Genomic DNA, 42,992 nt, shown 5'->3' with positions numbered 1-42,992 from the left:
CTCAGACCAGGTTCACCGCGCGAGCGGAGGTCGCCCCGATCTCCGCCTCGACCTCGGTCAGCACCCCGGCGGGCACCGTGTCGTCGACGGTCAGGACCGCCAGCGCCTCGCCACCGGCGATCGCCCGCGACACCTGCATGCCGGCGATGTTGATGCCGGCCTCGCCGAAGATACGGCCCACCGTGCCCACGACGCCGGGACGGTCCTCGTACTTGAGGACGATCATGTGGTCGGCGAGCGCGAGGTCGACGTCGTACTCCCCGACCGCGACGATCTTCTGAAGGTTCTTCGGGCCCGCCAGCGTGCCGGAGACCGAGACCTCCTCGCCGCTGCTGAGCGTGCCGCGCACGGTGACGACGTTGCGGTGCTCGGCCGACTCCGAGCTGGTGGTCAGCCGCACCTCGACGCCGCGCTCCTGGGCGAACAGCGGGGCGTTGACGTACGACACCGTCTCGTCGACGACGTCCTCGAAGACACCCTTGAGGGCGCTGAGCTCCAGCACCTTCACATCGTGCTGGGTGATCTCGCCGTACACCTCGACATCGAGGCGGACCGCGACCTCGCCCGCGAGGGCGGTGAAGATACGGCCGAGGCGCTCGGCGAGCGGCAGGCCCGGCTTGACGTCCTCGGCGATGACCCCGCCCTGGACGTTCACCGCGTCCGGGACCAGCTCGCCGGCGAGGGCCAGGCGCACCGACTTGGCGACGGCGATACCGGCCTTCTCCTGCGCCTCGTCGGTGGACGCGCCGAGGTGCGGGGTGGACACGACCTGGTCGAACTCGAACAGCGGGGAGTCCGTGCAGGGCTCCTTCGTGTACACGTCGAGGCCGGCACCGGCGACCCGGCCCTCCTTGAGCGCCGAGTACAGCGCCTCCTCGTCGACGATCCCACCGCGCGCGGCGTTGACGATGCGCACGCTCGGCTTGACCTTGCGCAGCGCCTCGTCGCCGATCAGCCCGACCGTCTCGGGGGTCTTGGGCAGGTGGACGGTGATGAAGTCGGAGGCTTCGAGCAGCTCGTCCAGCGACAGCACCTTCACGCCCATCTGCGCGGCGCGCGCGGGCTGCACGTAGGGGTCGTAGGCGACGACTTTCATGCCGAACGCGGACATGCGCTGCGCGACCAGGGCACCGATCCGGCCCAGGCCCACCACACCGAGGGTCTTCTCGGCGAGCTCCACGCCGGTGTACTTGCTCCGCTTCCACTCGCCGTTCTTCAGAGCGGCGTTGGCCTGCGGAATGTTGCGCGCGGTGGCGAGCAGGAGACCGCAGGCCAGCTCGGCGGCGGTCACGATGTTCGAGGTGGGCGCGTTGACGACCATGACGCCGGCCTTGGTGGCCGCGGCGACGTCGACGTTGTCCAGGCCGACGCCGGCGCGCGCGACGACCTTCAGTTTGCGTGCCGCGGCGATGGCCTCGGCGTCGACCTTGGTGGCGGAACGGATCAGGATCGCGTCCACGTCGGCGATGGCGGGGAGCAGTTCGGCCCGGTCCCCTCCGTTGCAGTGCCGGATCTCGAAGTCCGGCCCGAGCGCGTCGACGGTGGCCGGCGACAGCTCTTCAGCGATGAGTACGACTGGTTTCGAGCTCACGTGAGTCCTCACAAGTCCAAGCGGACGGCCGTCCCGACGGCCGCAGGCGGTGGAGGGGGTGGTGGCCGCGTGGAAGACGCACGACGCTGTGGGCCTGACGCGTATGTAGTACGGCAGTGTAGTGGCGCGACGAGGGTCGTCCGACGCCCCCGCGGAAGGATCACCCGGACGAGCAACCCCCTCTTCAGCCCCTCCGGCCGTCGAGGAACGGGGTCCGGGTCAAGCCCCGCGGCGGCGCCCCCGGCTCAAGGCCGCCGCCGCGGTCACACTCACGCGTCGTCGTCGTTCACCCACGACATCAGCTTGCGCAGGTCCTTGCCGGTGGTCTCCAGCAGCGACTCGGCGTCCTGCTTCTTGTACTCGTTGTACTTCTTCAGACCGCCGTGGTACTCGGCCATCCACTCACGAGCGAACGTACCGTCCTGGATCTCGGCCAGAACCTTCTTCATCTCGGCCTTCGTGGCGTCCGTGATGATCCGCGGACCGGTGACGTAGTCGCCCCACTCCGCGGTCTCGGACACCGACCAGCGCATCTTGTCCAGGCCGCCCTCGTACATGAGGTCGACGATCAGCTTCAGCTCGTGCAGGCACTCGAAGTACGCGATCTCCGGCTGGTAGCCGGCCTCGGTCAGCGTCTCGAAACCGGCCTTGACCAGCGCCGCCGTACCACCACAGAGGACGACCTGCTCACCGAACAGGTCGGTCTCGGTCTCCTCGGTGAAGGTCGTCTTGATGACGCCGGCGCGGGTGCCGCCGATGCCCTTGGCGTACGACAGGGCCAGCGCGAACGCGTTGCCGGTGGCGTCCTGCTCGACGGCGGCGATACACGGAACGCCGCGGCCCTCCTCGTACTGCCGGCGCACCAGGTGGCCCGGGCCCTTCGGCGCGACCATGCACACGTCGATGCCGGCCGGGGGCTTGATCAAGTCGAAGCGGATGTTCAGGCCGTGGCCGAAGAACAGCGCGTCGCCGTCCTTGAGGTTGTCCTTGATGGACTCCTCGTACACCTGGGCCTGGATCGGGTCCGGGACCAGGATCATGATGACGTCGCCCTCGGCGGCGGCCTCGGCGGGCGTCACGACGCGCAGGCCCTGCTCCTCGGCCTTCGCCTTGGACTTGGAGCCCTCGTGCAGACCGACCCGGACGTCGACACCCGAGTCGCGCAGCGACAGCGCGTGGGCGTGGCCCTGGCTGCCGTACCCGATGACCGCGACCTTGCGGCCCTGGATGATGGACAGGTCGGCATCGGCGTCGTAGAACAACTCGGCCACTTTGGGTTCTCTCCTTGTGTGCAGGTGTTGCGTCCCACCGTATGACGGACGGTGGGAGGGCAGTGTGGGGGTCTCGGTATACGGGCGGTCGGTGGTCGCCGACCGCCCGCTCCGTTTCTTAAGCCGACCGGTCCAGGGCGCGCAGCGACCGGTCCGTGATCGAGCGGGCACCCCGCCCGATCGCGATCGTGCCGGACTGGACCAGTTCCTTGATGCCGTACGGTTCCAGCATCTTCAGCATGGCCTCCAGCTTGTCGCTGGAGCCCGTGGCCTCGATGGTGACGGCCTCCGGGGAGACGTCGACGGTCTTGGCGCGGAACAGCTGGACGATCTCGACGATCTGGGAACGCGTCTCGTTGTCGGCGCGCACCTTCACCAGAACGAGCTCCCGCTGAACGGCCGAACCCGACTCCAGCTCGACGATCTTCAGCACGTTCACCAGCTTGTTGAGCTGCTTGGTGACCTGCTCGAGCGGCAGTGCCTCGATCACGTTCACCACGATGGTGATGCGGGAGATGTCGGGGTGCTCGGTGACACCGACGGCGAGCGAGTCGATGTTGAAACCGCGCCGGGAGAACAGGGCGGTGATCCGGGCGAGGACACCCGGCTTGTTCTCCACCAGGACGGAGAGCGTGTGCTTGGACATGTCTGCTTCCTTTACCTACGGCTCTCAGTCGTCTTCGTTGTCGCCGAAGTCGGGGCGGACGTCCCGGGCGGCCATGATCGTGTCGTTCGAGGTGCCGGCGGCGACCATCGGCCACACCATCGCGTCCTCGTGGACGATGAAGTCGACCACGACCGGGCGGTCGTTGATCGAGTTCGCCTCCTCGATGACCTTGTCGAGGTCGTCCGGGGACTCGCAGCGGATCGCGTAACAGCCCATGGCCTCCGACAGCTTCACGAAGTCGGGGACGCGGGTGCCGGCGCTCGGCTGCTTGCCGTCGGCCTCGGGGCCGGAGTGCAGCACGGTGTTGGAGTAGCGCTGGTTGTAGAAGAGGGTCTGCCACTGGCGGACCATCCCCAGGGCGCCGTTGTTGATGATGGCGACCTTGATCGGGATGTTGTTCAGGGCGCAGGTGGTGAGCTCCTGATTGGTCATCTGGAAGCAGCCGTCACCGTCGACCGCCCAGACGGTACGGTCCGGCTGACCGGCCTTGGCGCCCATCGCGGCCGGGACCGCGTAGCCCATCGTTCCGGCGCCGCCCGAGTTCAGCCAGGTGGCTGGCTTGTCGTACTCGATGTAGTGCGCGGCCCACATCTGGTGCTGGCCGACGCCCGCGGTGAAGATCGTGCCTTCGGGCGCGAGCTGCCCGATGCGCTCGATCACCATCTGCGGCGACAGCGAGCCGTCCTCCGGCTGGTCGTAACCCAGCGGGTACGTCTCGCGCCAGCGGTTGAGGTCCTTCCACCAGGCGCTGTAGTCGCCGGTGTTGCCCTCGCTGTGCTCCTTCTGCACCGCCTGGACCAGATCGGCGAGCACCTCACGGGCGTCCCCGACGATCGGCACGTCCGCGGCACGGTTCTTGCCGATCTCCGCCGGGTCGATGTCCGCGTGGACGATCTTCGCGTACGGGGCGAAGCTGTCCAGCTTGCCGGTGACGCGGTCGTCGAAGCGGGCTCCGAGGGCGACGATCAGGTCGGCCTTCTGCAGCGCGGTGACGGCGGTGACCGCACCGTGCATGCCCGGCATTCCCACGTGCAGCGGGTGGCTGTCGGGGAATGCGCCGAGCGCCATCAGGGTGGTGGTGACGGGCGCTCCGGTGAGTTCGGCGAGGACCTTCAGCTCGGCGGTGGCGTGTGCCTTGAGGACGCCGCCGCCGACGTACAGGACGGGCCGCTTCGCGGCGGTGATCAGCTTGGCCGCCTCGCGGATCTGCTTGGCGTGCGGCTTGGTCACCGGGCGGTAGCCGGGCAGGTCCATGACGGGCGGCCAGCTGAAGGTCGTCTGTGCCTGAAGGATGTCCTTGGGGATGTCGACCAGGACCGGGCCGGGGCGGCCGGTGGAGGCGATGTAGAACGCCTGCGCGATGGCGCGCGGGATGTCCTCGGCCTTGGTGACGAGGAAGCTGTGCTTGGTGATCGGCATGGTGATGCCGACGATGTCCGCCTCCTGGAAGGCGTCCGTGCCGATCGCCTTGGAGGCCACCTGCCCGGTGATCGCCACGAGCGGCACCGAGTCCATGTGGGCGTCCGCGATCGGTGTCACCAGGTTGGTCGCGCCGGGGCCGGACGTCGCCATGCAGACGCCGACCTTGCCGGTGGCCTGCGCGTAACCGGTGGCCGCGTGGCCGGCTCCCTGCTCGTGCCGGACCAGGACGTGGCGCACCTTGGTGGAGTCCATCAGCGGGTCGTAGGCCGGAAGGATCGTACCGCCGGGGATACCGAATACCGTCTCGGCGCCGACCTCCTCGAGAGAACGGATGAGGGACTGCGCGCCCGTGACGTTCTCGGGGGCGGACTGGTGTCCTCCGGATCGGGGCCGCGGCTGCGGGTGATGGGCCCCGGTGGCCTGCTCGGTCATCGGCATTCTCTTCTCGATGCTGAGGGTTTTTGCGAAGTTTGTGCGATATACGCTTGTTGTACGGCATGTGCCTGTGCAACAAAAAACCCCTCGTGCCGTGAGGCAAGCGAGGGGAGCGCGCCGGGAGCGGTCGCTGGGAGTTCCGGGTCCGTCCGGAGGTCACCAGCGTCAGCCGACGCGCTTTCCAAGTACGAGAATTCGGGTGCGCATGGAACTGACCCTCTCCCCGGGACGCACTTACTGTCAAGTGGGTGGGACGGGGGTCTCATTATGTGAGCGCAGGGCCGTCCCGCCTCCGAGGACGGCGGGCACACCACCGGTGTACACCCCCGCGCCGCCGCCCGCGAACGCGGGCTCCGCCGGTCCGTGGGGCACCGGATAGTGGCCGGAATTCAGCGCTCTGCGCAGCCGGTACTCGTCCAGCGGGCCGGAGAACGCCATGCCCTGGCCCTGTGTGCAGCCCATCGCGCGCAGCGCCACGACCTGCTCCGGCAGATCCACACCCTCGGCCACGGACCGCATCCCGAGATCGCCGGCGATGCGCAGCAGCCCACTGGTGATCTTGTGCAGCCGCGCGGACTCGACCACGCCCTCGACGAGACCGCGGTCGAGTTTCAGCACGTCGACGGGGAGCCTGCGCAGTGCCGTGAGGGCCGCGTATCCGCTCCCGAAGCCGTCCAGGGCGATCTGGACGCCGAGCCTGCGCAGTGCGCTCAGGCGACGCTCCAGCTCGTCCAGGGCTACCCGGGGGTCGGTGTCCGACAGCTCGATCACCAGCGCCCCGGACGGCAGGCCGTGCCGGGTCAGCAGGGTCTCGATCGAGCCGAGCGGCATCGAGCGGTCCAGCAGCCGGCGGGCGCTCATCCGGACCGCCACCGGCACGGACAGCCCGGTCGCGGCACGCTCGGCGGCCTGCTCAAGGGCCTCCTCGAGGATCCAGCGGCCCAGTTCCTGTGTCTTGTCGCTGTCCTCGGCCACCCGCAGGAACTCCGCCGGGGTGAACAGCACCCCTTGGGAGGAGCGCCAGCGCGCCTGGGCGGCGACCGAGGTGATCCGGCCGTCCTCCAGGCACACCACCGGCTGGTGCAGCAGGGTGAACTCGCCGTCGTGCAGAGCGGCCCGCAGGCGCGTGGCCAGCTCCGCCTTGCGGACGACGTCCTGCTGCATCTGGGGGGCGTACAGCTCGACGCGGCCCTTGCCGCCCGCCTTGGCGCGGTACATGGCGAGGTCGGCGTTGCGCAGCAGTTCGCCCGCGCCGAGGCCCGGCTCGGCGAAGGCGACGCCGATGGACGCGTTGACCCGGACATCGTTGCCGTCGATGAGGTACGGCTGCGAGAGCGTGGTCCTCAGGCGGTCGGCGAGTTCCAGTATGTGGCGTTCGCGGGCGGAGCGGTCGCGGGTGCCGTCCCCGACGATCAGGGCCGCGAACTCGTCGCCGCCGAGGCGGGATGCCGTGTCCCCGTGCCGGACGGCGTCCTGGAGTCTGCGGGCGGCCTGGACGAGCAGTTCGTCGCCCGCCTGGTGCCCGATCGTGTCGTTGACGGCCTTGAAGCCGTCGAGGTCGATGAAGAGAACGGCGGTGCCGCGCAGGGCGGGGCCGCGGTCGGTCGCGCGGCGGCCGGACAGTGCCTGCTGGACGCGCTTGGTGAACAGGGCCCGGTTGGGCAGGTCGGTCAGCGGGTCGTGCTCGGCGTTGTGCTGGAGCTGCGCCTGGAGGCGCACTCTTTCGGTCACGTCCCGGCTGTTGAAGATGAGGCCGCCGTGGTGGCGGTTGACGGTGGACTCCACGTTCAGCCAGCCTCCCTCGCCGGACCGGAAACGGCACTCGATGCGCGTGGTGGGTTCCTCGATGGGGCTGGCGGCGAGGAAGCGGCGCACCTCGTGCACCACGCAGCCCAGATCCTCCGGGTGGATGAGACCGGCCAGTTCCGTGCCGACGAGTTCCTCCGCGGGGCGTCCGTAGACCCCGGCGGCGGCCGGGGAGACATAGCGGAGGATGCCGTTGGGTGCGGCGATCATGATGACGTCGCTGGAGCCCTGCACCAGGGAGCGGAAGTGGTTCTCCTTCTGCGCCAGCTCCTGGGTGAGGGTGATGTTGTCGAGGAGCATGATGCCCTGGCGCACCACGAGGGCGAGCACGACGGTGCCGCCGGTGAGGAGCACCACGCGGTCCACGCTGCGGCCGTTGAGGACGTTGTAGAGGATCCCCAGGGTGCAGACGGCGGCGGCGAGATAGGGCGTAAGGGCGGCCAGGGAGCCGGCGATGGGCCGGGCGGCCGGGTACCGGCTGTGATCGCCTCCCGGGGCGGGCGGGTGGTGGTGCGGGCCGGTGCGCTGCCCGGGCAGGTGCTCGCGCACCACGCGCGTGTGCCCGGCCGGATGCTGCCGGCCGGCCTCCGCCGCGGACCGCGGGGCGGCCCAGGGGGCGTAGGCCAGCAGCAGCGAGCCGGCGAACCAGCCCGCGTCGAGCAACTGGCCCGAGCGGTAGGTGTGGTGCAGCAGCGGTGAGGTGAACAGCGCGTCGCACATCACGGTCAGGGCGAGCGCGCCGATCGCGGTGTTGACCGCCGTACGGTTCACCGCCGAGCGCCTGAAGTGCAGCGCGAGCACCATGCTGACCAGGGCGATGTCGAGCAGCGGGTACGCGAGCGACAGCGCGGTGTGCGCCACGCCCGGCCCCTCGGACTTGGCCGCCTGGGCGAGGGCGAGGCTCCAGGACAGCGTGAGCAGCGAGCCGCCGATCAGCCAGGCGTCCAGGCCGAGGCAGACCCAGCCCGCCTTCGTCACCGGCCGCTTGGCGAGCACGAGCAGTCCCACGATCGCGGGCGGGGCGAAGCACAGGAAGAACAGGTCGGCGTAGCTGGGGGTGGGCACGGGCCGCCCGAGGACGACCTCGTACCACCCCCAGACCAGGTTGCCCAGGGACGCCATCGCCGAGGAGAGGCCGAAGAGCAGCCAGGCCGGCCGGAAGCGGACGCCGCGGCCGCGGGCGTAGAGGAAACAGGACACGGCGGCGGCGCCCGCCGCGGCGCTCAGCCCGAAGTCACCCATGATCAGAGCGAGTTCGTGCGAGCCCCAGCCGAGCGCGGAGCCGACGGCGTAGCCCGCGCAGAGCAGGGCCAGGACAAGTTGGTGGACCAGGCTCGATCCGCTGCCCAGGGCCGGTGGGCGGGTCGGCGTCGCCCCCGGCGCGGGCTGTACCCGCGGCGCTGTGTCGAGTGTGGTCGTGGAAGACAAGGACGAACTCACCGGGCCCTCCCGGTCCGCGCCGCTCCGGGGTCCCGCGGATCCCGGAGCGCTGGGTGCGCATGCCTCCTGCGGCTGCTGTGCCGGCGGTGGTGATGGCTGTGGTGGTGCTGGCTCTGCCGGCTGCCGGGCCGGCCGTGCTGACCGGTGTGGCCGCCGTGGTGACCGCGTCTGCGTGCGGCCGTGTGCCAGGGTCGCCGCCGGCGGCTGTGCCGCGTCGGATCGTTCGTCCATAGGCCGTGCATCGCCCGTCGCCCCCCTCACAGTCTGAAATGTCCATCCCCGGCGCCGAAGTGCGTGGCGCAGCCCCTGTCGGGACGATACACCAGTCTCGTCACTCAGGGACATAGTTCCTCTACGCTCCGTGACGACCAGCGGTGATGCGGGCACGGACCGCGTCCGGAGGATTGCGGAGGGTACCGGAAGCGGATTGCGCGACTGTTGCGCCCGCCGCGCGGATCGCGCGCGTGGGGCTCAACCCGCGGGCGTCACGCGCCGGTTGCGCCCGTAGTAAGGATCACGTTGCGCAGCGGCTCCCGGTTCACAAATCGATGCAACTGGTCCACCAGCAGCCGCTTGGCGCGCGGCAGGAACGCCGACGTGGGCCCTCCGACATGGGGGCTGACGAGCACCCCGGGCGCATGCCACAGCGGGTGCCCCGGGGGCAGCGGCTCGGGGTCGGTGACGTCGAGGGCGGCCAAGATGCGGCCGCTGTCCAGTTCGGCGAGCAGCGCCTTGGTGTCGACGACGGCTCCGCGGGCGACGTTGACCAGGAGCGCGCCGTCCTTCATACGGGCGAGGAAGTCGGCGTTCGCCAGGTGACGGGTCGTCTCGGTGAGCGGTGTGACGAGGACGACGACGTCCGCCTCCGGCAGCAGGGAGGGCAGTTCGGTGAGTGGGTGCACCGGTCCGCGCGCCGTGGTGCGCTCGGAGCGCGCGACGCGCGCCACCCGCGCGACCTCGAAGGGAACGAGCCGGTCCTCGATCGCGGATCCGATCGACCCGTACCCCACGATGAGAACGTTCTTGTCGGCCAGCGCGGGCCGGAATCCGCTGAGCCACTCCCCCCGGTCCTGGCCGCGGACGAAGTCGGGGACGCCGCGCAGCGAGGCGAGGATCAGCGTGAGCGCGAGTTCGGCGGTGCTCGTCTCGTGCACGCCTCGCGCGTTGCACAACAGCACGCCCTCAGGCAGGTACTTGAGGCCCGACTGCACGTGGTCGATGCCCGCCGACAGCGTCTGCACGACCTGGACGGAGCCGAGGTGGGGCAGCGGACGCTGTCCGACCTCGACGGGCTTCATGTAGGGGACGACGTAGAACGCGCAGTGGGCCGGATCCGCGGGGAAGTCCTCGCCGCCGTTCCAGTAGCGGTAGTTCGGGCCCTCGGGAAGCCCTTCGATGTCGGCCGGCGGGATGGGGAGCCACACGTCAGGAGTCATGCTCGCAGTCATGGTCAGGAGGCTATGTCAGGCACTGTCGGCGGCAGAGGTTAGGTTGGGGGGCCAGGAGAGGGAGGGTCACGAGCAGGTGGAGCGCAGGACGATCGGCGCGGCGGCGCTCGCGGTGGGAGCCGTCGGACTCGGCTGCATGCCGATGAGCTGGGCGTACAGCGGAACACGGCAGCGCGGCGAGGAGTCGCTCAGGGCCGTGCACCGGGCGCTGGACCTGGGCTCGACGCTCCTGGACACGGCCGACATGTACGGCCCGTTCACCAACGAGCTGCTGGTGGGGCGGGCGTTGAAGGAACGGCGCCAGGACGCCTTCGTGTCGACCAAGGTGGGCCTGCTGGTGGGCGAGCAGCACATCGTGGCCAACGGCCGCCCCGGCTATGTGAAGCGCGCCTGCGACGCGTCCTTGCGACGCCTGCAGACGGAGGTGATCGACCTCTACCAGCTCCACCGGGCGGACCCCGAGGTTCCGGTCGAGGAGACCTGGGGCGCGATGGCGGATCTCGTCCGGGCCGGAAAGGTACGGGCGTTGGGGCTGTGCGCGGTGGGTGCGCGGGGCGGTCGCCGGTCCGGCGGCCGGCTGCACGACGCGACGATCCGGCAGCTTCAGCGGGTGCAGCAGGTCTTCCCGGTGAGCGCGGTGCAGGCGGAGTTGTCGGTGTGGTCGCCGGAGGCGACGGAGGCGCTGCTGCCGTGGTGCGAGGCCCGCGGCATCGGATTCCTGGCCGCGATGCCGCTCGGCAACGGCTTCCTGACCGGCACGCTCACCCCGGGCGAGGGTTTCGAGCCAGACGACGTACGCGCCCGCCATCCCCGCTTCACCGCGGAGATGATGGCCGCGAACCAGCCGATCGTGGCCGGGCTGCGCCGCGTGGCCCGCCGCCACGGCGAGGACGTCACCCCGGCCCAGGTGGCGCTGGCCTGGGTGCTGGCCCAGGCCGGGCACGTGGTCCCGGTGCCGGGAGCCAAGCGGGAGCGCTGGGTGACGGAGAACGCACGGGCGGCGACCCTGCGGCTCACGCCCCAGGATCTCGCGGAGGTGGCGCAGCTGCCGGGGGCGCAGGGGTCGTGGGAGTGAAGATCACCGGGTCGTGGGAGTGAAAACGGGCGAGTTGTCGCAGAGTCGACGGTTCGGGGTTCGGTGATCGGGAACCTGTGAGGCGCGAGCGGTGTATGACAGGGAGAACCGCCGCGTCGAAGGGACCATGATCGTGCAACGTCGAGCTGTGTCGGCCGTGTTGGCCGCGGCCGCGCTCCTGTGGACGGCCGGCTGCTCCTCCGACGGCGGAGGATCGTCGGGCGGCGAGAAGAGCGTCTCCCCCGGTGGAAGCGGTGCGAGGGCGCAGTCGTCGCCCTCGCAGCAGGCCGCCGATGCGACCCCGCCCGCCAAGGGCTCGGTGAAGGTGCTCCGTACCGTAGCCGAGGATCTGAACACGCCCTGGGGCCTCGCCCCGCTCCCGGACGGCGGCCTGCTCGTCTCCTCCCGGGACGAGGGCACGATCACGCGGGTCGACGAGCAGTCGGGCAAGAAGACCGAGCTGGGCGAGGTGCCGGGGGTGTCACCGGCCGGCGAGGGCGGCCTGCTGGGCATCGCCCTCTCCCCGGACTACGCCTCGGACCACATGGTCTACGCCTACTTCACCTCGGCCTCGGACAACCGCGTCGTCCGCATGCTGTACGACGAGAAGAAGCCGTCCGGCGAACAGCTGGGCGCGCCCGACACGATCTTCAAGGGCATCCCCAAGGGCTACGTCCACAACGGCGGCCGGATCGCCTTCGGCCCGGACAAGATGCTGTACGCGGGCACCGGCGAGAGCGGTGAGGGGGGCCTGTCCCAGGACATCAAGTCCCTGGGCGGCAAGATCCTGCGGCTGACCCCGGAGGGCGAACCGGCTCCGGGCAACCCGTTCCCCGACTCCCCGGTGTACTCGTACGGCCACCGCAATGTGCAGGGCCTCGCCTGGGATGCCGAACAGCGCCTGTTCGCCGCGGAGTTCGGCCAGGACACCTGGGACGAGCTGAACGCGATCAAGCCGGGCGACAACTACGGCTGGCCGGACGCCGAGGGCAAGTCGAGCGATTCCACGTTCCACAACCCGGTGGCCCAGTGGGGCACGGACGAGGCCTCGCCGAGCGGCATCGCCTACGCCGAGGGTTCCGTCTGGATGGCCGGCCTGAAGGGCGAGCGCCTGTGGCGCATCCCGCTCAACGGCACGGAGGCCTCGGCCGACCCGCAGGCCTTCCTCCAGGGCGAGCACGGCCGGCTGCGCACGGTGGTGTCGGCCGGCGGCGACAAACTGTGGCTGGTGACCAGCAATACGGACGGCCGGGGTGCCCCCAAGGACGGGGACGACCGGATTCTGGAGGTGCAGGTCAGCTAGCCCTGGCCCGCGCTCCGCCAGCTCTGGCTCTCACTCCGCCGGGGAGGCGTCCTCGTCCGGCTCCTCAGGTGCCGCCGACCGTACGACGACCCTTCCGGACTCGAGATCTATCGGCCCTCGCCCGGGATCACCGTCGCCGACGTCCTCCCGGGTGAGCTCCAGCCGGTTCTGTTCGTCACGGGTGTGCTTGCGGCCGGGTGCGAACAGTTCTTCGAACATGTTGAACACGGCGCCTCCCTGCCGATCCCTGACAGCGTACGCCTCACCCCGCCGACGAACCCTGGGCAGAGTCGGCCGTGAACAGTCCCATCCGATGCGCCACCGCCGCCGCCTCTCCCCTCCCCGAGACGCCCAGCTTGCCCAGGATGTTCGACACGTGGACGCTCGCGGTCTTCGGGGAGATGAAGAGTTCCTCGGCTATCTGGCGGTTGGTGCGGCCGGCGGAGACCAGACGCAGGACGTCGCGTTCCCGGCCGGTGAGGCCGAGGGCCCGGGCCGGGTCGTCCGGCCTGCCGGTCGGGGCGCCGGTCAGGGTGAGGCGGGCGCGCTGGGCGAGCCGGGTGACGGATTCGGCGAGGGGGCGCGCGCCGAGGTGTTCGGCGACGGCGTGGGCGAGCCGGAGCAATTCCGTGGCCCGGGCGCGCTCGGGCTCGCCGCCGCCCGCCAGCAGGGCCTCGGCCAGCCGGTACCGCACGCGGGCGAGGTCGTAGGGCTGCTCCAGGGATTCGAAGGCGGTGACCGCCTCCGACCACAGCTCGGGGGTGTCCTGGCCCTCCGCGCGGCGGACCTCTGCGCGGACCCACTTCTCGACGGCGAGCCAGACGGGCGCGCCCGTGGTGAGCTTCTTCGCGGCCCCGAGAACGCGGTCGAGGGCGGCGGCCCGGCCCTGCTCGGCGGTGGGCAGGCCGCGTGCGTCGGACTCGGCGAGGGCGGCGGCCAGCAGGACCGACCAGCTGTAGCGCTGGGTGCCGGGCGGGAAGCCGGCGTCGAGGACGCGTTCCAGTTCGGCACGGGCGTCGAGCAGGCGGCCCTCCGCGGCGGCCATGCCGATGGCCAGACGGGTCATCGGCAGCGCCGCTTGCGGCATCGGGTCGTGGGTGCCGTAGTACGTCCGGGCGGTGGCCAGGTGGGCGGCCGCCCCGGCGACCTCACCCCGGGCGAGGGCGAGATTGGCCAAGCGCCGCGCGCCGGCGGCCTGGGGCCTGGCGCTGTGTCCGACCCGCAGCGCGTTCGCCGCGGCCTCGGCGGCGGCATCCCAACGGCCCAGTGAGTACAGCGAGTCGGAGAGGTTGCCCCACACCCATGCCTCGGAGTCCAGCTGGCCGAATCTGCGGGTGAAGGTGATCCCTTCCTCCAGAATCCGGACCGCTTCCCGGCTGCGGCCGACTGCCTCCAGTTCCGAGGGCAGGTTCACATGGGCGCGGCCCGCCACAGAGGTCACGCCCTCCGCGAGCGCCCGTTCCTTGACCTCGTACATCTCCGCCAGCCCGGCTTCGACGTCGCCCGCGTCGACCATCAGGCCGCCGAGGGTGAGACGTGCGTTGAGTTCGATCTCGCGGGCGCCGACCATGCGCGCGTACGCCACCGCGCGTTCGGCCGCCGAGAAGGCGTCGGGGCCGGGTTCGTGCAGCATCACCCAGTTGGCCACGGTGGACAGCACCTCGGCGTGCACCTCGGACGGCGGCAGGCCGCGTACCAGGTCCTGGGCGGTGCCCAGTTCCCGCCAGCCGTCGCTGCGGGCCTGGGCCTGGACCAGCCGGGAGCGCTGGACCCAGAACCACGCGGCGCGCAGCGGGTCCGCCTCCTCGTCCACCAGCAGGTGCAGCGCCCGCTTGGTGATCTTCAGGGCGCGCTCGCGCTCCCCGCACAGCCGGCCCGCGACGGCCGCCTCGGCCATCAGGTCGAGGTAGCGCAGCGGGGCGGTGGCCGGATCGCAGCCGCAGGCAGGGTAGGCCTCGGCGCAGTCGACGGGGCGCAGCCGGGCGCGGACGTCCTCGGGGGCGGAGTCCCACAGCTCCATCGCCCGCTCCAGGAGCCGCAGTTGTTCGGAGTAGGCGTGCCGGCGGCGGGCGGTGACGGAGGCGTCCAGGACGGCGGGCAGCGCCTTGGCGGCGTCATGGGCGTGGTACCAGTAGCTGGCCAGGCGCATGACGCGCTCGCCGGCGGGGACGAGCGTGGGGTCGGCCTCCAGGGCTTCGGCGTAGCGGCGGTTGAGGCGGGAGCGTTCGCCGGGCAGCAGGTCGTCGCCGACGGCCTCGCGGACCAGGGAGTGACGGAAGCGGTAGCCGTCGCCGCCGGGCGCGGCGAGCAGGATGTTGGCGCCGACGGCGGCCCGCAGTGCCTCGATGAGGTCGTCCTCGGCGAGTTGGGCGACGGCGGCCAGGAGCCGGTATTCGACGGTGGAGCCGCCCTCGGCGACGATCCGGGCGACCCGCTGGGCGCTCTCGGGCAGGCTCTCGACGCGGACCAGGAGGAGGTCGCGCAGGGAGTCGGTGAGGCCGGTGGCGCAGCCCTCGTGGGCGGAGACGGCGAGTTCCTCGACGAAGAAGGCGTTGCCGTCGGAGCGCTCGAAGATGTCGTCGACCTGGGCCGGTTCGGGTTCCTGGGCGAGGATTCCGGCGATCTGGCGGCCGACCTCGGCGCGGTTGAAGCGGCCGAGTTCGATGCGGCGGACGGTGCGCAGTCGGTCCAGTTCGGCGAGCAGGGGGCGCAGCGGGTGGCGGCGGTGGATGTCGTCGGAGCGGTAGGTGGCCAGGACGACGAGGCGGCCGGTGCGCAGGGTGCGGAAGAGGTAGGAGAGGAGGTGGCGGGTGGAGGCGTCGGCCCAGTGCAGGTCCTCCAGGGCGACGACTACGGTGCGGTCGGCGGCGACGCGCTCCAGCAGTCGTGCGGTGAGTTCGAAGAGGCGGGCCATGCCCTCCTCGTCGTGCCGGCCCGCGCCCGCCTCGCCCATCTCGGGCAGCAGCCGGGCGAGTTCCTCCTCCTGACCGGCGGCCGCGGCCGCGAGTTCCCCGGGCAGTTCGCGGCGCAGGGCGCGCAGGGCGGTGGAGAAGGGGGCGAAGGGCAGCCCGTCGGCGCCGATCTCGACACAGCCGCCCAGCGCGACGACTGCGCCGCGGCGGCAGGCGGCGGTGGCGAACTCCTCGACGAGCCGGGTCTTGCCGACGCCGGCCTCACCGCCGAGCAGTAACGCCTGCGGCTCTCCCCCAGTGCCGAAAGCCTGGGAGGTACCCCCAGCAGCAGCGCGGGCGAGCGCGTCGTTCAGCGTGTCCAGTTCGTCGGTGCGGCCGACGAACACGGGACTGACGGACCTGGTCTCCACGGGCCCGAGCATCGCACGCGGGTCCGACAGTGCGGCACTTGTTTTCGCGGGGAGGGCCGTCCGCGCGGGGGAGGGCAAGACCGTACGGCTGCCCTCCCCCGCTCCCCCGGCGCTCACGCGGCGCGCAGGAACCGGTGCCGGCGGGGCCGGCCGGTATCCGCCTCCCCCGCGGCGGCGTGGCGGGCGGCTTCGCGGCGGGCGGCACGGCGGCCGCGGACGGCCTCGCGGACCAGCCGCTCGTGCTCGGCCTGGCGGATCAGGTCGGCGGAACGGAACTGGGAGAACTTGTACTCGTACATGGTGTGTCCCTGGTGAGAGGTCGGTTTCGGGCTTCGCTCGTTGCGATGCCTCAACCTTCGTCTCCCAGGGGGGTCCGCCACATCGGGAGAGTTCCGCATCTTCGGCGGCGGGCGGGGCCTTAGATGTGCGGGAGGGGCCTCAAGGAGATCCGTAAGGTGCTTACGGATGCCCTAAGGCCCCTCGGGACGTGCGGTGGTTCAGCTGGTGGACGGCAGGTCCAGCAGGATGCCGGTGTACTTGAGGACGGCCAGGAGCAGTCCGATGACGCCGAGCGCGACACCGCCCCAGGCGACCGACTTGATCCACACGGCCTGCGGCTTGCCGGGCGCTCCGAACGCGGGCCGGGCGAGGACGACGACGCCGACGACCAGCGCGAGCAGGGCGAACAGGCCGCTCCACAGCGCGGTGGTCTGCCAGGCATCTCCGTAGACCTCCTTGACCTGCTTGGCGACGCTCGCGCTCGATGACGTCTGAAGCTGGCCGACGAGGGTCTCGCGGGCGGCGGCGACGGTGCCGATCCAGCCGCCGGTGAGCGAGACGAGGCCCAGACCGGCGGAGACGACGGCGCCCGCGCCCTGGCCGACGCCGGAGGGGCTCGCGTCCTCGTCCGCGGAGTCCGCGGAAACGTGGTCCTCGATGACGTCGTCGTCGGCCTCGGTGTCGTCGGCCGCCGTGTCGTCGGCCGTGACGTCGGTGTCGGTCGCCGTCGCCTCGTCGGTCTTGGTGAGGTCGGGGGTGCCCGTCTTCTCCTCGTCGGTCGTGGCCTCGGCGCCCGTGGCGGCACCGGTCTCGTCAACTGTCTTGGTTCCCATGTCCGGCACCGTACGGATCCTGTCTGAGAGGTTTCTTAATGATCGCTGTGAGCGGCACGCGCGCGTGCGTCCCGCCACTCGGGCGCGAGAATCGACCACACCTCGAGGTCGTGCCGCACACCACCATAGGGGTGGCTCTCCCGGCGCACTCCCTCCAGGGTCATCCCCAGCCGCCGGGCCACGTTCAGGCTGGGCGTGTTCCCCGCGGCGGCGATCCATTCGATCCGGTGGATGCCGCGCTGCTCGACCGCGAAGTCGATGAGCACCCGCATGGCCCGGGTGATCAGACCGCGTCCGGTGCCGGCGGGTTCCAGCCAGCAGCCGACCTCGCAGTTGCCGTTCTCCGCGTCGAAGTTCAGGAAGAGCACCCCGCCGACGAGCTTCCCGTCCAGCCACAGGCCGTGCAGGGAGGCGGTGTCGGCGGCGCGCAGGTCGGCGTACCGCTGGAGCATCTCCCGGGCGGACGCCACGTCCGTGGCCTTCTTGCCGAAGGGGATGAACCGGGTGATGAACTCGCGCCCCCGGTCCAGGTGGGCCAGGAACTCCTCGGCGTGCCACGGCTCCAGGGGGCGCAGTCGAGCTCCGTCGTCACCCAGAGATATCGCGTACATCCCGCTGCCGCTCCTTCGCCAGGACGTCCGCCATCTCGGCGTCCGTCGCGGCGGCCAGCCTCTCATGGGCGGCCCGGCACTCGGGCGGCTCGATGCTGATGCGTGGCATCCGGCGGTCCAGCCAGCGCGGCAGCCACCAGTTGGCGCCGCCCAGCAGGTGCATGAGGGCCGGCACAAGGAGCGTACGGAGCACGAAGGCGTCGAGGGCGACGGCGGCGGCGAGCGCGATGCCGAACATGGCGATCACCCGGTCGCCGCTGAGCACGAAGGCGAGGAAGACGGAGATCATGATGACCGCGGCGGAGTTGATCACCCGGCTGGTCTCGGCGAGGCCGACGCGCACGGCCCGCCGGTTGTCGCCGGTCTCCAGCCACTCCTCGTACATCCGGCTGACCAGGAAGACCTGGTAGTCCATGGAGAGCCCGAACAGGACCGACACCATGATCACGGGGAGGAAGGGCTCGATGGGCCCGGCTCGGCCCAGACCCAGCAGCTCGCTCCCCCAGCCCCACTGGAAGATCGCGACGACGACCCCGAAGGCGGCGGCGACGGCCGCGACGTTCATCGCGGCGGCCTTCAGGGGGATGCCGATGGACCGGAAGGCGAGCAGGAGCAGCAAGCAGCCCAGGCCGATGACGACGCCGACGAACACGGGCAGCTTGCCGACGATGACGTCGGCGAAGTCGTCGTAACCCGCTGTCACGCCGCCGACCTGCACGTCGAGCGAGGTGCCGGTCTCGGCGCGCGGCAGCACCTCGGTGCGCAGCCGGTCGACGAGGTCGCTGGTCTTCTGGGACTGCGGGGACGACTCCGGGACGATCGTGAGGTACGCCGTGTCCCCGCCGGCGTCGTACGTCACCGGTGTCGCCGACGCGACCCCCTCGGTCGTGCGGATGGTGGCGGCGAGGTTGTCGAGGACGAGCTTGTCCTCGGCTCCGTGGACCTCGGTGACGAGGGTGAGCGGACCGTTCACACCGGGCCCGAAGCCGTCGGCGAGGAGGTCGTACGCCTGCCTCGTGGTCGACGAACCGGGGTCGTTGCCCTGGTCGGAGGTGCCCAGGCGCAGCCCCAGGGTGGGCAGGGCGAGGACCGTGATGACGGCCAGGGCGAGGGCGCCGAGCACCTTGGGATGGCGCTCCACGAACGCCGACCAGCGCGCGGCGAACCCGGTCGGCAGCTCGGGCTGCGGCCCGTGCTCCACGAGGCGGCGCCGCTCGCGCCGGCTCAGGGCGCGCATGCCGATGAGGGACAGCAGGGCGGGCAGCAGGATCACGGAGGCCGCGACCGTCAGCACGACGGTCAGCGAAGCGGCGATCGCGACGCCGTTGAGGAAGCTGAGCCTCAGGATCAGCATCCCCAGCAGGGCGATGCAAACGGTGGCACCCGCGAAGACGACCGCGCGTCCGGTGGTGGAGACGGCGTTCGTGACCGCCTCCGTCACGGACAGCCCGCGTTTGAGGCCGCGTCGGTGCCGGGTGACGATGAACAGGGCGTAGTCGATGCCGACGCCGAGCCCGATCAGCATGCCGAGCATGGGCGCGAAGTCGGCGACGGTCATGGCGTGCCCGAGCAGCACGATCCCGGCGTAGGCGGTGCCGACGCTGACCAGCGCGGTGGCGATGGGCAGCAGCGAGGCGGCGAGCGAGCCGAAGGCGAGGAACAGCACGAGCGCCGCGACGACCACGCCGACGACCTCGGCGATATGCCCGCCGGACGACTCGGTGAGCCCGATGGCGCTGCCGCCCAGCTCGACCCGCAGCCCGTCGGTCTGGGCGTCCTTGGCGGCCTCGACCACGCCCCGCGCCTCGGACGCGTCGATGGTCTCGGCCGGGTCGTCGAAGGTGACCGTGGCGTAGGCCGTACGTCCGTCCGCGCTGATCCGGGCCGCGCCCTGCTCGCCGTACGGGCCGGACACGGCGGCCACCCCGGGCAGGTCCTCGATCCTGTCCAGGGTGCGGATCATGGTCTGTTCGACGTCGGGGGCGCGGACGGTGCCGGTGGTGGTGTGCCAGACGACGGTGTCGCTGTCGCCGCCGAGGTCGGGGAAGCCGTCCCGCAGCAGCTGGGTGGCGTGGCCCGACTCGGTGCCGGGGACCTCGTAGTTGTTCGAGTAGGCGGAGCCGGTGACGGTGGCGGCCGCGGTCACTCCGCCGAAGGCGACGAGCCACAGGGCGACAACGACGAGCCGTCGTCGGACACACCAGCGCGCAAGGGCTGCCACGAACAAGCTCCCGGGAATGACGATTTATGGATCTTTGGCCGGGAACAGTCGTCCATGAAGCGTCATGATGTGAACGGCCCGCAAAGAACGCATGAGTAACGTGAAGCCACTCTTGCAGGCGGAAAAGATCGTTTGCCGCGTTCGTGGGTTTATTCACAGGAGTGCGAGGCAGATCACAGGACAGTAACGGGCACTCTGTCACCTCAGTCGAACTGGTCGCCCACCGCCATCACCATGGCCCCCGCGATCAGCAGCCACAGGGCCCGCCGGGTGCGCCCACGGGACCCGAGGACCGCCGCCAGCGCACAGACGGTGGCGCCGGCCGCATAGGCGGCCGGGACGACTGCCGGCGCGGAACCGGTGAAGCGGAGCGTCGACGCCGCGAGGCCCACCAGGGTCAGCAGCGCTCCCGTCGCGACCGCCGTCCAGCGAGCCCGCCGCGCGTCCCGCACCCGGTCCGCGAAGTCCTCCTGGATCTCGGCTGTCTCGGAATCCGCTCGTCCGCTCATGGCGGGCGAGCGTAGCGCGTTCCGCTGAGAAATCCGGGTGCGAGCGCATAACCCGGCTGCTAGCGTCCCGGCGTCCGGCGTTCCCGGCACATCGCCGCCGACCGAAGCAGGTGCATTGAATGAGGGTCCGACCGAGCTCCTACGCATCTCTTTCCTCTACGCAGGACTCAAGGAGCCCGTTCACCGATGTCCGACATCACATCAAGGACCCCGCACGACGACCTCGCTAGCCGCCTGACCCACCCCCGCTACCCGCGCAGCAACCGCTACGACGCCCGCTGGACCATCGAGAACCAGATGGGCCCGCACGCGCTGTGGCTGCTGGAGTGGCTGGCCCCCGCCCTCGGCCTGGACGCGCTGCCCGCCGGCGCCCGGGTCCTGGACCTCGGCTGCGGACGCGCGATGACCTCGGTCTTCCTGGCCAAGGAGTACGACCTCCAGGTCACCGCGGCCGACCTGTGGATCAAGCCCGACGAGAACGCCCCGCGCATCGCGGAGGCCGGCGTCGCCGACCGCGTGCTGCCCGTGTTCGCCGAGGCGCACGACCTCCCGTTCGGCGAGGGCACGTTCGACGCCATCGTCTCCATCGACGCGTACCAGTACTTCGGCACCAACGATCTCTATCTGCCCACGCTGACCCGGCTGCTGAAGCCGGGCGGGCGGATCGGGGTCGTCGTACCGGCGCTGCGGGACGAGCCGGAGGGCACTCAGCCGCCCGCGCATCTCGAGCCGTGGTGGGAGCCCGACTTCTGGTGCTTCCACTCCCCCGGCTGGTGGCGGCGCCACTGGACGCGCGGCGGGGCCGTGGAAGTCGAGGCGGCCGACTGGCTGCCGGATGGCTGGCGGGACTGGCTGCTGTGGTGCGATGTGGTCGCCGAGGAGAGTCCGGAGGAGTTCCACCGGCGCATGGCCCGTGAGGTCGGCGAGATGGTGCGCGTCGACGAGGGCCGCGCGCTGGGCTTCGTACGACTCGTCGGCCGCCGTCTGTGAGCTGACATGGTTCGGGGGGATGCACCGACCTACCGGTGCATCCCCCCGAATCGACTGCTCAGCCCTCGCTGACGCCCAGCTTCTGAAGGATCAGCTCCTTGACGCGGGCCGCGTCCGCCTGGCCGCGTGTGGCCTTCATGACGGCGCCGACCAGGGCGCCGGCCGCGGCCACCTTGCCGCCGCGGATCTTGTCCGCGATGCCGGGGTTGCCGGCGATGGCCTCCTCGACGGCGGTGGTGAGGGCGCCCTCGTCGGAGACGACCTTCAGACCGCGCTTGTCGACGACCTCGTCCGGGGTGCCTTCGCCCGCGAGGACGCCTTCGATGACCTGACGGGCCAGCTTGTCGTTCAGGTCGCCGGAGGACACCAGCTTGCTGACGCGGGCGACCTGCTCCGGCGTGATGGCCAGTTCGTCGAGCGTCCGGCCCGACTCGTTGGCGCTGCGGGCGAGTTCGCCCATCCACCACTTGCGGGCGGAGCCGGCGTCGGCACCGGCGTCGATCGTGGCGACGATCGCCTCCAGCGCGCCGGCGTTGAGGATCGCCTGCATCTCGGTGCCGCTGACGCCCCACTCCTCGCGCAGGCGGTTGCGGCGGACCAGCGGCAGCTCCGGCAGCGCGGAGCGGATCTCCTCGACCCACTCGCGCGTCGGGGCGACCGGCACCAGGTCGGGCTCCGGGAAGTACCGGTAGTCCTCGGCCTCCTCCTTCACGCGGCCCGAGGTCGTCGACCCCGTGTCCTCGTGGAAGTGCCTGGTCTCCTGGATGATCGTGCCGCCGCTGTTCAGCACGGCCGCGTGCCGCTGGATCTCGAAACGGGCCGCGCGCTCCACGGAGCGCAGCGAGTTCACGTTCTTCGTCTCGGACCGCGTGCCGAACTTCTCCCGGCCGTGCGGGCGCAGCGACAGGTTCACGTCGCAGCGCATCTGGCCCATCTCCATCCGGGCCTCGGAGACGCCGAGTGCCTTGATGACCTCGCGCAGCTCACGGACGTACGCCTTGGCCACCTCGGGAGCGCGCTCGCCCGCGCCTTCGATCGGCTTGGTGACGATCTCGATGAGCGGGATGCCGGCGCGGTTGTAGTCGAGGAGCGAGTGCGAGGCGCCGTGGATACGGCCCGTCGCGCCACCGACGTGCATCGACTTGCCGGTGTCCTCCTCCATGTGGGCGCGCTCGATCTCCACGCGGAAGGTCTCGCCGTCCTCCAGCTGCACGTCGAGGTAGCCGTTGAAGGCGATCGGCTCGTCGTACTGGGAGGTCTGGAAGTTCTTCGGCATGTCCGGATAGAAGTAGTTCTTCCGGGCGAAGCGGCACCACTCGGCGATCTCGCAGTTCAGCGCGAGGCCGATCCTGATGGCGGACTCGACGCCGGTCGCGTTGACGACCGGGAGCGAGCCGGGCATGCCGAGGCAGGTCGGGCAGGTCTGCGAGTTGGGCTCGGCGCCCAGTTCGGTGGAACACCCGCAGAACATCTTGGTCTTGGTGCCGAGTTCGACATGGACCTCGAGGCCCATGACGGGGTCGTACGACGCCAGCGCGTCCTCGTACGACACCAGGTCGATCGTGGTGGTCACGGTGAAACTTCCCTCTCAGCCCAGCAGGACGTCGTCGTCGCCCAGCCGCTTCAGCTCGCGGTAGAGGATGGCGAGTCCGGTGACGATGGCGACGGCGGACACGGTGGCGTCGATCAGGACCAGCGTGTCCTTGTCGGCGCGGGCCTTCTTGAGCCGCTTGGCGACACCGATCGCGCCGAACGCGGTCCCGGCGATGGACAGGTACGTACCGGACTTGGACTTCTTGAAGCCCTTGGCCTTGGTCAGTGCGCTCACAGCGACGGAGCCTCCTCGATCAGCGGGTGCCCCCACTTTTCCACGAAGGCGGCCTCGACGGCGGCGCCCACCTTGTACAGCCTGTCGTCCTTCAGCGCGGGCGCGATGATCTGGAGCCCGACCGGCAGGTTGTCCTCCGGCGCGAGGCCGCAGGGCAGCGACATGGCCGAGTTGCCCGCCAGGTTGGTCGGGATGGTGCACAGGTCCGCGAGGTACATCGCCATCGGGTCGTCGGCACGCTCGCCGATCGGGAAGGCGGTGGTGGGCGTGGTCGGGGAGACGATCACGTCCACCTGCTCGAACGACTTCTCGAAGTCGCGCGTGATGAGCGTGCGGACCTTCTGGGCGCTGCCGTAGTACGCGTCGTAGTAACCGCTCGACAGGGCGTACGTGCCGAGCATGATGCGGCGCTTGACCTCAGGGCCGAAGCCCGCCTCACGGGTGAGGGAGGTGACCTCCTCCGCGGAGTGCGTGCCGTCGTCGCCGGTCCGCAGGCCGTAGCGCAGTCCGTCGAAGCGGGCGAGGTTGGAGGAGCACTCGGAGGGGGCGATCAGGTAGTACGCCGACAGCGCGAGGTCGAAGGACGGGCAGTCCAGCTCGACGATCTCCGCGCCCAGCTCCTTGAGGAGGGCGACCGACTCGTCGAAGCGCTGGATGACGCCGGCCTGGTAGCCCTCGCCGCGGAACTGCTTGACCACGCCGACGCGCATGCCGGCGACGCTGCCGTTGCGGGCGGCTTCGACGACCGGCGGGACCGGGGCGTCGATGGAGGTGGAGTCGAGCGGGTCGTGCCCGGCGATGACCTCGTGCAGCAGCGCCGCGTCCAGGACCGTACGGGCGCAGGGTCCGCCCTGGTCGAGGGAGGAGGAGAACGCGACCATGCCGTAGCGGGAGACCGCGCCGTACGTCGGCTTCACGCCGACCGTGCCGGTGACGGCGGCCGGCTGGCGGATGGAGCCGCCGGTGTCGGTGCCGATGGCGAGCGGGGCCTGGAAGGAGGCGAGCGCGGCGGAGGAACCGCCGCCGGAGCCGCCGGGGATCTTGGTGAGGTCCCAGGGGTTGCCGGTCGGGCCGTAGGCGCTGTTCTCCGTCGACGACCCCATGGCGAACTCGTCCATGTTGGTCTTGCCGAGGATGACGACGTCGGCGGCCTTCAGCTTCTTGGTGACGGTCGCGTCGTACGGCGGGATCCAGCCCTCGAGGATCTTCGAGCCGACGGTCGTCGGGATGCCCTCGGTGGTGAAGATGTCCTTGAGCGCGAGGGGAACGCCGGCCAGCGGACCGAGCTTCGCCCCCTTGGCCCGCTTCGCGTCGACGGCGCGGGCCTGGGCCAGGGCGCCCTCGCGGTCGACGTGCAGGAAGGCGTGCACCTTCTCGTCGACGGCCTCGATCCGGGCCAGGTGGGCCTCGGTGACCTCGACCGCGGTGAGCTCGCCGGAGGCGATCTTCGCGGCGGTCTCGGCGGCCGTGAGCTTGATGATGTTGACGTTGTCCGTCATGCGGTTAGTCCTCCCCCAGGATCTGCGGCACCTTGAAACGCTGCTGCTCCTGGGCCGGGGCGCCGGAGAGCGCCTGCTCGGGGGTGAGCGACGGACGGACCTCGTCCGCCCGCATGACGTTCGTCAGCGGGAGCGGGTGCGAGGTCGGCGGTACGTCTTGGTCGGCGACCTCACTGACGCGGGCGACCGCGCCGATGATGTCGTCCAGCTGTCCCGCGAAGTGGTCGAGTTCTTCGGGCTTCAGCTCCAGACGCGCCAGCCGAGCGAGGTGGGCGACCTCCTCGCGCGTGATGCCAGGCATGCAGCGATCCTCTGGGGTGAGTGCGTGTGGTTTGGGGCCAATCCTATGGGGCGGGGGCCCCAGCCCGTTAAACGGTTTCCCAGCGACCGTCCCAGCACCTCGTAGGCCGTACGGCGGCGAGGGGTCACTCGGCGGCCGGCAGCGCCGCCCGCGGCCGCTGCCAGCCCCGGGATCCCCGCGCCCGCAGCCACGCCGTCGTCTCCTCCGGCGGCATCGCGGCCGCGACCAGCCAGCCCTGTACGGCGTCGCAGCCGAGGTCGCGCAGTCGCTCCCAGGTCTCGTCGTCCTCGACGCCCTCGGCGACGACTATGAGCCCGAGGGAGTGCGCCAGGTCCACGGTGCAGCGCACGATCTCCGCGTCCTCGTTGTCGACGGCCAGCCGGGCCACGAACGAGCGGTCGATCTTCAGCTCGCTCACGGGCAGCCGACGCAGGTGCACCAGCGAGGAGTAGCCCGTGCCGAAGTCGTCCAGGGACATCTTCACGCCGTGCCCGGTCAGTCCGGCGAGGGTGTCGGCGGCGCGCTGCGGGTCCTCCAGCAGCACGTGTTCCGTTATCTCCAGCTGGAGTGCGCCCGCGGGGACGCCGTGGCGGGCCAGCCGGGCGGCCACCGATCCCGCGAAACCGGGTGTGTGGACATCGCGCGGGGAGACGTTGACCGCGACGGGCACGAACAGTCCCTGGGCGCGCCATTTGGCGACCTGGCCGAGGGCCGTGTCCAGGACGTACTCCGTGAGATGGGGCATCAGCCCCGACGACTCGGCGATGGCGATGAACTCGTCCGGCGGGACCTTGCCCCGCTCGGGGTGCACCCAGCGGACCAGGGCCTCCAGGCCGGCCACCTGTCCGTCGAAGCGGACCTTGGGCTGGTAGTGCAGCTGGACCTCGTGCGCGTCCAGGGCCCGGCGCAGATCGCCGAGCAGTCCGAGCCGGTCCGGTGTGTTCGAGTCCCGCTTGGACTCGTAGACCTCGACGCCCGTACGGTCCCGCTTCGCCTGGTACATCGCCACGTCCGCCCGGCGCAGCAGCCCCTCGGCGTCGAGGGCGTGGTCGGGGAAGACGGCGACTCCGGCGCTGGCCTCCAGCACGAGGGTGAGGCCATCGAGGTCGAGCGGGGAGCTGAGCGCGGCGACGAGGCTGCGGGCGACCCGGGTCGCGGAGGTCGTGGAGTCGGCGACCGGCAGTAAGACGGCGAACTCGTCCCCGCCGAGCCGGGCGGCTTCCGCACCGCGCGGCAGCGCCAGTCGGAGCCGGTCGGCTATCTGGAGGAGCAGCCGGTCACCGGCCAGATGCCCCAGCGTGTCATTGACCGACCGGAAACGGTCGAGGTCGATCAGCATCAGGGCGGCGCGGGCGTCGATGCGCTCGGCGTCGTCCAGGGCGGTCCAGATGCGCTCCAGCAGCCACTGGCGGTTGGGCAGCCCGGTCAGCGGATCGCGCAACTGCTCCTCCGCCCGGGCCCGGGCTATCCACAGGGTGGAGTCGAGGGCGATGAGGGGGATGGCGAACAGCGGCAGCAGGATCGGCTTGGCGATGGCGACCACGCAGACCAGGGGGGCGATGCCGAGCAGCGCGACCGCGACCAGGCCCTGTCTGACCAGGGCGGTGCGGGCGACGGTGGGCAGGCCGCCGGTGCGGGGGGCGTGCAGATACCAGCCCAGGGTGCGGGTGACCGCGAGATAGGCGATGGCGACCAGCACCACCTCGGGGCCGGTGTACACCGACCAGGTGGCGGGGTCCCAGGGGGTCTCGACGGACGGCACCCGGCCGAACGCGCCCAGCAGCAGGGCCCCGGCGCCGATGCCGAGGATGTCGACCGCACCGCCCAGGACGCCCTGCCGCCAGCGGTTGCGGCGGGCCACGCCGACCAGCAGGACGACGGTGAGGCTGACCATTCCGGCGGCCAGCCAGCCGTACAGCAGCAGGACGGCGAGGGTGAGGGCGGCGCCGGAGCCGGTGCCGCCCCACCAGCGGGCGCGGCCGAGCGCGACCAGGTGGCCGACGATGATGCCGGTCAGCAGGGCCAGGGACCAGCCCACGGTGCCGGACGGGAAAAGCGCGTGGCCACCGGTGAAGGCCCGGTAGAAGCCGGCGCCCAGCACGAATCCGGCGGCCGCGACGACCGCCGCGGGCAACGCGGGCCAGGACAGGTGCCGTTCCGACTCGGCCCCGGGCAGGCCGGGGGCGTGATCGGTCGTGCGGTGCGGTGCGCCGCGGCCGTCGGCAGCCGTGTAGTGTCCGGCGGCGTACGGTCCCGTGGCGCGCCCCCCCCGCGCCCGGACGCGCCGAAGGCCGCACGGCCCGCCGGTTCTCCCACCATGCGCCGACCATCCGGCGCAGGGGCAGCCGTGAGTCCGGAGCGGCGCTCTCGGTCGGTTCCATTCCCGTCCCTCTCACAGCCGGCGGTGCCCACGCCACGCGGCCCGTCGCCCGACAACCGTCAACGGCACCGCGTTGGAAAAAACCCTTCCCCTTTTGTTCCCCAAGGGCCCTGCGGGAACAAAAGGGATGCCCCGACCGCAGCTGGGCACGGCAGGCGCACATCTCAACAGTAGGCCGCGGAAGGCTTCCACGGGCACCGGTCGTCGACGGTTGCCCGAATGCACCCCGGCCACCCATATGCATCTGGTATGCGCCGATCGGGTGGCCTTCAACCGCTACTCGCGCTACTCCTGCGCCGGAAGCGCGACTTCGGTCGCCGCCTCGGGGCCCTGTTCCAGCAGGACGTTGAAGCCGTCCTCGTTCAGCACGGGCACCTTGACCTGCATCGCCTTGTCATACTTCGATCCAGGGTTGTCACCCACAACGACGAATGACGTCTTCTTCGAAACCGAACCGGTCACTTTCGCACCACGGGTCTGTAGCGCCTCCTTGGCGCCGTCCCGCGTGAAGTGTTCGAGGGTGCCGGTGACGACGACGGTGAGTCCTTCGAGCGGACGCGGGCCCTCGTCCTCACCGGAGCCCTCCTCCTCCATCCGGACGCCGGCGGCCTTCCACTTGCGGAGGATCTCCTGATGCCACTCTTCGGCAAACCACTCTTTGAGTGATTTCGCGATGATCGGGCCGACGCCGTCGGTGTTGGCCAGCTCCTCCTCCGAGGCCTGCTCGATGCGGTCGACCGAGCGGAACTCGCGGGCCAGCGCCTCGGCGGCGACCGGACCGACGTGACGGATCGACAGACCCGTGAGGACGCGGGCCAGCGGGCGCTGTTTGGCGGCCGCGATGTTCTCCAGCATGGCGAGCGCGTTCTTCTTCGGCTCGCCCTGCTGGTTGGCGAAGACGGTGGCGACCTTCTCCTCGCCGGTCTTCGGGTCGCGCTTGGGCAGGCCGCTGTCCTGGTCGAGGACGTACGCCTTGATGGGCAGCAGCCGATCGATGGTGAGGTCGAACAGGTCGCCCTCGTCGAGCAGCGGCGGTTCGGCGGGCTCCAGCGGCTTGGTGAGAGCCGCGGCGGCGACGTAGCCGAAGTGCTCGATGTCCAGCGACTTGCGGCCCGCGAGATAGAACAGGCGCTCGCGCAACTGGGCCGGGCAGGTGCGGGCGTTCGGGCAGCGCAGGTCGATGTCGCCTTCCTTCATCGGCCTGAGCGGTGTGTCGCACTCGGGGCACTTCGACGGCATGACGAACGGCTTCTCGTTGCCGTCCCGCAGGTCGGCGACCGGGCCGAGGATCTCCGGGATGACGTCACCGGCCTTGCGCAGCACCACGGTGTCGCCGATGAGGACGCCCTTGGCCTTGACCACGTCCTGGTTGTGCAGGGTGGCGAACTCGACCTCCGAGCCGGCCACCGTGACCGGCTCGACCTGGGCGTACGGCGTGACCCGGCCGGTACGGCCCACGCCCACGCGGATGTTGATGAGCTTGGTGTTGACCTCCTCCGGCGCGTACTTGTACGCGATCGCCCAGCGCGGTGCGCGCGAGGTGGAGCCCAGGCGTCCCTGGAGCGGGATCTCGTCGAGCTTGACGACCGCGCCGTCGATCTCGAGCTCCACGGAGTGGCGGTTCTCCCCGAAGTACGCGATGAACTCCCGTACGCCGTCGAGACCGTCGACCACCTTGGAGTACCGGGAAGTGGGCAGGCCCCAGGTCTTCAGCAGGTCGTAGGCCTCGGAGAGGCGGGTCATGCCGTCGAAGCCCTCCAGGGCTCCGATGCCGTGGACGACCATGTGCAGCGGGCGGGTGGCGGTGACGCGCGGGTCCTTCTGGCGCAGTGAACCGGCCGCGGCGTTGCGCGGGTTGGCGAAGGGCTTGTCGCCGGCCTCGACCAGGCGGGCGTTGAGCTCCTGGAACTTCTCCATCGGGAAGTAGACCTCGCCGCGGATCTCCACGAAGTCCGGGATGCGGTCGCCGCCCTTGAGACGGTCCGGGATCTCCGCGATCGTGCGGACGTTGGGCGTGATGTCCTCGCCGGTGCGGCCGTCACCACGAGTCGCCGCGCGGGTGAGGCGGCCGTGTTCGTAGGTGAGGTTGACGGCGAGGCCGTCGACCTTGAGCTCGCACAGGAAGTGGTAGTCCTGCTGGCCCAGTTCCTTGGCGATGCGGTCCGTCCAGGCCGCGAGGTCCTCGTCGTTGAACGTGTTGTCGAGCGAGAGCATGCGCGAGCGGTGCTGGACCGCCGTGAAATCCGTCTCGTACGCCCCCGCGACCTTCTGCGTCGGCGAGTCGGGCGTGCGCAGCTCGGGGTGCTCCTCCTCCAGCGCCTCCAGGGAGCGCAGGAGCTTGTCGAACTCCGCGTCGCTGACGACCGGAGCGTCCTTCACGTAGTACCGGAAGCGGTGCTCCTCGATCTGCTCAGCGAGCTGCGCGTGCTTCTCCCGTGCCTCAGCGGGCACCGTCGTCTCCGCTTGCTTTTCGCCGGCCACCGTGTTGTCCTCCCGTTACTCTGGGTTGTCCGCGAGGGATCTCGCCGCCCGGACGCAGTGGGCGAGTGCCTCTCGCGCGTACCCGGGGGAAGCCCCCGCGAGTCCGCACGACGGAGTGACCGTGACCGCCTCCGTGAGAAGCCCCGGATGCAGCCCCAGCCTGCGCCACAGCGTCCTGACACCCATGACGCTACCGGCAGGGTCTGACAATGGGCCGTCCGTGCCCGGCACGACACCGGCGAAGAGCCGGGTCCCCCCTTCCACGGCCTCGCCGATCGCGTCGTCGTCACGCTCGGTGAGAAGCGCGAAGTCGAAGGAGATCGCGGCCGCGCCCGCCCGGCGCAGCAGGGCGAACGGTACGTCCGGTGCGCACGAGTGGACCACGACCGGGCCGCCGCCGTGCACCCCGGCGACGTCCCGGAGCGTGGCCTCGACGACCTGCCGGTCGACGGCCCGGTGGGTGCGGTAGCCGCTGGCGGACTTCACCTGCCCGCGCAGGACGGCCATGAGGGAGGGCTCGTCCAGCTGGAGGACGACCTGGGCGCCGGGTACGCGCCGCCGGACGTCCTCGAGGTGCAGGCGCAGCCCCTCGGCGAGCGAGGCGGCGAGGTCGCGGCAGGCGCCGGGGTCACTGAGCGCGACCTCGCCGTTCCTCAGCTCCAGCGCGGCGGCCAGCGTCCAGGGTCCGACGGCCTGCACCTTCAGCTGGCCCTCGTACCCCTGGGTGAACTCCTCCAGCGCGTCGAGATCCTGGCCGAGCCATGACCGGGCCCGCTTGGTGTCCCGCCCCGGCCGGTCCCCGAGCCGCCAGCCGCTGGGCTCCACGCGCGCGTACAGCTCGACGAGCATCCCGGCGGTCCGGCCGATCATGTCCGCGCCGGGCCCCCGGGCGGGCAGCTCGGCCAGGAACGGGAAGTCCTCGAAGGACCCGGTGACGGTCTTGGCGGCCTCGCGGGCGTCGCCGCCGGGCAAGGAGCCGATGCCGGTGGCGGCGGCGAAGCTGAACTGAGTGTTGTTGCTCACCCGGAAAGCCTACGCAGGTCAGCGCCCCGGCCGCACCGACAGGTCGTTGATCTCCGCGTCCCTCGGCAGATCGATGGCCAGCAGGATCGTCGTCGCGACCGACTCCGGGTCGATCCACCGCGAGGGGTCGTACTCCTTGCCCTCCTGCTGGTGGACCTTGGCCTGCATGGGGCTGGCGGTGCGGCCGGGGTAGACGGTGGTGACGCGGACGCCGTTCGCGTGCTCCTCGTGGCGCAGGGCGTCGGCGAGGGCCTTCAGGCCGTGCTTGGAGGCGGCGTACGCCGACCAGTCGGCGTTGGCGTTCAGGCCGGCGCCGGAGTTCACGAAGACCACGTGGCCGCGGGCGGCGCGGAGTTGGGGCAGGAAGTGGCGGGTCAGCTCGGCGGGGGCGACGAGGTTGACGTTGAGCTGGTGGCGCCAGGACTTGGGAGTCAGTTCGCCGACCGGGCCCAGGTCGACCACCCCGGCGATGTGGAGCAGACAGTCCACGCGGTCGGGGAGCGTCTGGTGCGAGAAGGCCCAGGAGAGCTTGTCGGGGTCCGCCAGGTCGCCCACCAGCGTCTTCGCACCGGGAAACTCGGCCGCCAGCTCCTTCGCACGGCCCGCGTCGCGCGCGTGGAGCACGAGGTCGTCCCCGCGCGCGTGCAGGCGGCGGGCCACGGCCGCGCCGATGCCGGAACCCGCTCCGGTGATCACATGAGTAGCCATGGCTGCCATGCTCGCATCACACCCGCCCGCCTCACACCCACGTCATTCGACGCCGCGGCTCTCCTCCAGGTAGGCCAGCGCCCCCACCGGCTCCTCCGCGAAGAACACCAGGTCGGTCAGCGGTCGGGGCAGGAACCCCTCGTCCTCCATGCGGCGGAACTGCTCCTTGAGGCCGTCGTAGAAGCCCGCGGTGTTGAGCAGGACCACCGGCTTGTCCGTGTGGCCGTGCTTCTTCAGCTCCAGGATCTCGGTCGCCTCGTCCAGCGTTCCGGTGCCGCCCACCATGATGACCACCGCGTCGGCCTTCTCCATGAGCAGCTTCTTGCGCTCGGCGAGGTCCTTCGCGATGACCATTTCGTCGGCGCCTGCGCGCGCCTTGGCCGCGAGGAAGTCCACGGAGACCCCGAGCAGCCGGCCGCCCGCCTCCTGCACTCCGTCGGCGACCACCTTCATCAGCCCGACGTCGGAGCCGCCCCAGACCAGTGTGTGCCCGCCTTTGCCGATCAGTTTCGCGAACTCCCGCGCGGGGCGCGTGTATCGCTCGTCGAGGTCGGCGGCGGAGAGGAAGACGCAGATTCGCATGGAGCCACCGTACGCGGGAAGAACCGGGGGCCCGCGAGCGCTTTTCCGGTATGGCCAAAGGACACACGATCACCATCGAGCAGGGCACGCAGCGCGTACGGGTCGTCCAGGGCGACCAGGTACTGGCCGAGAGCGAACGGCCCCTCCTCCTGCGGGAGACGGGCTGTCCGGTGCGGTACTACCTCCCTCCCCAGGACGTACGGCTCGACCTGCTGAGCCCCTCCGACACGCACACGTACTGCCCGTTCAAGGGCACGGCGTCCTACTGGTCGCTGCCGGACGCGGCCGACCTGGTCTGGGCGTATCCCGAGCCGAAGGCGGACGTGGCCGAGATCAAGGACCACTTCTGCTTCTACGAAGTGGACGTCTTGTGACCGGTTAGAAGTGTTGTGCCCGATTAATTCGCTGTCGTCGGGCAGTCTTCACAAGCATGGACAAGAAGACGACTTCGCGCGACGGCACTTCCCTCGCGTACCAGCGCACCGGTCAGGGTCCGGCGGTCATCCTCATCAGCGGGGCCATGTCCACAGGGGCCACCGTGGCGCCGCTGGCCCGGCCCCTGTCCGAGCGCTTCAGCGTGGTCTCGTACGACCGCCGGGGCCGTGGCGAGAGCGGCGACACGGCCCCGTACGCGGTGGCCCGGGAGGTCGAGGACCTCGCGGCGCTGATCGAGGCGGTGGGCGGTGAGGCGGCGTTGTACGGCGTCTCGTCGGGCGGTGCGCTGGCCCTGGAGGCGGCGGCGAGCGGGCTGCCGGTCCGTCGGGTCGCCGTGTACGAGACGCCGTTCGCCGTGCACGAGGAGGGCGTGAAAGAGCGCTCGGAGTACACCGAGCGGCTGACGGAGGCGCTCGCGCAGGGCAGGCGCGGGGACGCGGTCGAGCTGTTCCTGAGGCTCACCGGCCTGGCCGAGAAGATGATCCAGGGCGCCCGCCAGTCCCCCATGTGGGCCGGCATGGAGGCTCTCGCCCCGAGCCTGGCGTACGACGACGCCGTGATGGGCGACGGCCGGGTACCCCGGGACCGGCTGGCCTCGATCACCGTCCCCGTACTGGCCCTCGCGGGCGGCGCGAGCCCGGCGTGGATGCGGGAGGCGGCGCAGGCGGTCGCGGAGGCAGCGCCGGAGGGGATGTACCGGGCGCTGGAGGGTGAGACCCACATGGTGGATCCCACCGTCCTGGCGCCGGTGCTGGCGGAGTTCTTCGCCCCGTAGAGCCCGGTGGCGCGGGGTCAGGCGAGGTCGGGCGGGGTCGGGCGGGGTCGGGCGGGGTCAGGAAACCCCGGCCGTCGCCCGCGTCGTCGACGCGATCGTCGCCGACCCCACCACGCGCGTGCCGTCGTACAGCACGATCGCCTGGCCGGGGGCCACGCCGCGGACCGGCTCCGTGAACGACACCTCCAGGGTGCCGTCGACCAGTTCGGCGGTGACCTCGGTCTCGCCGCCGTGGGCGCGCAGTTGGGCGGTGTAGGTGCCGGGGCCGGTCGGGGCGGCCCCGCACCAGCGCGGCTTGATCGCCGTCAGCTCCGTGACATCCAGCGCGTCCGCCGGGCCGACCGTCACGGTGTTGTCCACGGGCGAGATGTCCAGGACGTAGCGCGGCTTGCCGTCGGGGGCCGGGGTGCCGATCCGCAGGCCCTTGCGCTGGCCGATGGTGAAGCCGTACGCGCCCTCGTGCGTGCCGAGCCTCGCTCCCGACTCGTCGACGATGTCGCCCTCCGCCTTGCCGAGGCGGGAGGCGAGGAAGCCCTGGGTGTCGCCGTCGGCGATGAAGCAGATGTCGTGCGAGTCGGGCTTCTTGGCCACCGCCAGGCCCCTGCGCTCGGCCTCCGCGCGGATCTCGTCCTTCGTCGTCAGCGTGTCGCCGAGCGGGAACATCGCGTGGGCGAGCTGCCGGTCGTCCAGGACGCCGAGGACGTACGACTGGTCCTTGGCCATGTCCGAGGCGCGGTGCAGCTCGCGGCTGCCGTCCTCGCCCAGGGTCACCTTGGCGTAGTGGCCGGTGCAGACCGCGTCGAAGCCGAGGGCGAGCGCCTTGTCGAGCAGGGCGGCGAACTTGATCTTCTCGTTGCAGCGCAGGCAGGGGTTGGGGGTGCGGCCGGCCTCGTACTCGGCGACGAAGTCCTCGACGACGTCCTCGCGGAAACGGTCGGCGAGGTCCCACACGTAGAACGGGATGCCGATGACGTCCGCGGCGCGGCGGGCGTCACGCGAGTCCTCGATCGTGCAACAGCCACGCGCGCCCGTGCGGAACGATTGCGGGTTCGCCGAGAGGGCGAGGTGGACGCCGGTCACGTCATGGCCCGCCTCGGCCGCGCGGGCGGCGGCGACGGCGGAGTCGACGCCGCCCGACATGGCGGCGAGGACGCGAAGAGGTCGGGTGGGCTGCGTGGTGTCAGTCATAACCCTTCAAGAGTAAGGGGACGCGGGAACCAGGGCCCACGAGTATCCGTTCACGATCACATGGGGGCGACACGAGCAGGCAATGACGAGGACAGCGGCCAGGTGGACAGAGCCCGCAAGGACACCGACCGGCGCATCGGGCGGCGGGCCCTGATCATCGGGGGCACGGCGGCCGCGGTGGGCTCGGCCGTGCTGGCCCGTGACGAGCTGGGCCGCCTGTGGTGGCGCACGCCGGGCGTGGAGAAGCCGCGCGAGGAGGGCGAGGTCGACTACGCCGGCGCGCGATGGGTGGCCGCGTCCGACGCGAACTGGCGGCGCGCGGACCGGCCCGACGACTACGGCATAGACATGGTGGTCATCCATGTCACCCAGGGCAGCTTCGCCAGCGCGGTGAAGGTGTTCCAGGACCCGGGGCACGGCGCGGCCGCGCACTACATCGTCCGCAAGGACGGATACATCACACAGATGATCCGCGAGCTGGACGTGGCGTACCACGCGGGCAACCGCGACTACAACGAGCGCAGTGTCGGCATCGAACACGCGGGCTTCGTCGACCGCCCGCAGGACTTCACGGACGAGATGTACGAGGCCTCGGCGCGGCTGACGGCCCGGATATGCGCGCGCTACGACATCCCCGTCGACCGCGAGCACATCATCGGCCACGTGGAGGTGCCGGGGACGGACCACACCGACCCGGGGCCGCACTGGGACTGGGACCGGTACATGAAGCTCGTACGGAGGGCCCGCACGGCGGCGGCGTGAGCCCTCGGGGTTACGACAGTCCCGCCGCGCGCGCCCGTTCCACCGCCGGGCCGATCGCCTTCGCCACCGCCTCGACGTCGGCCTCCGTGGAGGTGTGGCCGAGGGAGAAGCGGAGGGTGCCGCGGGCCAGGTCGGGGTCGGTGCCGGTGGCCAGCAGGACGTGGCTGGGCTGGGCCACGCCCGCGGTGCAGGCGGAGCCGGTGGAGCACTCGATGCCCTGGGCGTCCAGGAGGAGGAGCAGGGAGTCGCCCTCGCAGCCCGGGAAGGTGAAGTGGGCGTTGGCCGGGAGGCGGCCCTCCGATGCCGGGTCGCCGCCGAGAATCGCGTCCGGGACCGCCGCATGGACCGCCTCGATCAGGCCGTCGCGCAGGGCGCCGATCTCCCGCGTGAACCACTCGCGCTGCTGGGCGGCCAGGCGGCCGGCGACCGCGAAGGAGGCGACCGCGGGGACGTCGAGGGTGCCGGAGCGGACGTGGCGCTCCTGTCCGCCGCCGTGCAGGACGGGTACGGGGGTGTATTCGCGGCCCAGGAGCAGGGCGCCGATGCCGTAGGGGCCGCCGATCTTGTGGCCCGAGACCGTCATCGCGGCGAGGCCGGAGGCGGCGAAGTCGACGGGGACCTGACCGAAGGCCTGGACGGCGTCGGCGTGCAGGGGGACGTCGAACTCGGCGGCCGTTTTGGCGAGTTCGTGGATCGGCAGGACCGTGCCGATCTCGTTGTTCGCCCACATGACGGTGGCCAGGGCCACGTCGTCGGGGTTGCGGGCGATGGCTTCGCGGAGCGCCTCGGGGTGGACGCGGCCGTACGCGTCGACCGGGAGGTACTCGACGGTTGCGCCCTCGTGTTCGCCGAGCCAGTGGACCGCGTCGAGGACGGCGTGGTGTTCGACGGGGCTGGCGAGGACGCGGGTGCGGACGGGGTCGGCGTCGCGGCGGGACCAGTACAGGCCCTTGACCGCGAGGTTGTCGGCCTCGGTGCCGCCGGCGGTGAAGACGACCTCGCTGGGGCGGGCGCCGAGCGCTTCCGCGAGGGTTTCGCGGGCCTCCTCGACGGTGCGCCTCGCGCGGCGGCCGGACGCGTGGAGGGAGGAGGCGTTGCCGGTGACGCTCAGGTGCGCGGTGAGTGCCTCGACTGCCTCGGGGAGCATCGGGGTGGTCGCGGCGTGGTCGAGGTATGCCATGGTGACGCCGATTCTACGGGCCCACCGCGGCGCGGAACGACTGCCCACCGCCGTGGCCGACGGCTCGTCCCCGGCCGCCTGCCACTGCTATGGCTCTGGGAAGTCGCGCTACTGGAAGCCGCACTTCTAGAAGCTCCACGACACCGTGTTGTCCATCTGCATGAAGGCGACCAGGACCACCAGGTCGGCGACTCCCAGGCCCAGGCCCAGATAGGCACGGCCGCGGCGAGTCGTGCCCCGCCACAGGGCCACGCCCGCCAGCGCGATGGCGATCGGGCCGAGAAAGAGGTTGAGGACCAGGAGGCCGAGCAGGCCCAGGATGAAGGACGCGACAGCCATGCCGTCGGCGTCGCGGGTGGCGGTTCGGCGGGTGGCCGGTGCGGTGAGTTGCATGGTGATCAGCTCCCGGAGATCAGCGGGTCGATGTCTGGCGGCGGCGGCCGTGGCGCTCGCGGAGCGCGAAGATGCCGAGCCAGAGGGCGATGACGGCGGCGGCTACCGCGGTGAAGGTGAGCGGCGCGTGGGCCACGGTGCCCAGGACGACACCCAGCAGCAGAAGCGCGGCGACGAGGAACAGCATGGGAAGACTCCTCTCATTGCAGTAACACTTGTTCACTGACTGCCTAGTCTAGCGCGCACAACGGCTTTCAAATTCCGGAGAACAGTTGTTAACTGCATGGCATGAGTCACACCCTCGGCATCCGGCAGGTCCAGAAACAGAAGACCCGGCAGTCGCTCCTGGACGCGGCGCTGGGGCTGCTGGAGGAGCAGAGTCTGAGCAGCCTGGGTCTGCGCGAGGTCACGCGCGCCGTCGGCGTCGCCCCGACCGCCTTCTACCGGCACTTCCGCTCCACGGCGGATCTCGGTGTGGCCCTGGTCGAGGAGGCGCTGAGCAGCCTGCACCCGATGATCCGGACGACGGTGTCCACGGCCGACGACAGCGGGGTGCGCATCATCCGCGCCGTCGAGTTGATCGCCGGCCACGTGGACGCGTACCCCGCACATGTCCGTTTTATCGCCCGTGAGCGCCATGGCGGGGTCCAGCCGGTACGGGACGCCATACGGGACCAACTGGCCCGGTTCGGCGAGGAGGTGAAGGCCGAGCTGGCCAAGGACCCCGTGTCCGCCGGCTGGAGCGACGACGACCTGCTCATGCTCGCCAACCTCTACGTCGACCAGATGCTGATCACCGCCTCGCTGTTCCTGGAGGCGCTGGAGGCCCCGCAGGAGGAGCGGCAGCGAGTCGCCCAGGTGGCCGAGCGTCAGATGCGGCTGATCAGCATCGGCCGTCATCACTGGCTGGACCGGACACCGCCGCCGGGCGCCGGTACAGCTCCGTGACCGAAGCGGCCGTCGCCGCCAGTTCCTCGCGGACTTCCGGCGGGGAGAGGACCTCCACCGAGTCGGCGAAGAGCAGCAGTTGGCGAGCCTCGCGGACGAAGCCGTACGTCAGACGGGCCGTGGCCCACTCGCTCTCGCCGTCGTCCTCGGGGAGGGCGGTCAGCCAGGCGGCGTTGAGGCGCTGGAACATGTCGAGGCGCTCGCGCCGGACCCGGACGGTGACCTCGACTCCACCGGGGGATTCCTCGACCTGACGGCGCACCACCTCCCAGGCGTCGGCGAGTTCGACCCCCGGCCGACGGCGCACGGGGTCGTCGAGGACGGTCGCCGACCGAACCCGGTCCGCGCGGAAGAGCTGGGGCTTCGCGCGCCGGTCGGCGACCAGGTACCAGACACCCGCCTTGGCGACGAGGCCGTACGGATCGACGGTGTAGGTCCGCGCCGCCTTCTCACCGCTGTGCCGGTAGCGCAGTCGGACGCGCCGGTCCGCGAAGACCGCGTCCTGGAGCACGTCCAGATCGACCGCCTTCCGCGGTCCGCCCTTCCAGCGCGTGGCGTCGACGAGGATGCGGCGGGAGGTCACCTCGGCGACCGGCCGGTGCGGGGCCGGCAGCGCCGCCATCACCTTGCGCAGGGCCGAGCCGAAGGCCGCGTCCAGGCCGAGCGCGGCGTGCGCGCCCTGTGCGGCCAGGATGAACAGCGCGCGGGACTCGTCGGCGGTCAGGCCCGTGACGTCCGTACGGAATCCCGCGAGCAGTTCGATGCCGCCGTGCCGGCCGCGCTCGGCGTAGACGGGGACGCCGGAGGCCGACAGGGCCTCGACGTCCCGGTAGATGGTGCGCACGGACACCTCCAGGCGGGCGGCGAGTTCGTGCGCGGGGACGCGGCCGCGGGTCTGCAGGAGCAGCAGGATCGACAGCAGGCGGTCGGACTTCACGGCAGCAGAATCCCGCGGTGGGCGAGTGCTCCGCAAATGCTGACGGCAGCTGTCAGGTTATCCGGCGATCCTCACCGCACCGACGCGGGAACCGACCCGCGCAGATCGACACGCAAAACCGACACCACGAGAGGCCGTCATGAACCCCGACCCCCGCCCCCTGTTCGCCCGCGCCACCGACCAGGCCGCCGCACTGATCAAGACCGTCCGCCTGGAGCAGCTGGCCGGCCCGACCCCCTGCACCGAGTTCGACGTCCGCACGCTGCTGAGCCACATGGCCGGCGGCACCCACCGGGTGGCCGTCGTCGCGGAGGGCGGGGACGCGCTCGCCGTGCGGCCCTTCGTGGACGGCGTACCGGACGACGGCTGGCCGGCCGCCTACGCCGAGGCCGCCGAACGCGCCCTGAAGGCCTGGGCGGACGACGACCTCCTGGACGCCGTGATGCGTATGCCGTTCGGGGAGAAGCCGGGCCGGATCGCCCTGTCGGGATACGTACTGGAGACGGTGGCGCACACCTGGGACCTCCGCGAGGCCCTGGGACAGCCGGCCGAACTCGATCCGGATCTGGCCGAGTTCGCGCTCACCGTCGGCCACCGCCTGCTCCCCGACGCGCGACGCGACGACTCCGTGCCCTTCGGCTCGGCGCTGCCGGTCCCCGAAGGAGCCGACGCCTACGGGCAGTTGGCGGCCTGGCTGGGACGGGCGCCGCTCAGCCGAGCCTGACCCGGGCCAGCTGGCGCGACTGGGCCACCAGCCGGTCCGCGCTGTCCCACACCTCGGCGTCCTCCTCCAGGAAGCCGCCGGCGAGATTGCGGGTGGTGATCGACACGCGCAGCGGGCCCGGCGCCGGGCGGGAGCGGATGTGGGCCGTCAGCTCGACCGTCGGCACCCAGCCGGACAGGCCGAGTTCGAAGGCGGTCGGCGGCAGCGCGTCGACCGCGAGGAGCAGCGAGAAGGGGTCGGCATCCCGGCCGTCGGCGAGCCCGAACCAGGCCCGCATCTCCCCCTTGCCGGACGGCGAGCCGAGCGCCCAGCCGAGGGTGGACGGGTCGAGCTTCAGCATCAGGCGCTCGGTGATCGCCGAGCCGCCGGGCACCGGCGAAGGTCCGTCCTCCGCCCCGAAGCACTGCTCCAGGGGCGGAATCGCGGGCGGCTCGGCCGTCGTACGGACGTCGTCGGGGAGGGCGTCCAGGTCGCCGTAGGAGGCGAGGACGCGGATGCGTTCGACCTCGCGGCCCTGGTCGTCGTACTGGAAGAGCGAGGCCTGGCCGGTCGACAGGGTGCGGCCGGTCCGTACGACGTCCGTGCGCACGACCGCCGGGCCGGGCCGGGAGGCGGTCAGGTAGTGCGCCGAGATGCTGAAGGGGTCGGAGTGCGGCAGGGCGTGCGCCAGGGCGCGGCCCAGGACGGCCAGCAGGTAGCCGCCGTTGACGGCGCCGAGAATCGTCCATCCGGCGGAGAGGTCGATGTCGTAGACCCCGGGGGCCCCGGATTCGCGCGGGGTGACCGCGGTGTCCCGGTCGAACTCGCTGTCGCCGATGACGGCGCGCGCGATAGCTGCTTCTGACATGGCTGAACGGTACAACAAGAAACTACTAAGCGGTAGCTTTGGCCTGGGTGAGGACCGGACAATATCTCGGTAAGTGTCCGTACTCATCCGTAAACCCGAGGGCGCCGCCGTCCCTCTGTAGAGGCATGAGCCTCACTGGGACTTCGTTCCTCTACACCCTCGTCGGGCTGTCCGTCGTCGCCATCGTGCTCCCGTTCGTCCTGTGGTCGCGGATCGGGGGGCCGAGGGCCGTGCGGGCCGCGGGCCGGGTGCTGATGCTGCTGTTCACGCAGGGGACGGCCGTGGCCCTGGTCTTCGTCCTGGTCAACAACGCCAACAACCTCTACGACAACTGGGCCGACCTGCTCGGCACGGGCGACCATGTGCAGCAGGCCGCGAATCTTGGGGCCGACGGCACCGGCGGGATAGCCCTGAAACGGCTGCCCAGAGTCCGGCAGCGGTTCACTCCGGCCAGCGGCGGCGTACGCGTCACCCAGCTCAAGGGCCGGGTATCGGGCGTGAACGCCGAGGTCTACGTCTGGCTGCCGCCGCAGTACCACGAACCCGCCTACCGCCACCGCAAGTTCCCGGTGGTGGAGCTGCTGCCGGGCTACCCCGGCTCGGCGAAGGCCTGGTTCGGGTCCCTGCACGCGGCCAAGCAGCTGCTGCCGCTGATGCGCGACGGCAAGGTGGCGCCGTTCATCCTGGTCGCGCCGCGCACCAATCTGCTGGCCGGAGTGGACACCGGCTGCGCCAACATCCCGGGCACGGTGAACGCCGACAGCTGGCTCAGCATCGACGTGCCGAAGATGGTCATGGACAACTTCCGCGCCCAGACCGCTCCGGCGGGCTGGGCGGTGGCCGGGTACTCGGCGGGCGCGCACTGCGCGACGAAGCTCGCCGTCGCCCACCCCGAACGCTATCGGGCGGCGGTCAGCCTGTCCGGCTACAACGACCCGATCGGCGAACGCGACTCGCTGGCAGCGCAGAACCCCATGCTGCGGAACGCGAACAACCCGTACCTGCTGCTGCGCGCGGCCCGCACCCCGCCCCGCATCGCCCTCTACTTCTCCGGGCAGCCGCACGACGGCTTCGAGGCGGCCGTGGCGATCGAACAGAGCGCGAAGGCACCGACGACCGTGCACGTGGTGTACATCCCGAAGAGCGCGGGCGGCCACACCATGGCGCTGTGGCGGCCGCAGGTGGTGCCGGCCTTCCTCTGGCTGACCCAGCAACTGGGCCTCGGCACCGCCCCGCATCCACCGTCGACCGCCGGTTCCACGCACGCGACGCTCGCCAGTGGAACCGCGGCGCGAGCCGCCGCGGAACGACGGCGGTGACGACCGCGAGGACGGCGATGCCCCAGCCCGGCACCGCCTTGCGAGGCAGGCGGGGCCGGGGCTGGGGCTGGGGCTGCGGGCTGGGCTACTTGTCCCCGGGGTCCTTGGAGGGGGCCTCGGCTTCCGCGGCGTCCGTCGACTCCGCGACCTCCGCAGTCTCCGTGGCTTCCGCCGTTTCCGTAGCTACCGAGGTTTCCGTGGCTTCCGCCGTCTCCGACGTTTCCGTGGCCTCCGCCGTTTCCGTAGCTACCGAGGTTTCCGTGGCTTCCGCCGTCTCCGTAGCTACCGAGGTTTCCGTGGCTTCCGCCGTCTCCGACGTTTCCGTGGCCTCCGCCGTCTCCGTAGCTACCGCCGCCTCCGAAGCTTCCGACGTCTCCGAAGCTTCCGACGTCTCCTTGGCTTCCGCCGTCTCCGCGACCTCAGCCGCCACCGCCGCCGACGTCTCCGCCGACTCCGCCAGCACCTCGTCGGCCACCAGCTCGGCCGCCTCCTTGGCGACGGTCAGCAGCACCGTGTCCTGCGGGGCCTGGTCCGCGAAGTTCTCCGGGTGGTGGCAGGCGACCTGCTGACCGGGCTTCAGCTCAATCAGCGGCGGCTCGGTCGTCTTGCAGATCTCCGTCGCCTTCCAGCACCGGGTGTGGAAGCGGCAGCCGCTCGGCGGGGAGATCGGCGAGGGCACGTCGCCCTTGAGCAGGATGCGCTCGCTCTTGGCCGCCCGGCGGCGCGGGTCCGGAATCGGGACCGCCGACATCAGCGCCTTGGTGTACGGGTGCATCGGCGCCCTGTACAGCGACTCGCGGTCGGCCAGCTCGACGATCTTGCCGAGATACATCACCGCGATCCGGTCCGAGACGTGCCGGACGACCGAGAGGTCGTGCGCGATGATCACGTAGGTGAGGCCGAGTTCCTGCTGGAGGTCGTCCAGCAGGTTCACCACCTGCGCCTGGATCGACACGTCGAGCGCGGAGACCGGCTCGTCCGCCACCACCAGCTTGGGGTTGAGCGCGAGCGCGCGGGCGATGCCGATGCGCTGGCGCTGACCGCCGGAGAACTCGTGCGGATAGCGGTTGTAGTGCTCGGGGTTGAGGCCGACCACCGACAGCAGCCGCTGCACTTCCTGCTTGATGCCGCCCTCGGGCGAGACGCCCTGGAGCCGGAACGGGGCGCCGACGATCGTGCCGATGGTGTGGCGCGGGTTCAGCGACGAGTACGGGTCCTGGAAGATCATCTGCACATCGCGGCGCATCGGGCGCATGCCGCTGACGCCGAGGTGCGTGATGTCCCGGCCCTCGAACTCGACCTTGCCCGCGGTCGGTTCGAGCAGCCGGGTGATCAGCCGGCCCATGGTCGACTTGCCGCAGCCCGACTCGCCCACGACACCGAGGGTCTCGCCGGACTTGACCTCGAAGTCGAGGCCGTCGACCGCGCGCACCGCGCCGACCTGCCGCTGGAGCAGGCC

General features: G+C 71.1%; 37 protein-coding genes and 2 pseudogenes (1 of these 39 only partly in view). 10 read left to right on the top strand and 29 right to left on the bottom strand.

Features of this window, described 5'->3' with window-relative positions:
• Position 1: 1 nt before the first annotated feature.
• The 6 genes from serA to AB0I77_RS41070 form a co-directional block, all read right to left on the bottom strand.
• Complete coding sequence (gene serA / locus AB0I77_RS41095; protein WP_363287948.1) at positions 2–1,591, bottom strand: phosphoglycerate dehydrogenase; 1,590 nt, start codon at positions 1,589–1,591, stop codon at positions 2–4.
• 269 nt (positions 1,592–1,860) lie between these two features.
• Positions 1,861–2,862 (bottom strand): ketol-acid reductoisomerase, encoded by a 1,002-nt coding sequence (gene ilvC, locus AB0I77_RS41090; protein WP_363287947.1) that lies wholly within the window; start codon positions 2,860–2,862, stop codon positions 1,861–1,863.
• A gap of 118 nt (positions 2,863–2,980) precedes the next feature.
• Entirely contained in the window at positions 2,981–3,508 is a 528-nt protein-coding gene (gene ilvN / locus AB0I77_RS41085; protein ID WP_363287946.1) for an acetolactate synthase small subunit, read from the bottom strand.
• Between the two features lie 24 nt (positions 3,509–3,532).
• Positions 3,533–5,383: an acetolactate synthase large subunit gene (locus AB0I77_RS41080; RefSeq protein ID WP_363287945.1), complete on the bottom strand. Its 1,851-nt coding sequence runs from the start codon at positions 5,381–5,383 to the stop codon at positions 3,533–3,535.
• A 243-nt stretch (positions 5,384–5,626) separates the two neighbouring features.
• On the bottom strand, positions 5,627–8,632 hold the full coding sequence (locus tag AB0I77_RS41075) for an EAL domain-containing protein (protein WP_363287944.1): 3,006 nt from the start codon (positions 8,630–8,632) through the stop codon (positions 5,627–5,629).
• Between the two features lie 485 nt (positions 8,633–9,117).
• Positions 9,118–10,068 (bottom strand): 2-hydroxyacid dehydrogenase, encoded by a 951-nt coding sequence (locus AB0I77_RS41070; RefSeq protein ID WP_363287950.1) that lies wholly within the window; start codon positions 10,066–10,068, stop codon positions 9,118–9,120.
• 88 nt (positions 10,069–10,156) lie between these two features.
• Here AB0I77_RS41070 and AB0I77_RS41065 point away from each other — a divergent pair, with 88 nt between their 5' ends.
• Both AB0I77_RS41065 and AB0I77_RS41060 read left to right on the top strand, forming a co-directional pair.
• Entirely contained in the window at positions 10,157–11,155 is a 999-nt protein-coding gene (locus tag AB0I77_RS41065; RefSeq protein ID WP_363287943.1) for an aldo/keto reductase, read from the top strand.
• A 127-nt stretch (positions 11,156–11,282) separates the two neighbouring features.
• On the top strand, positions 11,283–12,458 hold the full coding sequence (locus AB0I77_RS41060) for a PQQ-dependent sugar dehydrogenase (RefSeq protein WP_363287942.1): 1,176 nt from the start codon (positions 11,283–11,285) through the stop codon (positions 12,456–12,458).
• 30 nt (positions 12,459–12,488) lie between these two features.
• On the opposite strand, the gene AB0I77_RS41055 is transcribed toward AB0I77_RS41060, so the two are convergent.
• The 7 genes from AB0I77_RS41055 to AB0I77_RS41025 all read right to left on the bottom strand — a co-directional run bounded on the left by AB0I77_RS41055 (position 12,489) and on the right by AB0I77_RS41025 (position 20,233).
• Positions 12,489–12,686, bottom strand: a complete 198-nt coding sequence (locus tag AB0I77_RS41055) for a DUF6191 domain-containing protein (RefSeq protein WP_363287941.1) — start codon at positions 12,684–12,686, stop codon at positions 12,489–12,491.
• A 34-nt stretch (positions 12,687–12,720) separates the two neighbouring features.
• On the bottom strand, positions 12,721–15,792 hold the full coding sequence (locus tag AB0I77_RS41050; RefSeq protein ID WP_363287940.1) for an AAA family ATPase: 3,072 nt from the start codon (positions 15,790–15,792) through the stop codon (positions 12,721–12,723).
• Positions 15,793–15,893: 101 nt separating this feature from the next.
• Positions 15,894–16,079: a hypothetical protein gene (locus AB0I77_RS41045; RefSeq protein ID WP_363287939.1), complete on the bottom strand. Its 186-nt coding sequence runs from the start codon at positions 16,077–16,079 to the stop codon at positions 15,894–15,896.
• Positions 16,080–16,277: 198 nt separating this feature from the next.
• A complete protein-coding gene (locus AB0I77_RS41040; RefSeq protein WP_363287938.1) occupies positions 16,278–16,892 on the bottom strand; it encodes a hypothetical protein in 615 nt (204 codons plus the stop codon).
• A 35-nt stretch (positions 16,893–16,927) separates the two neighbouring features.
• Positions 16,928–17,503, bottom strand: a complete 576-nt coding sequence (locus AB0I77_RS41035) for a GNAT family protein (RefSeq protein ID WP_363287937.1) — start codon at positions 17,501–17,503, stop codon at positions 16,928–16,930.
• On the bottom strand, positions 17,481–19,724 hold the full coding sequence (locus AB0I77_RS41030) for an MMPL family transporter (protein ID WP_363287936.1): 2,244 nt from the start codon (positions 19,722–19,724) through the stop codon (positions 17,481–17,483). The genes AB0I77_RS41035 and AB0I77_RS41030 overlap by 23 nt, the downstream gene beginning before the upstream one ends.
• Before the next feature lie 203 nt (positions 19,725–19,927).
• The gene (locus AB0I77_RS41025; RefSeq protein ID WP_363287935.1) at positions 19,928–20,233 is read right to left on the bottom strand and encodes a hypothetical protein; all 306 of its coding nucleotides are present in this window, start codon (positions 20,231–20,233) and stop codon (positions 19,928–19,930) included.
• Between the two features lie 186 nt (positions 20,234–20,419).
• On the opposite strand from AB0I77_RS41025, the gene AB0I77_RS41020 reads away from it, so the two are divergent.
• Positions 20,420–21,223, top strand: a complete 804-nt coding sequence (locus AB0I77_RS41020; protein WP_363287934.1) for a methyltransferase domain-containing protein — start codon at positions 20,420–20,422, stop codon at positions 21,221–21,223.
• A gap of 58 nt (positions 21,224–21,281) precedes the next feature.
• Here the strand turns inward: AB0I77_RS41020 and gatB are convergent, their stop codons facing one another.
• The 9 genes and pseudogenes from gatB to AB0I77_RS40975 form a co-directional block, all read right to left on the bottom strand.
• Positions 21,282–22,796: an Asp-tRNA(Asn)/Glu-tRNA(Gln) amidotransferase subunit GatB gene (gene gatB, locus AB0I77_RS41015; RefSeq protein ID WP_363287933.1), complete on the bottom strand. Its 1,515-nt coding sequence runs from the start codon at positions 22,794–22,796 to the stop codon at positions 21,282–21,284.
• Positions 22,797–22,811: 15 nt separating this feature from the next.
• Positions 22,812–23,051 carry a hypothetical protein gene (locus tag AB0I77_RS41010; protein ID WP_053747884.1) on the bottom strand — a complete coding sequence of 80 codons (240 nt, stop codon included), beginning with the start codon at positions 23,049–23,051 and terminating at the stop codon, positions 22,812–22,814.
• The gene (gatA, locus tag AB0I77_RS41005; protein ID WP_363287932.1) at positions 23,048–24,550 is read right to left on the bottom strand and encodes an Asp-tRNA(Asn)/Glu-tRNA(Gln) amidotransferase subunit GatA; all 1,503 of its coding nucleotides are present in this window, start codon (positions 24,548–24,550) and stop codon (positions 23,048–23,050) included. The genes AB0I77_RS41010 and gatA overlap by 4 nt, the downstream gene beginning before the upstream one ends.
• Before the next feature lie 4 nt (positions 24,551–24,554).
• On the bottom strand, positions 24,555–24,851 hold the full coding sequence (gene gatC / locus AB0I77_RS41000; protein WP_018531282.1) for an Asp-tRNA(Asn)/Glu-tRNA(Gln) amidotransferase subunit GatC: 297 nt from the start codon (positions 24,849–24,851) through the stop codon (positions 24,555–24,557).
• A gap of 124 nt (positions 24,852–24,975) precedes the next feature.
• A pseudogene (locus AB0I77_RS40995) lies at positions 24,976–27,009 on the bottom strand (bifunctional diguanylate cyclase/phosphodiesterase); the annotation flags it as partial.
• A 507-nt stretch (positions 27,010–27,516) separates the two neighbouring features.
• Positions 27,517–29,712 (bottom strand): NAD-dependent DNA ligase LigA, encoded by a 2,196-nt coding sequence (ligA, locus tag AB0I77_RS40990; RefSeq protein ID WP_363287931.1) that lies wholly within the window; start codon positions 29,710–29,712, stop codon positions 27,517–27,519.
• A gap of 15 nt (positions 29,713–29,727) precedes the next feature.
• Complete coding sequence (locus tag AB0I77_RS40985; RefSeq protein WP_363287930.1) at positions 29,728–30,735, bottom strand: methionine synthase; 1,008 nt, start codon at positions 30,733–30,735, stop codon at positions 29,728–29,730.
• 18 nt (positions 30,736–30,753) lie between these two features.
• On the bottom strand, positions 30,754–31,452 hold the full coding sequence (locus AB0I77_RS40980; RefSeq protein ID WP_363287929.1) for an SDR family oxidoreductase: 699 nt from the start codon (positions 31,450–31,452) through the stop codon (positions 30,754–30,756).
• Between the two features lie 33 nt (positions 31,453–31,485).
• A complete protein-coding gene (locus AB0I77_RS40975) occupies positions 31,486–32,025 on the bottom strand; it encodes a TIGR00730 family Rossman fold protein (protein ID WP_363287928.1) in 540 nt (179 codons plus the stop codon).
• A 50-nt stretch (positions 32,026–32,075) separates the two neighbouring features.
• Here AB0I77_RS40975 and AB0I77_RS40970 point away from each other — a divergent pair, with 50 nt between their 5' ends.
• Together AB0I77_RS40970 and AB0I77_RS40965 are read left to right on the top strand one after the other, a co-directional pair.
• Positions 32,076–32,399, top strand: a complete 324-nt coding sequence (locus AB0I77_RS40970; RefSeq protein WP_363287927.1) for a DUF427 domain-containing protein — start codon at positions 32,076–32,078, stop codon at positions 32,397–32,399.
• Positions 32,400–32,455: 56 nt separating this feature from the next.
• Complete coding sequence (locus AB0I77_RS40965) at positions 32,456–33,235, top strand: alpha/beta fold hydrolase (protein ID WP_363287926.1); 780 nt, start codon at positions 32,456–32,458, stop codon at positions 33,233–33,235.
• 57 nt (positions 33,236–33,292) lie between these two features.
• On the opposite strand, the gene mnmA is transcribed toward AB0I77_RS40965, so the two are convergent.
• On the bottom strand, positions 33,293–34,423 hold the full coding sequence (gene mnmA / locus AB0I77_RS40960; RefSeq protein ID WP_363287925.1) for a tRNA 2-thiouridine(34) synthase MnmA: 1,131 nt from the start codon (positions 34,421–34,423) through the stop codon (positions 33,293–33,295).
• A 60-nt stretch (positions 34,424–34,483) separates the two neighbouring features.
• Between mnmA and AB0I77_RS40955 the strand changes: the two genes are divergently transcribed.
• Positions 34,484–35,185, top strand: a complete 702-nt coding sequence (locus tag AB0I77_RS40955; RefSeq protein ID WP_363287924.1) for a peptidoglycan recognition family protein — start codon at positions 34,484–34,486, stop codon at positions 35,183–35,185.
• 10 nt (positions 35,186–35,195) lie between these two features.
• Here the strand turns inward: AB0I77_RS40955 and AB0I77_RS40950 are convergent, their stop codons facing one another.
• Positions 35,196–36,365, bottom strand: a complete 1,170-nt coding sequence (locus AB0I77_RS40950; protein WP_363287923.1) for a cysteine desulfurase family protein — start codon at positions 36,363–36,365, stop codon at positions 35,196–35,198.
• Here AB0I77_RS40950 and AB0I77_RS40945 point away from each other — a divergent pair.
• The gene (locus tag AB0I77_RS40945; protein ID WP_363287922.1) at positions 36,364–36,495 is read left to right on the top strand and encodes a hypothetical protein; all 132 of its coding nucleotides are present in this window, start codon (positions 36,364–36,366) and stop codon (positions 36,493–36,495) included. The two genes, AB0I77_RS40950 and AB0I77_RS40945, sit on opposite strands and share 2 nt — an antisense overlap.
• Here the strand turns inward: AB0I77_RS40945 and AB0I77_RS40940 are convergent.
• Together AB0I77_RS40940 and AB0I77_RS40935 are read right to left on the bottom strand one after the other, a co-directional pair.
• Complete coding sequence (locus AB0I77_RS40940; protein ID WP_363287921.1) at positions 36,492–36,758, bottom strand: DUF4190 domain-containing protein; 267 nt, start codon at positions 36,756–36,758, stop codon at positions 36,492–36,494. The genes AB0I77_RS40945 and AB0I77_RS40940 overlap by 4 nt on opposite strands.
• A gap of 19 nt (positions 36,759–36,777) precedes the next feature.
• Positions 36,778–36,945: a hypothetical protein gene (locus AB0I77_RS40935; RefSeq protein WP_363287920.1), complete on the bottom strand. Its 168-nt coding sequence runs from the start codon at positions 36,943–36,945 to the stop codon at positions 36,778–36,780.
• Between the two features lie 101 nt (positions 36,946–37,046).
• On the opposite strand from AB0I77_RS40935, the gene AB0I77_RS40930 reads away from it, so the two are divergent.
• Entirely contained in the window at positions 37,047–37,706 is a 660-nt protein-coding gene (locus AB0I77_RS40930; protein WP_363287919.1) for a TetR family transcriptional regulator, read from the top strand.
• Here the strand turns inward: AB0I77_RS40930 and AB0I77_RS40925 are convergent.
• Entirely contained in the window at positions 37,642–38,643 is a 1,002-nt protein-coding gene (locus tag AB0I77_RS40925; protein WP_363287918.1) for a YafY family protein, read from the bottom strand. The genes AB0I77_RS40930 and AB0I77_RS40925 overlap by 65 nt on opposite strands.
• A 139-nt stretch (positions 38,644–38,782) precedes the next feature.
• On the opposite strand from AB0I77_RS40925, the gene AB0I77_RS40920 reads away from it, so the two are divergent.
• On the top strand, positions 38,783–39,367 hold the full coding sequence (locus AB0I77_RS40920) for a TIGR03086 family metal-binding protein (protein ID WP_363287917.1): 585 nt from the start codon (positions 38,783–38,785) through the stop codon (positions 39,365–39,367).
• Here the strand turns inward: AB0I77_RS40920 and AB0I77_RS40915 are convergent.
• Positions 39,354–40,214, bottom strand: coding sequence for a thioesterase family protein (locus AB0I77_RS40915; RefSeq protein ID WP_363287916.1), 861 nt, complete (start codon positions 40,212–40,214; stop codon positions 39,354–39,356). The genes AB0I77_RS40920 and AB0I77_RS40915 overlap by 14 nt on opposite strands.
• A gap of 125 nt (positions 40,215–40,339) precedes the next feature.
• On the opposite strand from AB0I77_RS40915, the pseudogene AB0I77_RS40910 reads away from it, so the two are divergent.
• Positions 40,340–41,404: pseudogene (locus tag AB0I77_RS40910) on the top strand (alpha/beta hydrolase-fold protein); the annotation flags it as partial.
• A 214-nt stretch (positions 41,405–41,618) separates the two neighbouring features.
• On the opposite strand, the gene AB0I77_RS40905 reads toward AB0I77_RS40910, so the two are convergent.
• Positions 41,619–42,992, bottom strand: partial view of a dipeptide ABC transporter ATP-binding protein gene (locus AB0I77_RS40905; protein WP_363287915.1) — the 3' portion only. Its footprint extends 138 nt past the window's final position; only the last 1,374 of its 1,512 coding nucleotides appear in the window; its start codon lies beyond the right edge, outside the window; its stop codon occupies positions 41,619–41,621.

It is taken from the genome of Streptomyces sp. NPDC050619, from assembly GCF_040654815.1.
Taxonomy (GTDB): Bacteria; Actinomycetota; Actinomycetes; order Streptomycetales; family Streptomycetaceae; genus Streptomyces.
Note: the sequence above shows the minus strand (reverse complement) of the source record. Positions and strands in the feature narration are given on the sequence as shown.

Bases quoted from the DNA above. Each gene is read 5' to 3' on its own strand.
- AB0I77_RS41080 (WP_363287945.1), bottom strand. From the start codon at position 5,383: ATGACCGAGCAGGCCACCGGGGCCCATCACCCGCAGCCGCGGCCCCGA.
- AB0I77_RS40980 (WP_363287929.1), bottom strand. From the start codon at position 31,452: ATGGCAGCCATGGCTACTCATGTGATCACCGGAGCGGGTTCCGGCATC.
- AB0I77_RS41050 (WP_363287940.1), bottom strand. From the start codon at position 15,792: ATGCTCGGGCCCGTGGAGACCAGGTCCGTCAGTCCCGTGTTCGTCGGC.
- AB0I77_RS41035 (WP_363287937.1), bottom strand. From the start codon at position 17,503: ATGTACGCGATATCTCTGGGTGACGACGGAGCTCGACTGCGCCCCCTG.
- AB0I77_RS41045 (WP_363287939.1), bottom strand. From the start codon at position 16,079: ATGTACGAGTACAAGTTCTCCCAGTTCCGTTCCGCCGACCTGATCCGC.
- AB0I77_RS40930 (WP_363287919.1), top strand. From the start codon at position 37,047: ATGAGTCACACCCTCGGCATCCGGCAGGTCCAGAAACAGAAGACCCGG.
- AB0I77_RS40955 (WP_363287924.1), top strand. From the start codon at position 34,484: ATGGGGGCGACACGAGCAGGCAATGACGAGGACAGCGGCCAGGTGGAC.
- AB0I77_RS41040 (WP_363287938.1), bottom strand. From the start codon at position 16,892: ATGGGAACCAAGACAGTTGACGAGACCGGTGCCGCCACGGGCGCCGAG.
- AB0I77_RS40935 (WP_363287920.1), bottom strand. From the start codon at position 36,945: ATGCTGTTCCTCGTCGCCGCGCTTCTGCTGCTGGGTGTCGTCCTGGGC.
- AB0I77_RS40950 (WP_363287923.1), bottom strand. From the start codon at position 36,365: ATGGCATACCTCGACCACGCCGCGACCACCCCGATGCTCCCCGAGGCA.
- mnmA (WP_363287925.1), bottom strand. From the start codon at position 34,423: ATGACTGACACCACGCAGCCCACCCGACCTCTTCGCGTCCTCGCCGCC.
- AB0I77_RS40915 (WP_363287916.1), bottom strand. From the start codon at position 40,214: ATGTCAGAAGCAGCTATCGCGCGCGCCGTCATCGGCGACAGCGAGTTC.
- gatC (WP_018531282.1), bottom strand. From the start codon at position 24,851: ATGCCTGGCATCACGCGCGAGGAGGTCGCCCACCTCGCTCGGCTGGCG.
- AB0I77_RS41020 (WP_363287934.1), top strand. From the start codon at position 20,420: ATGTCCGACATCACATCAAGGACCCCGCACGACGACCTCGCTAGCCGC.
- ilvN (WP_363287946.1), bottom strand. From the start codon at position 3,508: ATGTCCAAGCACACGCTCTCCGTCCTGGTGGAGAACAAGCCGGGTGTC.
- AB0I77_RS41060 (WP_363287942.1), top strand. From the start codon at position 11,283: ATGATCGTGCAACGTCGAGCTGTGTCGGCCGTGTTGGCCGCGGCCGCG.
- AB0I77_RS40920 (WP_363287917.1), top strand. From the start codon at position 38,783: ATGAACCCCGACCCCCGCCCCCTGTTCGCCCGCGCCACCGACCAGGCC.
- AB0I77_RS40965 (WP_363287926.1), top strand. From the start codon at position 32,456: ATGGACAAGAAGACGACTTCGCGCGACGGCACTTCCCTCGCGTACCAG.
- AB0I77_RS41070 (WP_363287950.1), bottom strand. From the start codon at position 10,068: ATGACTCCTGACGTGTGGCTCCCCATCCCGCCGGCCGACATCGAAGGG.
- AB0I77_RS40945 (WP_363287922.1), top strand. From the start codon at position 36,364: ATGGTGACGCCGATTCTACGGGCCCACCGCGGCGCGGAACGACTGCCC.
- gatA (WP_363287932.1), bottom strand. From the start codon at position 24,550: ATGACGGACAACGTCAACATCATCAAGCTCACGGCCGCCGAGACCGCC.
- AB0I77_RS40940 (WP_363287921.1), bottom strand. From the start codon at position 36,758: ATGCAACTCACCGCACCGGCCACCCGCCGAACCGCCACCCGCGACGCC.
- AB0I77_RS41025 (WP_363287935.1), bottom strand. From the start codon at position 20,233: ATGAGCGGACGAGCGGATTCCGAGACAGCCGAGATCCAGGAGGACTTC.
- AB0I77_RS40970 (WP_363287927.1), top strand. From the start codon at position 32,076: ATGGCCAAAGGACACACGATCACCATCGAGCAGGGCACGCAGCGCGTA.
- AB0I77_RS40975 (WP_363287928.1), bottom strand. From the start codon at position 32,025: ATGCGAATCTGCGTCTTCCTCTCCGCCGCCGACCTCGACGAGCGATAC.